The organism is Leclercia sp. S52 (genome assembly GCF_039727615.1).
Taxonomy (GTDB): Bacteria; Pseudomonadota; Gammaproteobacteria; order Enterobacterales; family Enterobacteriaceae; genus Enterobacter; species Enterobacter adecarboxylatus_B.
Genome location: NZ_CP152474.1, coordinates 2,127,348 through 2,185,018, shown reverse-complemented (window position 1 = coordinate 2,185,018; position 57,671 = coordinate 2,127,348). Strand labels below are relative to the sequence as shown.

Annotated in this window: 50 protein-coding genes and 4 pseudogenes (2 of these 54 cut by a window edge); 28 read left to right on the top strand and 26 right to left on the bottom strand. The window is 55.8% G+C overall.

What is annotated here, in order from left to right; translation table 11 throughout:
- A protein-coding gene (locus tag AAHB66_RS10515) for a MipA/OmpV family protein (protein ID WP_347116168.1) crosses the window boundary here: on the bottom strand, positions 1–266 show its beginning. Its footprint begins 571 nt before the window's first position; the window shows 266 of its 837 coding nt (coding positions 1–266); the start codon lies at positions 264–266; its stop codon lies off the left edge, out of view.
- 202 nt (positions 267–468) lie between these two features.
- Between AAHB66_RS10515 and AAHB66_RS10510 the strand changes: the two genes are divergently transcribed.
- The 3 genes from AAHB66_RS10510 (at position 469) to AAHB66_RS10500 (ending at position 3,151) form a co-directional block, all read left to right on the top strand.
- On the top strand, positions 469–1,146 hold the full coding sequence (locus AAHB66_RS10510) for a response regulator (protein ID WP_347116167.1): 678 nt from the start codon (positions 469–471) through the stop codon (positions 1,144–1,146).
- Positions 1,146–2,534 carry an ATP-binding protein gene (locus tag AAHB66_RS10505; RefSeq protein WP_347116166.1) on the top strand — a complete coding sequence of 463 codons (1,389 nt, stop codon included), beginning with the start codon at positions 1,146–1,148 and terminating at the stop codon, positions 2,532–2,534. The genes AAHB66_RS10510 and AAHB66_RS10505 overlap by 1 nt, the downstream gene beginning before the upstream one ends.
- 137 nt (positions 2,535–2,671) lie before the next feature.
- Positions 2,672–3,151 carry an Rrf2 family transcriptional regulator gene (locus AAHB66_RS10500; protein ID WP_010430601.1) on the top strand — a complete coding sequence of 160 codons (480 nt, stop codon included), beginning with the start codon at positions 2,672–2,674 and terminating at the stop codon, positions 3,149–3,151.
- 64 nt (positions 3,152–3,215) lie between these two features.
- On the opposite strand, the gene oqxB is transcribed toward AAHB66_RS10500, so the two are convergent.
- Positions 3,216–6,371, bottom strand: coding sequence for a multidrug efflux RND transporter permease subunit OqxB (gene oqxB / locus AAHB66_RS10495; protein WP_347116165.1), 3,156 nt, complete (start codon positions 6,369–6,371; stop codon positions 3,216–3,218).
- A gap of 24 nt (positions 6,372–6,395) precedes the next feature.
- Positions 6,396–7,571 (bottom strand): efflux RND transporter periplasmic adaptor subunit, encoded by a 1,176-nt coding sequence (locus AAHB66_RS10490; protein ID WP_347116164.1) that lies wholly within the window; start codon positions 7,569–7,571, stop codon positions 6,396–6,398.
- A 336-nt stretch (positions 7,572–7,907) separates the two neighbouring features.
- On the opposite strand from AAHB66_RS10490, the gene AAHB66_RS10485 reads away from it, so the two are divergent.
- On the top strand, positions 7,908–8,261 hold the full coding sequence (locus AAHB66_RS10485) for a helix-turn-helix domain-containing protein (protein ID WP_237847717.1): 354 nt from the start codon (positions 7,908–7,910) through the stop codon (positions 8,259–8,261).
- Positions 8,262–8,664: 403 nt separating this feature from the next.
- Here AAHB66_RS10485 and AAHB66_RS10480 read toward each other — a convergent pair whose 3' ends face one another.
- Together AAHB66_RS10480 and catA are read right to left on the bottom strand one after the other, a co-directional pair.
- Complete coding sequence (locus AAHB66_RS10480) at positions 8,665–9,267, bottom strand: GNAT family N-acetyltransferase (RefSeq protein ID WP_347116162.1); 603 nt, start codon at positions 9,265–9,267, stop codon at positions 8,665–8,667.
- A gap of 55 nt (positions 9,268–9,322) precedes the next feature.
- Positions 9,323–10,000 carry a type A chloramphenicol O-acetyltransferase gene (catA, locus tag AAHB66_RS10475; protein WP_347116161.1) on the bottom strand — a complete coding sequence of 226 codons (678 nt, stop codon included), beginning with the start codon at positions 9,998–10,000 and terminating at the stop codon, positions 9,323–9,325.
- 289 nt (positions 10,001–10,289) lie between these two features.
- Between catA and AAHB66_RS10470 the strand changes: the two genes are divergently transcribed.
- The 4 genes from AAHB66_RS10470 (at position 10,290) to AAHB66_RS10455 (ending at position 13,873) form a co-directional block, all read left to right on the top strand.
- Positions 10,290–12,479 (top strand): TonB-dependent siderophore receptor, encoded by a 2,190-nt coding sequence (locus tag AAHB66_RS10470; RefSeq protein ID WP_347116159.1) that lies wholly within the window; start codon positions 10,290–10,292, stop codon positions 12,477–12,479.
- 96 nt (positions 12,480–12,575) lie between these two features.
- Positions 12,576–12,815 (top strand): DinI family protein, encoded by a 240-nt coding sequence (locus AAHB66_RS10465; RefSeq protein WP_106993802.1) that lies wholly within the window; start codon positions 12,576–12,578, stop codon positions 12,813–12,815.
- 105 nt (positions 12,816–12,920) lie between these two features.
- Positions 12,921–13,403, top strand: a complete 483-nt coding sequence (locus AAHB66_RS10460; protein ID WP_347116157.1) for a glutathione peroxidase — start codon at positions 12,921–12,923, stop codon at positions 13,401–13,403.
- A gap of 152 nt (positions 13,404–13,555) precedes the next feature.
- Positions 13,556–13,873: a YebG family protein gene (locus AAHB66_RS10455; RefSeq protein ID WP_347116155.1), complete on the top strand. Its 318-nt coding sequence runs from the start codon at positions 13,556–13,558 to the stop codon at positions 13,871–13,873.
- A 90-nt stretch (positions 13,874–13,963) separates the two neighbouring features.
- Here AAHB66_RS10455 and AAHB66_RS10450 read toward each other — a convergent pair.
- Both AAHB66_RS10450 and AAHB66_RS10445 read right to left on the bottom strand, forming a co-directional pair.
- Positions 13,964–14,822, bottom strand: a pseudogene (locus tag AAHB66_RS10450) (alpha/beta fold hydrolase).
- A gap of 109 nt (positions 14,823–14,931) precedes the next feature.
- On the bottom strand, positions 14,932–15,816 hold the full coding sequence (locus AAHB66_RS10445; protein ID WP_347116153.1) for a LysR family transcriptional regulator: 885 nt from the start codon (positions 15,814–15,816) through the stop codon (positions 14,932–14,934).
- Between the two features lie 121 nt (positions 15,817–15,937).
- Between AAHB66_RS10445 and AAHB66_RS10440 the strand changes: the two genes are divergently transcribed.
- The 3 genes from AAHB66_RS10440 (at position 15,938) to AAHB66_RS10430 (ending at position 18,984) form a co-directional block, all read left to right on the top strand.
- On the top strand, positions 15,938–17,074 hold the full coding sequence (locus tag AAHB66_RS10440; protein ID WP_347116151.1) for an alpha/beta hydrolase: 1,137 nt from the start codon (positions 15,938–15,940) through the stop codon (positions 17,072–17,074).
- Positions 17,075–17,133: 59 nt separating this feature from the next.
- Entirely contained in the window at positions 17,134–18,306 is a 1,173-nt protein-coding gene (locus AAHB66_RS10435) for an MFS transporter (RefSeq protein ID WP_347116149.1), read from the top strand.
- A gap of 165 nt (positions 18,307–18,471) precedes the next feature.
- On the top strand, positions 18,472–18,984 hold the full coding sequence (locus AAHB66_RS10430; protein ID WP_347116148.1) for a GNAT family N-acetyltransferase: 513 nt from the start codon (positions 18,472–18,474) through the stop codon (positions 18,982–18,984).
- 123 nt (positions 18,985–19,107) lie between these two features.
- Here the strand turns inward: AAHB66_RS10430 and AAHB66_RS10425 are convergent, their stop codons facing one another.
- Positions 19,108–19,872 carry an SDR family NAD(P)-dependent oxidoreductase gene (locus AAHB66_RS10425; protein ID WP_347116146.1) on the bottom strand — a complete coding sequence of 255 codons (765 nt, stop codon included), beginning with the start codon at positions 19,870–19,872 and terminating at the stop codon, positions 19,108–19,110.
- A gap of 34 nt (positions 19,873–19,906) precedes the next feature.
- A complete protein-coding gene (locus AAHB66_RS10420; RefSeq protein WP_347116145.1) occupies positions 19,907–20,902 on the bottom strand; it encodes an alpha/beta hydrolase in 996 nt (331 codons plus the stop codon).
- A gap of 313 nt (positions 20,903–21,215) precedes the next feature.
- On the opposite strand from AAHB66_RS10420, the gene AAHB66_RS10415 reads away from it, so the two are divergent.
- Complete coding sequence (locus AAHB66_RS10415) at positions 21,216–22,118, top strand: LysR family transcriptional regulator (RefSeq protein WP_347116144.1); 903 nt, start codon at positions 21,216–21,218, stop codon at positions 22,116–22,118.
- Between the two features lie 31 nt (positions 22,119–22,149).
- Complete coding sequence (locus tag AAHB66_RS10410) at positions 22,150–23,058, top strand: LysR family transcriptional regulator (protein ID WP_347116142.1); 909 nt, start codon at positions 22,150–22,152, stop codon at positions 23,056–23,058.
- 131 nt (positions 23,059–23,189) lie between these two features.
- Here AAHB66_RS10410 and pgaD read toward each other — a convergent pair whose 3' ends face one another.
- The 8 genes and pseudogenes from pgaD to AAHB66_RS10370 all read right to left on the bottom strand — a co-directional run bounded on the left by pgaD (position 23,190) and on the right by AAHB66_RS10370 (position 32,934).
- The gene (gene pgaD / locus AAHB66_RS10405; RefSeq protein WP_347116141.1) at positions 23,190–23,567 is read right to left on the bottom strand and encodes a poly-beta-1,6-N-acetyl-D-glucosamine biosynthesis protein PgaD; all 378 of its coding nucleotides are present in this window, start codon (positions 23,565–23,567) and stop codon (positions 23,190–23,192) included.
- Entirely contained in the window at positions 23,564–24,898 is a 1,335-nt protein-coding gene (gene pgaC / locus AAHB66_RS10400; protein WP_347116140.1) for a poly-beta-1,6-N-acetyl-D-glucosamine synthase, read from the bottom strand. Before pgaC ends, pgaD begins: the two co-directional genes overlap by 4 nt.
- A pseudogene (gene pgaB / locus AAHB66_RS10395) lies at positions 24,895–26,911 on the bottom strand (poly-beta-1,6-N-acetyl-D-glucosamine N-deacetylase PgaB). Before pgaB ends, pgaC begins: the two are co-directional and overlap by 4 nt.
- A 9-nt stretch (positions 26,912–26,920) precedes the next feature.
- Complete coding sequence (pgaA, locus tag AAHB66_RS10390; RefSeq protein WP_347116138.1) at positions 26,921–29,323, bottom strand: poly-beta-1,6 N-acetyl-D-glucosamine export porin PgaA; 2,403 nt, start codon at positions 29,321–29,323, stop codon at positions 26,921–26,923.
- Between the two features lie 386 nt (positions 29,324–29,709).
- Positions 29,710–31,125, bottom strand: a complete 1,416-nt coding sequence (locus tag AAHB66_RS10385; protein ID WP_347116137.1) for a porin family protein — start codon at positions 31,123–31,125, stop codon at positions 29,710–29,712.
- A gap of 52 nt (positions 31,126–31,177) precedes the next feature.
- Complete coding sequence (locus AAHB66_RS10380) at positions 31,178–31,921, bottom strand: Slam-dependent surface lipoprotein (protein WP_347116136.1); 744 nt, start codon at positions 31,919–31,921, stop codon at positions 31,178–31,180.
- A gap of 327 nt (positions 31,922–32,248) precedes the next feature.
- On the bottom strand, positions 32,249–32,518 hold the full coding sequence (locus tag AAHB66_RS10375; protein WP_347116134.1) for a hypothetical protein: 270 nt from the start codon (positions 32,516–32,518) through the stop codon (positions 32,249–32,251).
- 149 nt (positions 32,519–32,667) lie between these two features.
- Positions 32,668–32,934, bottom strand: coding sequence for a hypothetical protein (locus AAHB66_RS10370; protein WP_347116133.1), 267 nt, complete (start codon positions 32,932–32,934; stop codon positions 32,668–32,670).
- A 122-nt stretch (positions 32,935–33,056) separates the two neighbouring features.
- Here AAHB66_RS10370 and AAHB66_RS10365 point away from each other — a divergent pair, with 122 nt between their 5' ends.
- From AAHB66_RS10365 to clcB, 7 genes are all read left to right on the top strand, one after another.
- Positions 33,057–33,680: a glutathione S-transferase gene (locus AAHB66_RS10365; RefSeq protein ID WP_347116132.1), complete on the top strand. Its 624-nt coding sequence runs from the start codon at positions 33,057–33,059 to the stop codon at positions 33,678–33,680.
- A 168-nt stretch (positions 33,681–33,848) separates the two neighbouring features.
- A complete protein-coding gene (locus AAHB66_RS10360) occupies positions 33,849–34,592 on the top strand; it encodes a YoaK family protein (protein WP_347116131.1) in 744 nt (247 codons plus the stop codon).
- Positions 34,593–34,849: 257 nt separating this feature from the next.
- Entirely contained in the window at positions 34,850–35,560 is a 711-nt protein-coding gene (gene osmY, locus AAHB66_RS10355; RefSeq protein ID WP_347116129.1) for an osmoprotectant ABC transporter permease OsmY, read from the top strand.
- Positions 35,561–35,578: 18 nt separating this feature from the next.
- Positions 35,579–36,478 carry an osmoprotectant ABC transporter substrate-binding protein OsmX gene (gene osmX / locus AAHB66_RS10350; protein ID WP_285110893.1) on the top strand — a complete coding sequence of 300 codons (900 nt, stop codon included), beginning with the start codon at positions 35,579–35,581 and terminating at the stop codon, positions 36,476–36,478.
- A 9-nt stretch (positions 36,479–36,487) separates the two neighbouring features.
- Positions 36,488–37,135: an osmoprotectant ABC transporter permease OsmW gene (gene osmW / locus AAHB66_RS10345; RefSeq protein ID WP_142489310.1), complete on the top strand. Its 648-nt coding sequence runs from the start codon at positions 36,488–36,490 to the stop codon at positions 37,133–37,135.
- Entirely contained in the window at positions 37,135–38,283 is a 1,149-nt protein-coding gene (gene osmV, locus AAHB66_RS10340; RefSeq protein WP_347116128.1) for an osmoprotectant ABC transporter ATP-binding protein OsmV, read from the top strand. Before osmW ends, osmV begins: the two co-directional genes overlap by 1 nt.
- A 92-nt stretch (positions 38,284–38,375) precedes the next feature.
- Positions 38,376–39,686, top strand: a complete 1,311-nt coding sequence (clcB, locus tag AAHB66_RS10335; protein ID WP_347116127.1) for a voltage-gated ClC-type chloride channel ClcB — start codon at positions 38,376–38,378, stop codon at positions 39,684–39,686.
- Here clcB and bioD read toward each other — a convergent pair.
- The 3 genes from bioD to AAHB66_RS10320 form a co-directional block, all read right to left on the bottom strand.
- Positions 39,621–40,316, bottom strand: coding sequence for a dethiobiotin synthase (gene bioD, locus AAHB66_RS10330; protein ID WP_347116126.1), 696 nt, complete (start codon positions 40,314–40,316; stop codon positions 39,621–39,623). The two genes, clcB and bioD, sit on opposite strands and share 66 nt — an antisense overlap.
- 125 nt (positions 40,317–40,441) lie before the next feature.
- Positions 40,442–41,662: a sugar metabolism global transcriptional regulator Mlc gene (gene mlc / locus AAHB66_RS10325; RefSeq protein ID WP_347116125.1), complete on the bottom strand. Its 1,221-nt coding sequence runs from the start codon at positions 41,660–41,662 to the stop codon at positions 40,442–40,444.
- A gap of 127 nt (positions 41,663–41,789) precedes the next feature.
- Positions 41,790–42,689, bottom strand: a complete 900-nt coding sequence (locus AAHB66_RS10320) for a LysR family transcriptional regulator (protein ID WP_347116124.1) — start codon at positions 42,687–42,689, stop codon at positions 41,790–41,792.
- Positions 42,690–42,811: 122 nt separating this feature from the next.
- On the opposite strand from AAHB66_RS10320, the gene AAHB66_RS10315 reads away from it, so the two are divergent.
- The 6 genes and pseudogenes from AAHB66_RS10315 (at position 42,812) to AAHB66_RS10290 (ending at position 49,075) form a co-directional block, all read left to right on the top strand.
- Positions 42,812–44,065 carry an MFS transporter gene (locus AAHB66_RS10315; protein WP_347116123.1) on the top strand — a complete coding sequence of 418 codons (1,254 nt, stop codon included), beginning with the start codon at positions 42,812–42,814 and terminating at the stop codon, positions 44,063–44,065.
- Positions 44,066–44,408: 343 nt separating this feature from the next.
- On the top strand, positions 44,409–44,972 hold the full coding sequence (locus tag AAHB66_RS10310) for a fimbrial protein (protein ID WP_347116122.1): 564 nt from the start codon (positions 44,409–44,411) through the stop codon (positions 44,970–44,972).
- A 233-nt stretch (positions 44,973–45,205) separates the two neighbouring features.
- Positions 45,206–46,694: pseudogene (locus tag AAHB66_RS10305) on the top strand (carboxypeptidase M32).
- Between the two features lie 162 nt (positions 46,695–46,856).
- A complete protein-coding gene (locus AAHB66_RS10300) occupies positions 46,857–47,411 on the top strand; it encodes a thioredoxin fold domain-containing protein (protein WP_347116121.1) in 555 nt (184 codons plus the stop codon).
- A gap of 167 nt (positions 47,412–47,578) precedes the next feature.
- Complete coding sequence (gene asr / locus AAHB66_RS10295; RefSeq protein ID WP_347116120.1) at positions 47,579–47,971, top strand: acid resistance repetitive basic protein Asr; 393 nt, start codon at positions 47,579–47,581, stop codon at positions 47,969–47,971.
- A 279-nt stretch (positions 47,972–48,250) separates the two neighbouring features.
- Positions 48,251–49,075, top strand: a complete 825-nt coding sequence (locus AAHB66_RS10290) for a serine protease (RefSeq protein WP_347116119.1) — start codon at positions 48,251–48,253, stop codon at positions 49,073–49,075.
- A gap of 1 nt (position 49,076) precedes the next feature.
- Here AAHB66_RS10290 and AAHB66_RS10285 read toward each other — a convergent pair whose 3' ends face one another.
- From AAHB66_RS10285 to mdtJ, 3 genes are all read right to left on the bottom strand, one after another.
- Positions 49,077–51,239 carry a bifunctional diguanylate cyclase/phosphodiesterase gene (locus AAHB66_RS10285; RefSeq protein ID WP_347116118.1) on the bottom strand — a complete coding sequence of 721 codons (2,163 nt, stop codon included), beginning with the start codon at positions 51,237–51,239 and terminating at the stop codon, positions 49,077–49,079.
- 86 nt (positions 51,240–51,325) lie between these two features.
- Positions 51,326–51,655: a multidrug/spermidine efflux SMR transporter subunit MdtI gene (mdtI, locus tag AAHB66_RS10280; protein WP_347116117.1), complete on the bottom strand. Its 330-nt coding sequence runs from the start codon at positions 51,653–51,655 to the stop codon at positions 51,326–51,328.
- The gene (gene mdtJ / locus AAHB66_RS10275) at positions 51,642–52,004 is read right to left on the bottom strand and encodes a multidrug/spermidine efflux SMR transporter subunit MdtJ (protein WP_347116115.1); all 363 of its coding nucleotides are present in this window, start codon (positions 52,002–52,004) and stop codon (positions 51,642–51,644) included. Before mdtJ ends, mdtI begins: the two co-directional genes overlap by 14 nt.
- Before the next feature lie 416 nt (positions 52,005–52,420).
- On the opposite strand from mdtJ, the gene AAHB66_RS10270 reads away from it, so the two are divergent.
- Positions 52,421–53,458, top strand: coding sequence for an AI-2E family transporter (locus AAHB66_RS10270; protein WP_347116114.1), 1,038 nt, complete (start codon positions 52,421–52,423; stop codon positions 53,456–53,458).
- On the opposite strand, the gene AAHB66_RS10265 is transcribed toward AAHB66_RS10270, so the two are convergent.
- From AAHB66_RS10265 to AAHB66_RS10255, 3 genes and pseudogenes are all read right to left on the bottom strand, one after another.
- A complete protein-coding gene (locus AAHB66_RS10265) occupies positions 53,433–54,410 on the bottom strand; it encodes a zinc-dependent alcohol dehydrogenase family protein (protein ID WP_347116113.1) in 978 nt (325 codons plus the stop codon). The two genes, AAHB66_RS10270 and AAHB66_RS10265, sit on opposite strands and share 26 nt — an antisense overlap.
- Positions 54,411–54,412: 2 nt before the next feature.
- Positions 54,413–54,977, bottom strand: a pseudogene (smrA, locus tag AAHB66_RS10260) (DNA endonuclease SmrA).
- A 345-nt stretch (positions 54,978–55,322) separates the two neighbouring features.
- Complete coding sequence (locus AAHB66_RS10255; protein WP_347116112.1) at positions 55,323–56,231, bottom strand: LysR family transcriptional regulator; 909 nt, start codon at positions 56,229–56,231, stop codon at positions 55,323–55,325.
- Between the two features lie 175 nt (positions 56,232–56,406).
- Between AAHB66_RS10255 and AAHB66_RS10250 the strand changes: the two genes are divergently transcribed.
- Positions 56,407–57,671: the 5' portion of a M20 family metallo-hydrolase gene (locus tag AAHB66_RS10250; RefSeq protein WP_347116111.1), read on the top strand. It continues 46 nt past the right edge of the window; 1,265 of the gene's 1,311 nt are visible here — the first part of the coding sequence; the start codon lies at positions 56,407–56,409; its stop codon lies beyond the right edge, outside the window.

Below are 57,671 nucleotides of genomic sequence, written 5' to 3'. Positions count from 1 at the left end.
CCAATCCCTCGCGTGGTGCTGATAAAGAAGCCGTTTGCCATGATGTAATCCACCACCTGCGCCGCACTGACGCGGCTTTTATCCGAACCCGAGTAGCGTGGCGCGACATCAACGCCTCCGCCCAGTGTTAAGACGTTACCCTGGCTCTGTTCTGCCGCCAGTACAGGTGTGGCCAGTAACGCCAGAACGACGCCCGGCACGATGTTTTTCAGACTGCGGCCCGAGAGCAAGTGTGGGGACGTATGACGCAGTTCGATGTTTCTCATTAAAGAAGTCCTTCTGGATTCAAATGGTGACGATGCAAGCGGTTAAACGCCAGAACGCCCATTTTAAATACTGACCCTAAGGTTCTTATGAGCCGAAAATGAAGAAAGACTGAAGCGCGCGCGGGTGCTGTAAACCGGATAGATTTCCTGATACCGTTTTTTCTTAAGATGTTCTTCATTCACGGTTGATACAGTTACCAGTGTGAAAATTCTACTAATCGAAGACGACCTGGATCTGGGCAATGGCGTACGTATCGCCCTTGCCGATCAAGGATTTGACGTTATATGGGTTCGCCGTAAAGAAGATGCACTGCATCAGCTTGACGTCTGCGTGCCAGAACTTATTTTGCTCGACCTGGGGCTGCCCGACGGCGACGGCATGAGCCTCATGACGCGCTTACGCCAGCAGCTTAAGGGCATCCCCGTCATCATCCTGACGGCGCGAGGCACGCTGCAGGATCGCCTGTGCGGGCTGGATGCAGGTGCAGACGACTATCTCGTTAAACCTTTTGTTCTCGCCGAACTGCTGGCGCGGGTAAGAGCCCTTGCGCGGCGCAGTTACGGTTTCGAGAATGAGACGATAGAAATTCGAGGCTTATTCCTTCATATGCCGACGCGTCGCGTGACGGTGAGCGCACGCCACATAGACCTGACGGCCAGTGAATACGCGCTGCTTGAAACGTTGATGCTGCGTGCTGACCGCGTGATAACGCGACGGTTTCTGGAAGAACGGATATTCGGCAACAAAGAGAACCTCAGTAATGCGCTCGACGTGCATATGGGGAATTTGCGGCGAAAGATCGGCGACGGTTACGTGCGAACGGTGCGTGGCGTCGGGTATGTTATTGATACCGTTGCTGTTCAGAAGGTAACGACTTAATGCGAAACGTGTGGTATCACCTGAGGCGCCCAACGCTGGTACGCCGAATTATCATCGCCCAGATACTGCTGCTTACCCTGCTGTGGAGTCTTTTTTTAACCTTCATTCTCTGGGAGGACCTGCGCAGCCCTCCCATACTCACGGGTAGTAAGACTTACGAAACGCTTTTTACCCTGGTTGAGCGAATGGACGAGCGCCCGCAGGCGCGAACCGAAGTCCTGGAAGCCTTCAGCAAGGCGTTACGCGAAAGCTATGGCGGCGGTGAAGATCCCGCACTATCGATTAACCTCATCGTTCGCAAGAACGGTGCCGTTATTTTTTCATCTGCGGGCGCACCTGTGGGGGTAACCAACACCCGTCCCGGAGAAATGGAGCATGTTCAAAGTGAAGGTCGAGCCTGGACCAGCCGCACCCTTAAATCCGCTCACTCCGACGTGGAAGTCACCCTGTTCACCCCTGCCAGCGGCTGGAACTTCTTTATCTACCTGAACTCGCGCGGCTATTACATCCTGCCGCTGCTGGTCTGTTTCCCTTTTCTTCTGTTCCCCGCGTGGCTGTCAATTCGCATTGCCATGCGCCCCTGGAACAAGGTGGTCAATGAAATTGCATTGCGCACGCCAGACGATCTCTCTCCCTTAAAAGCTGTACCAAAACACAGGGAGCTTCGCCAGATGGTGGATGCAATTAACGACTTTCTCGCCAGGGTGCGAGAAAGCGCGGAAAGGGAGCGGGTTTTCATTGCCGATGCGGCTCACGAACTGCGAACACCGCTGGCGGCGATGCGAATCAACGTGGAAGCGTTGCAGTCGTATGTACTCAGCCAGAGCCAACAGGAATTGCTTGCAGGGATTGTTCGCAGCAATAGCCGTGCTGCGCGTCTCGTCAATCAGTTGCTGCTGATGATGCACAGTGAAGCACGCATTGACACGGTTATGGAGCCCGTACCGCTGATGTCCCTCATCCAGGATCGAATGGCTGCGCTGGAACCGTTAGCCTCTGAGCGCAGGGTTGAGCTGGAGTTCTTCGCTGAAGATGAAGTTTGGGTCTCAGGTATCCGGGAATGTCTGATGTCGCTGATCGACAATTTGATTGAAAATGCCGTGAAGTACAGCCCTGAGGGTGGGCGGATTCAGGTGGATGTTCGTTCATTAGAGAAATCCACTCAGCTACACGTTTCCGATGCAGGGCCCGGCATTCCGGTTGAATTACGCGAGCGCGTGTTCGACCGATTTTTCCGCGATCCCAATCAATTGCAAAGCGGGAGCGGACTGGGGCTTGCCATCGTTAAAGCGGTGGCGCAGCAGCACAACAGCAGCGTAAATCTGAGTACTTCCGCAGAAGCTGGCCTGATGGTGACGGTTGACTTCCCAAACCGCACGTATAGCTAAACAGGAACAGGGGGTTCGATCGCAAATGCCGCAGATTGCTTCAAAAAAATTACCGTATTTGTTATATTGTTGTTTATTGCTTATTCACCTCTGCGGTGCCAAAAAGAACAAGATTCACCGCAACCCAGGATACAAAAATGTTAGATTACCGCTTCCCGACAGCTTTGCAGATGGTTCTCAGCGTAGCAATGGCGGAGCAATTGGGTGAACGTTCGACGAGTGCGATTCTGGCCTACGGTCTGGAAGCAAACCCGAGCTTCATCCGCAAACTGATGGTTCCTCTCACGCGTGACGGTATTATCGTCTCCACGCTTGGCCGTAACGGCTCTATTCATCTTGGACGCCCGGCGGAAGAGATCACCCTGCGCGACATCTACCTTTCCGTCATCGAAGATAAAAAGCTGTGGGCATCACGCCCTGACGTACCGGCCCGCTGCGTAGTCAGCGCTAACGCCTGCTGGTACTTCAAGTCTATCTCCGAAGAAGCGGAGCAGGCTTCGTTACAGGTACTGGCGCGCCACACCGTGGCAAGTGCGCTGGAAGAAGTGAAAAAAGCCGATACCAGCGGCTGCGATCCGGTGCCTGAACTTATCGCCAAGTATAAAGAAGCCCTTTAACTTTCTTTGAATGCAAAAAAAACCGCCTTGCTATGAAGGCGGTTTTTTATTATCTGCAACATCCCTACGCGGGCAGAACATCCCTTTCCGCTTTTTTGCCGCGCGTCACAAACTTACGCAGCGTCACGTAGAACACCGGCGTCAGGAACAGACCAAACAGCGTCACTCCCAGCATCCCGGAGAAGACCGTGATCCCGGTAACGCCGCGCACTTCTGCGCCCGCGCCATGGCCGAGGATCAGCGGAATGGTCCCGGCAATAAAGGCGATGGAGGTCATCACAATCGGGCGTAAACGCAGGCGGCACGCCTCCAGCGCGGCGTCCATAATGCCTTTGCCCTGAATTTCCAGCTCGCGGGCAAACTCCACGATAAGAATCGCGTTTTTACACGCCAGTCCCATCAGCACCACCAGCCCCACCTGCACGAACACGTTGTTATCGCCACCGGTCAGCCAGACGCCAAACAGCGCGGAAAGCAGGGTCATCGGCACGATAAGGATCACCGCCAGCGGCAGCGTCCAGCTTTCATACAGCGCCGCCAGCACCAGGAAAGCCAGCAGCACCGCGACCGGGAAGACGATCAGCGCCGTATTGCCCTGCGTGGCCTGCTGGAAGCTCAGGTCCGTCCATTCAATGTTCATCCCGTTCGGCAGGATCTGCCTGGACATACCGTCCAGCTGCGCCATCGCCTGCGAGGACGAAAGTACGCGCGGGTCGGCATCGCCAATCAGATCCGCCGCCGGGTAACCGTTGTAGCGAATCACCGGGTCCGGGCCATAGGTGGTCGTGATATTCACCATACTGCCAATCGGCACCATTTCACCCTGGCTATTGCGGGTGCGCAGATTCGCAATGTCTTCCACGCTGTCGCGGAACTGCCCGTCGGCCTGCGCCATCACGCGCCAGGTGCGCCCGAACTGGTTAAAATCATTCACGTACGACGAGCCCAGATAGGTTTGCAGCGTACCGAAAAGATCGGTCAGCGACACGCCCTGCGCTTTCGCCTTGTCACGGTCAACCTGCACGTCCAGCTGCGGAACGTTAGCCTGGTAGGTTGAGATCGGGAAGTGCATTCCCGGCGTCTGCATAATCGCACCGGACATGGTGTTTACCGCATTTTGCAGCGCGCCATAGCCCAGACCGCCGCGATCCTGAATGTACAGGGAATACCCCGACCCCTGACCCAGCCCTAAAATCGGCGGCGGCAGGATGGAGAAGCCAAAGCCCTGCTGGATTTGCGCAATTTTCGCATTGATCTCCGCGTTAATTTCCGCCGCAGTATGTTTACGCTGGTCGAACGGCTTCAGGCCGAAGAAGACCGTCCCCGTATTCGGCGTATTGGTGAACTGCAGCGCGTTCAGCCCCGGGAACGCGACCGCGTAGTCCACGCCTTCGGTATTCATCCCGATTTCGCTCATTTTGCGGATCACCGCATCGGTGCGCGCCAGCGACGAGCCTTCCGGCATCTTCACGCCGCCAATCAGGTACAGCTTGTCCTGCGTCGGAATAAACCCGCCGGGTACCGCTTTAAACATGACGCCCGCGGCACAGAGCAGCAGCAGATACACCACAAACACCGCCCCGCGTCGGCCGAGCGTTTTGCCCACCAGCCCCTGATAGCCGTTCGAGCTACGATGGAAAAAGCGGTTAAACGGACGGAAAATCCAGCCGAACAGACGATCGATAAGCCGGGTCGGGAAATCTTTCGGCGCGCCGTGCGGTTTTAACAGCAGTGCTGCCAGCGCCGGAGAGAGCGTCAGCGAGTTGATGGCAGAGATGACCGTGGAAATCGCGATCGTCACCGCAAACTGCTTGTAGAACTGCCCGGTAACGCCCGAGAGAAACGCCATCGGCACAAACACGGCGCACAGCACCAGCGCAATCGCGATAATCGGCCCGGACACTTCTCGCATCGCCTGATGCGCCGCCGCAAGCGGAGCAAGTCCCTCTTCGATATTTCGCTCGACGTTTTCCACCACCACAATGGCGTCGTCCACCACGATACCGATGGCCAGCACCAGCCCGAACAAGCTCAGGGTATTCAGCGAGAAGCCCAGCAGGTAGAGAATGCTGAAGGTCCCCACTACCGACACCGGCACCGCGATCAGCGGAATGATCGACGCGCGCCAGGTTTGCAGAAACAGGATCACCACCAGCACTACCAGCACCACCGCTTCCAGCAGCGTTTGCACGACTGCACGAATGGAGTCGCGCACGAAAACGGTCGGATCGTAAGGTGCCGCCCACTTCATATCTTCCGGGAAACGGGTCGACAGTTCGTCCATTTTCGCGCGCACCGCGTTAGACAGATCGATGGCGTTCGCCCCCGGAGACTGGAAGATACCAATCCCGACCGCGTCTTTGTTGTTCAACTGGGAACGCAGCGCATAGCTGCCGGACCCCATTTCGATACGCGCCACGTCGCGCAGGCGCACGACCGTACCGTCCTGCGTCGTTTTCAGGACAATATTGCCAAACTCTTCTTCGGTATGCAGACGGCCCTGGGCGTTAATGGAGATCAGGAAATCGCTCTCTTTCGGCAGCGGCTCGGCGCCAAGCTGCCCGGCGGATACCTGCACGTTCTGCTCCTGCATCGCCGTGACCACATCCGAAGCGGTCAGCCCGCGGGCCGCCACCTCGTTGGGATCCAGCCATACGCGCATCGCGTATTCACCCGAGCCGAAAATCTGGATCTGGCCGACGCCGGGCAGGCGTGCCAGCTCGTCCTTCACCTTCAGCGTGGCGTAGTTACGCATATACAGGGAGTCGTACTTACCGTTGGGCGAAAACAGATGCACCACCAGCGTCAGCGTCGGGGACTGTTTCTGGGTGGTAATGCCCAAACGCCGCACGTCTTCCGGCAGACGCGCTTCGGCCTGCGCGACGCGGTTTTGCACCTGAACCTGCGCCTGATCCGGGTCGGTTCCCGGACGGAAGGTGACGGTGGTGACCAGCACGCCGTCGGAGCCCGCAACGGACTTCATGTACATCATATTCTCAACGCCGTTGATCGCCTCTTCCAGCGGCGTCGCCACGGCCTCAGCAATCACTTTCGGGTTGGCCCCCGGGTACTCCGCGCGCACCTGCACGCTTGGCGGCACGACGTCAGGATATTCGCTCACCGGCAGCAGCGGGATGGCGATTAACCCTGTGATAAAAATCAGAATCGACAGGACGGCGGCAAAAATCGGCCTGTCGATGAAAAAGCGGGAAAAGTCCATGGGTTGGATTCTCAGGTCAAGGGATCAGTTGAGGGCGGCGCTGGCGGTCATGGCAACGGTTTTGGCGTTAACCGGCATACCCGGCATAAACACTTTTTGTAAACCCTCGACGATGACTTTATCGCCAGGGTTCAGCCCCTGCTGCACGATGCGTAGCCCGTCTGCCAGACGTCCCGGCGTGATATCGCGACGCTGTGCTTTGCCCTCTTTATCAACCACGTAAACATACTTGCGATCCTGATCGGTCAGCACCGCCTTGTCGTCGATCAGCGTGGCTTTGAATTCCGCGCTGCCCGGCAGGCGTACGCGGGCAAAAAGGCCCGGCGTGAACTGACGCTGCGCGTTATCCAGCAGCGCGCGCATGCGGATAGTGCCGGTACTCGGCGTTAGCTGATTATCCAGAAAATCCACTTTGCCCTGATGGGGATACCCCTCCTCGCCCGTCAGGCCAATCTCGACCGGTAGCGCCGTGTGATTGCTGGACGCCCCCTGCCCGTTGCGGGCCAGATTTTGATAGTGAAGGTAGGTCGACTCATCCACGTCAAAGTAGACGTAAACCGTCTTCTGCGAGACCAGCGTGGTGAGGACGCTGGCGCTGTCACCCGCGGTGACAAGATTACCGCTGGTAATCAACGCGCGGCTGGCGCGGCCATCGATAGGCGCGGTGACTTTGGTGAAATCGAGGTTAAGTTGCGCGGCATCAACCGCCGCCTGTGACGCGCGAATGTCGGCCTGCGCCTGGGTGGCAGCCGAACGACGCTGCTCCCACTCTTCGCGGGATACCACGTTGGTATTGACTAATTTATCGGTACGGTTCGCTTCACTACGCGCCAGGTTGGCCTGCGTTTTGGCTCTCGCCAGCGTGGCCTGCGCCTGTTCCAGAGCGGCGCGATAGGTTCTGTCATCGATAGTGAACAGCACCTCGCCCTTTTTCACTTCCTGGCCGTCGGTGTAATTCACTTTATCAATGTAGCCGGAAACGCGCGGGCGTAGCTGAACGCTCTCCACCGCTTCGATCCGGCCGTTAAAGCTATCCCACTGGCTGATGGATTTCACGACCACGTTTGCTGCACTGACAGCGGGTGCTTGTGGCGCAGCGTTTTGCGCGACGCTGTCATCGCACCCGACGAGCAACACGGAGGCGAACATCGCCCCCAGTGCGCTCAGATGAAAGTTACCCCAGGTTTTTTGCAGGCTCATTATTTTTATTCCGGTAATTGTAGCCGCCGGGCAAGACGCAGGGGAGGCGCTGCGCTACTTCCTTTGTCCGGTGGCTGGCTTAAGGCCATTTGTGTCGTTCATCGCCACAAAACTGTAACAGTTGCGAATACACTATTCCCGGCGATTGTAGGAAGGCGCTTAATTAAGTGCAAGAATAATTGTTGCACTTAATGTGCTATTTGAGTCGATGTTAAAACACCCGTTTCGCTCAGGGATTTAAATGCAATAATAAAATTTGCAATTAACCGAAAAACGCGCCACCTTTAAATGCAACAGATAAAGATACTTTTATACAGGCAGCGTGAGGATAACCAGATGAACACTGGCGCATTTATGCATGATTTACTCGACTGGATCGACAACAACCTGGATAGCCGTCTGGATATTGAGTCCGTTGCCAGGCGTTCCGGCTACTCAAAATGGCACCTCCAGCGTCTGTTTAAGGAACATACTGGCTATCCCCTCGCTGGGTACATTCGCGCGCAAAAGCTGCAAAAATCGGTTGAGCGCTTAACCCACAGCGACGAGCCGATTTTAAACGTGGCGATCGCGCTGGGCTTTGACTCCCAGCAGTCCTTCAACCGCAGCTTTAAGCGTCAGTATGGTCAGGCGCCTGGGGCATGGCGGCGGAGTATGGGTGGCCCGGAAACACAGCAGCTATGCCAGTAATGCATATTTTGCTGCAACGTCGATCTGTAGCCGCAACACTGTGTATAAACAAGGTGCAGCGAGGTGCACGATGGCTGTTGCAAAGCGGAATGCAGATAAGTCAGGGTTAGGGTAGTAGCTATAATAAGGCATCCTCTTTATGCAGAAAATATAACCACCGATGAGTTCCTACGCTCAGGGAGGTAGCGCTGACGGAGGTAGGAATACCGTGCATAAAGAAAACGGCCAGCCTTACGGCTGCTCCGCCAGCGCCACCGTGATTTTAACGGGATAAGCGCTGTGGCGACAAAAAATATCGCTTTATGCCAACGGGTTCCTACGCCCGATTGCGGATGTGCCGCAACGCAGTGACTTTACGACCCTGAGGATATGAAGAAAAGCGTTAACCATGAATTACATAGGGTTACTTTGAGGTTTGCGAGAGGCCTTCCAGAAAGGACTGCCGGGGGCGCTTCGCTTGCCTGTCCTGTGAAACCAGGTTTCTCAACCACTCATCCATTCTCAGCGAATACATCAGGCTTGGAGGTGCATCTTCAACGTCATAAATCTCTTTGACGTATCTCAGTCCTGCTTTCTCAAGAACGTTCTGCGACGTCAGATGGTTTGCTCTGACAACGGCTGAAATCTCGGTCAGCTTAATATCATTAAATCCATATTTTATCGCGCCTCTGGCAAACTCTGTGGCCAGGCCCTTCCCCCAGGCATCTGTGGAAAAGCGATATCCAAGATTATTAATAACAATATCTTTATAACAACGAACAGTCAGCCCACCGAATCCGATGACTTTTTCAGACTGTTCGATAAGTGATATAGCCCAGTTTCCAAACCCTTGCGTGTCCCAATGGACAAGCCAGCGATTCAGAACCGTTTTTGCATAATCAATGTTCGGATAAGGCCCGGCAGGATTAAAAGTGTTCGTGGCGGGATCGCCATAAATTTTGAAAAGGTCGTCTACATCTTCTGAAGTGACAGGCCGAAGATACAATCGATTTGTTTGAACGCGCAAGTTTATCTCCAGAGGTATCAGATCTAAGAGAGATTTTATCTCTTATTAAAGCACATCACGCCTTGTGTTCTTCTGAAAGCCGCTGAATATCATCACACAGCGCCTGTAACTCGTTGATCAGCCTTGCCACGTGGAACCCATCGCACACGGAATGATGCACCTGAACGGCGAGAGGCAACAGTACTTTCCCCTGCTGGTCATAGTATTTCCCCAGCGTGAACATCGGGGAGAAAAAGTTCTGCATGTTAGCGACGTTAATATCAAAACTGGTAAAACTTACCCAGGGAATACCCGAGACGAAAAAGATATTTTCCGGAGACTCACCCTTCGGCCAATAAGCAAGGTCATCACCATGGCGTGAAACGTCTTCTGAATAAACGTTCTGGAAGTGGTGAATATCGCCATCGTACTCACTCCAGATACAGGAAAACGTCTCCGTTTCATTATGGAAAACGGTATAGCTTGGATACACTTCATCCCAAATAACCAGTTCATCGTTTTTCATCGCCATACGAAATTCCGTATGACTGTTTACGATTTTAGAAATAAGGAAAATGATGGTTGGATAAAATTTCCAGCCAGCCTGCTTAATATGTTTTAGCAGCGCGGTAATATCTAATTGCACAGTTTGGTTAAATGTACTTTGAGCAAATGACTGAAACACCTCAAAGTGCTCCCTCCTTGCCCAACGCGATAAATCAACAGGGGTATACTCTGGCGTTATTTTTTTCATTTTTAACCTTAGGGTAGCAAACGCGTTTGTGAGAGTAGCGCATCCTGATACAGGAGGAAAGAAAATGCCGTCGGGTTTCCGCTGCTCCCTCGATTAAGACCTTACTGTCCCCTCCTAAAAAACCCCATCAAATTCATGCCATTACATTAACATTTTTTAACACTAACTGTTTACATTGTAATGATTATTCATATCATCCTGATAATCACTATCACCTTAGCAGGTGATGTTCTTGCGGTACGGGGCATCTACGCCACCGAGACCTTTAAAAATCAGGACGATCACAATAATGAAACCGCGTTACCTCTGGGCTTTAAATCATTGTTTATTAATGATGTTATCCGCCAATGCCTCGGCTGAAACTCAAAAAGAAGAGTCGCTGGTGGTCTCTGCCAGCCGAACGAATCACTCCATTACCGACATGGCACAGACCACCTGGGTCATTGAACAAGCTGAAATCGAACAGCAGGTTCAGGGCGGTAAAGAGCTGAAAGAGGTGCTGGCACAGCTGATTCCCGGGATGGATGTCAGCAGCCAGGGGCGTACCAATTACGGGATGAATATGCGTGGTCGTTCGATGATGGTGATGGTCGACGGCGTGCGGTTAAACTCCTCGCGCAGCGACAGCCGCCAGCTGGATTCTATCGATCCGTTCAATATCTCCCGCATTGAAGTCATCTCCGGCGCAACCTCCCTTTACGGCGGGGGCAGTACCGGCGGCTTAATCAACATCGTCACTAAAAAGGGCCAGCCGGAAACGGAAGTCGAGTTCCAGACAGGCATGAAAACGGGCTTCAACAGCCATAACGACAATGACGAGAACGTCGCGGCAGCGGTCAGCGGCGGTAACGACAACGCATCAGGGCGCCTGTCAGTGGCGTATCAGCGCTTTGGCGGCTGGTACGACGGCAATGGCGACGAGGTGATCGTTGATAATACCCAGACCGGATTGCAATACTCCGACCGCCTGGACGTGATGGGCACCGGCACGCTGAATATCGACGATAATCAGCAGCTGCAGGTCACCACGCAGTATTACAAAAGTGAATCCGACGGTAAGCACGGCCTCTTTCTTGGCGAAAACTTCTCGGCGGTGACCGGTTCCGGCAATGCCTACAACAAAAACAACCTCGACTCCGACCGTATTCCGGGCACCGAACGCCACCTGATCAACCTGCAATACGCCAACACCGATTTCTGGGGCCAGGATCTGCTCGCCCAGATTTACTACCGTGACGAGAGCCTGACGTTTTATCCCTTCCCTACCCTTTCCGGCGGCCGGGTCACCAGCATTGGTGCATCACAGCAAAAAACCGATTTCTACGGCGGCAAGCTGACCCTTAACAGTAAACCGCTGGACGATTTGACGCTGACGTGGGGTGTCGATGCCGAGCATGAAACCTTCGACGCCAATCAGCAATTTTTCGACCTGAATAAAGCAGCGGCCAGCGGCGGCATGAAGCTGGATAACGCCTATAACGTCGGGCGCTATCCGGGCTACAGCATCACCAACCTCGCTCCCTTCCTGCAGTCCAGCTACGACTTCTCCGCCATCACCCTGAGCGGCGGTGTGCGCTATCAGTACACGGAAAACAAGGTCGACGACTTTATTGGTTACGCCCAACAGCAGGGTATCGCCACGGGCAGAGCCACCTCGGCAGACGCCGTGCCGGGCGGAAAAACCGACTACAACAACCTGCTGTTTAACGCCGGTATTCTGGGCCATCTGACCGAACGCCAGCAGCTGTGGTTTAACTTCTCCCAGGGCTTTGAGATCCCGGATCTGGCGAAATATTACGGCTCCGGCACCTATCAGCTGGTGAACGGCCATTATCGTCTGGTCAACAGCGTTAACGTTAATGACTCAAAACTCGACGGGATTAAAGTTGATGCGTTCGAGCTGGGCTGGCGCTACACCGGGGATAACCTGCGCACGCAGATCGCCGGATACTATTCGCTTTCCGACAAAACCATCAACATCAATAAAAGCGACATGACCATCAACGTCGAAGATGACGAGCGTCGCATCTACGGTGTTGAGGGTCAGGTGGATTATTTCTTCACCGACAGCGCGTGGAGCACCGGCACCAACTTCAACCTCATCAAATCAGAAACCCGCGTCGACGGAAAATGGGAGAAGCTGACGGTAGACAGCGCCAGCCCGTCCAAGATGAGCGCATGGGTCACCTGGGCCCCGGGCGACTGGACCTTGCGTCTGCAAAGTACGCAGACGTTTGATTTGTCTGACGAAGCCGGTAAGCACATTGATGGCTATAACACCGCTGACTTCATCGGCAGTTACCTTCTGCCGGTGGGCAAGCTGAGCTTTAGCGTCGAAAACCTGCTGGATGAAGACTACACCACCGCATGGGGACAGCGGGCACCGGGTCTTTACAGCCCAACCTACGGCGCTGAGAACCTCTATACCTACAAAGGTCGCGGTCGTACCTTCGGCCTGAACTACTCGGTCCTGTTCTGATCGTCGCTTCTGCCGCCTGCATAGCGGGCGGCAGTTGACAGATGTCATTGCCCCGGTAAGAATGCTGTACATTAAAACAGTATTTAAGGGTGTGTGATGTTCGTTGAACTGGTTTATGACAAAAGAAATGTGGCAGGACTTCCCGGCGCAAGGGAGATCATTCTGGCTGAATTGACCACCCGTGTGCACCGTATCTTTCCGGATGCCGAGGTGAAGGTTAAGCCGATGCAGGCCAACGGCCTGAACAGCGATGCCAGCAAAAGCGATCGTGAGAAGCTTAACCGCATGCTGGAGGAGATGTTTGACGAGGCCGATATGTGGCTGGTTGCGGAGTAAGTTTTATAGACCCGGAGACCGCTTCGTGCCAGAAGCAGACGTGTTAAAAATCAGAGTCTATAATCCAGAACGCCTGCAAAAGGGTTCCGCTTTGAGGTTTCCGACATGACGAGCTTTCATCAATTGACTGCCACCAGCCTGCGTGGCGAGCGCATCTCTATGGCCGACTATGCCGGTAAGGTGGTTCTGGTGGTGAATACTGCCAGCCATTGTGGCTTCACGCCGCAGTACGCGGGCCTTGAAATGCTCTACAAAAAGTACGCCGAACAGGGGCTGGTGGTGCTGGGTTTCCCCTGCAACCAGTTCGGCAAGCAGGAACCCGGTGACGCCGACGCGATTGCCCGGACCTGTCACATCAACTACGGCGTGAGCTTCCCGATGTTCGAGAAAGTGGAGGTTAACGGCACGGCTACGCACCCGGTGTTTCGTTACCTGAAACACGAATTGCCCGGCATTCTGGGTGGGCGGATCAAGTGGAACTTCACTAAATTCCTGATTGGACGCGACGGCAAACCGCTCAAGCGTTTTGCACCGATCTCGACCCCAGAGAAAATAGAAGCCTCTGTCCTTGCGGCACTGCAAATATAAGTATTTCTGTCATTTAAACTATTCATGTAGTGCATACCGGTCAGGAGCTGCGGGAAGCTGCTCCCCGATCGCAGGACATGTCAGCACATTTTGGCTGCAACACAAACGCGGAACTGCTATACTGTATATAATTACAGTATAGGGGGTGCATAATGGCTGTTGAAACAAAATTTGTTGTCGTAAGAAAAGGTGAAGAGAAAATGACATTTGCCAGTAAGAAAGAGGCTGACGCTCACGACAAACTGCTCGACCTGGCGGAAGCATTCACCGACTGGCTGTTGCAAAGCGGAATGCAGATGGACGAAACGCAGGCTGAGAATCTTGGGCTGTATCTTGCCGAGCAGAAAGAGGCCGTTCAGCATATCCTGCGTACCAGCAAGCTCCCTGAGCTTAATGCCGTCACTGCAACAGATGAAAAAGAGTCAGATGCGGCTGGCAGTAAAAAAATCAGAGCCGTTAAAGCTGCCTGATCGCCAGAACGCATCATCACCGATCCTGTCGCCGCAAGCGGGAAACCGCTCGCGGCTTTTTTGTTGTAGGGCCTGGTCTCCACGCTTCGTTCACTCCGGACACTGACGCTCCAGCCATTGCCCGACGACGGGCCATAATTTCTCCTCACATCGCGCCCGAAAAAAGCCCATATGGCCAATAGCCTTAAGACCAAAATCGGCGTGCCGTATGTCGCGGCGTTCGATTTTTGCGTTTTGTACGGGCGCCATCAGCCGCGCTATGGCTTCAGGGTTAGCCCAGGGGTCGTCATCAAAACCCATCACCAGCACGGGTAACGTTACCTCACTTGCCCGCTGGCGTGCATCCCAGTCAGGATCGTCGTAGAAATAACCCGGCATTGCGCTCCAGCGCCCCCACTGAAGCATCACTGGCGCCGGTAAATCTTCGCCCAGCCCCAGACGCCGGGCCGGCATGTATCCGAAAATACGACAAAGAACCGGGGCCAGCACACGCAATAAGCACCACACCCGCACCTTTTCTGTCGTTTGTTTTATTGTGCTCGTTACACCGGCGTGTGAGGCCACAATGACCGCGGCCTGCAGGGCGCGGGTGGCAGTCGAAAGCAGAACGGCGTGCCCTCCTACGCTGTGCCCTACCGCCAGCAGGCTAAGTTCCGGGAAACGCGCTTTAGCCCAGGCTGTTATGCATCCGACGTCCTGCTCTATCCAGTCTGACATTGAGACGCTGTAGCTACGGACCATCCCCGATTTCGAAAGACCCGTGCCACGATAATCATAAGTGAGGACACTGAACCCCCCTGTTGAAAAGGTACTCTGCGAATCCTTTATAAAAGGCCTGCACAACCGCCGTTGCGGGGTGAAGGATAACCATCGCTTTGGCATCGCTTCTTTCCCAGAGCGTGGCAGCCAGAAATCCGCCTTCCTTTACGGGTATTATTATTGAATTCATTCGTTGAGCCTTCTTTATGTGGTCATACCAGTTACATTCAATCTAGCTTTTACTCCCGCATCTGGCGATTTTTTTCTGCTGCTCCACCTGCCCGGCCTACAACACATCCTCAGATTTTCAGGGTATCGATCACCGCTCTCAGGGCCGGTGACACGTTGCGATGGGGATAATAGAGGAACAGCCCGTCCATCCGCAGGCTGTAGCGCTGCAACACACGGATCAGGGTCCCGCGCTCCAGATCGTCCGCCACCAGCTCAACCGGCACGTAGGCCAGCCCCAGACCCAGCCGGGCGGCTTCGGCTTCCATATAGCTGTCGGACATGGCCCACTGCCCCTCGGGGCGATGAGTGATGCTTTTGCCGTCCTGAATCAGCTCCCAGTGATAGAGGCTGCCGTCGGCAAACTGGTAGGCAATGCAGGGATGGGCGGCTAAATCCGCTGGCGTCTGGGGAAAACCGTAGCGTCGCAAATGGTCGGGAGTACCGACTACCGCCATCTCCATGTGCGGCGTAATGCGTACCGCGACCATCCCCTGACCGACCTCCGGCCCCAGCCGGATGCCGGCATCGAACCGCTCGGCGATGATGTCGACGAAGCGGCTCTCATTCATCAGCTCCAGCCGGATATCCGGATAGCGTTGTTTAAATATCGCCAGCTTCGGCAGGAGACATTTCTCGATGGCGTGCTGGCTGGCATTGATGCGCACCGTGCCGGAAGGCGTCTCGCGGTAATGCGCCAGAGTGGCAAGCCCGGTATCCAGGGCATCAAACCCGGACTCGGTAGTCTGGTAGAGCTGCTCCCCCGCCTGGGTCAATGAGAGCCTGCGGGTGGTACGCACCAGCAGCTGTACGCCCAGCCGCTCTTCCAGATCGCGTACCGAACGGCTAATCCCCGACTGGGCCAGCCCCAGCCGCTGCGCGGCGGCGGTGAAGCTGCCCTCCCGCGCCACCTGCATAAAAAGGTACAGCTCGTTATAGTTTTCCCGCTTCGCCATCAGGTTATCCTCATCAATTCATAACAATATGATATGAATCTTAGCAACTTTCGGCCCCTAATCAGCACTATTTCTGCTAACTATACTGGTCTCCACACAACAACACAGCCCGGTGCCTTTTATGAAAACGTTCACCCGAAAACTGACAGCTGCCATACCTGCGATGCTGCTGTGCGCATCCTTAAGTGGAGTAACAACAATGAGTTATGCAGATACCACCAATCCAAACGCGCCCGTTTCGATGATCGCGAAGTGGGATAAGACTTTCGCCGAGAGCGACAAGGTCGATCACCGCAAGGTCTCCTTCCCGAACCGCTACGGGATCACCTTAGTGGCCGATCTTTATCTGCCTAAAGACCGGGGCGACCGCAAGCTGGCGGCGATTGCGATCGGCGGGCCGTTTGGCGCGGTCAAAGAGCAGTCCAGCGGCCTGTATGCCCAGACCCTGGCTGAACAAGGGTTTGTGACCCTGGCGTTCGACCCCTCTTACACCGGCGAAAGCGGTGGCCAGCCGCGTAACGTCGCCTCGCCAGATATCAACACCGAGGACTTTAGCGCGGCGGTAGATTTCCTGGGATTACAGAAAGAGGTGGATCGCAACCGTATCGGCATTCTCGGCATCTGCGGCTGGGGCGGAATGGCGCTGAACGCGGCGTCCATGGATACCCGCGTCAAAGCGGTCGCCACCAGCGTGATGTACGACATGAGCCGGGCGATGGGTCACGGCGTGGGCGATGGCAAAGACCGCTACTCTGCGGCCGATCGCCATGCCGTCCTGCAATATCTTAACGAGCAGCGCTGGAAGGATGCCGAAAGCGGCACCTTCGCCCACGGCGGCCACGATATTAATGTCGACCAGAACGGCAAAGTAAGCGCGGCTGAGCGTATTCTGCCGGAGGCGCTGCCTGCGGATCCGCATCCGGTGCTGAAAGAGTTCTTCGATTACTACCGGGTGCCGCGCGGTTTCCATGAGCGTTCGGTGAACTCCACCGGCGCATGGACCGCGACTATGCCGCTGTCGTTTATGAATATGCCGCTGCTGAGCTACGCCAAAGAGATCGGCATCCCGACGCTGATCGTCACTGGTGAAAAGGCGCACTCACGCTATTTCGCTGAAGATGCCTACAAAGCCGTCGGCAGCAAACAGAAAGAGCTGGTAATTGTCCCGGGCGCTAACCATGTCGATCTGTACGACAACGTCGCCGGTAAAATCCCGTTTGCGCAGTTCGGGCAGTTCTTCAAAACCAACCTGAAATAACTCTATCCGCCACCTGTTCCTGGCAGGTGGCGTGTTTTTCCCCTTCGTGAAATCTGACTATGTCCACACTGAGCCAATCCACACAGAGTAACGAACACGCGTACTGGGGCGGTATATTCGCCATGACCCTGTGCGTATTTGTCCTGATTGCATCGGAGTTTATGCCGGTCAGTCTGCTGACCCCCATTGCCGGCGATCTGGGCGTCACCGAGGGGCTGGCCGGCCAGGGGATTGCCATCTCCGGCGCGCTGGCGGTCCTGACCAGCCTGAGCCTGTCCCATATTGCCGGGAATATGAATCGTAAAACCCTCCTGCTGGGCATGACGGTGTTGATGGCAGCATCAGGGCTGATTATTGCTTTTGCGTCCAGCTACCTGGTCTATATGGCCGGACGCGCCCTGATTGGCATTGCCATCGGCGGTTTCTGGTCGATGTCCGCGGCGACGGCCATTCGCCTGGTGCCGCAGCATCAGGTCGCCCGCGCGCTGGCAATTTTCAACGGCGGTAACGCCCTGGCGACGGTGGTCGCCGCCCCGCTCGGTAGCTATCTCGGAGCCACCATCGGCTGGCGCGGAGCCTTCCTGTGCCTGGTCCCGGTGGCGATCGCAGCGTTTATCTGGCAGTGGTATAGCCTGCCCGACATGAAGGGGAACAATCGTCAGACTTCCCGCGGGACCGTCTTTCGCCTGTTCCGTCTGCCTGTAGTTTCCGTCGGTCTGCTGGCCTGCGGTCTGTTCTTTATGGGTCAGTTTGCGCTGTTCACCTACGTGCGCCCGTTCCTGGAGACCGTGACTCACGTCAGCGCCTCGGGTTTATCGTTGATCCTGCTCACCATCGGCACGGCGGGGTTTGTGGGTACGCTAATCGTTGCCCTGTTCCTGAATGCCCGATTTTACCTGACGTTAATGGCCATTCCACTCCTGATGGCGGCCATCGCCGGGTTGTTGATCCTGATCGGACACAGCGTCTGGATCGTCGCCCTGCTACTAGGCTTCTGGGGTCTGCTGGCCACCGCAGCACCGACGGGATGGTGGACGTGGATCGCCCGTACCCTGCCCGATGATGCAGAGGCCGGCGGCGGGCTCATGGTGGCGGTGATCCAGCTCTCGATTGCGCTGGGTTCGACGGCGGGCGGCATGGTGTTCGATAACTTCGGCTGGCAGAGCACCTTTGCCATGAGCGGGATATTGCTGCTGAGCGCGGTGGTGCTGACGTGGTTCACCTCGCGGTAGAGCAAGGTGGCGGGTTAGCTGGGGCCGTAAGGGATGCGGGCCGCTCTCTGGCATGGCGGCTTTCTCTTGTGACTCATGCATATAATGGATGCGGTCATATCTGCGAGAGAACTTTCGTTATAGATTAGAAGCCGTTAGTTTTTTAACCGGGACGGGATACCTTTTATGACATTACAAATGCGGCAGGCCACCCTGGCGGATGCCATGTTACTTAGTGAACTGGGTTACAGGAGCTATCGCGCCCACTTTAAACATCTGTGGGTGTCAGAATCGGAACTGAACCAGTTTTTAGCTGATGAATATTCTCTGCCCGCACTTGAACAAAGTCTGCAGGATCGCCGTGTATGCTGGTATGTGACAGAGACCGATCGCCCGATTGGTTTTGCGAAAGTGACTTTTGAAACCACCATTCCTGATACGGATATATCAGGGGTGCTGCTTAGCAAGCTCTATCTTGATCCTGCTGAGACAAGCAAAGGCTATGGTGAGCGAATGTTTGCAACGATTAAAGCGCGCGCCCGGGACACTGGAGCGAGATTTTTATGGCTGGAGGTGCTTGAACAGAACGAACGCGCTTGTCATTTCTATAACAAACTGGGCATGGAACACATCAAAAGCACCCTTTTCACTACGGCTTCGCAGCAGAGCGTCATCCTGATCATGGGGCTATCTTTATAGCCTGGTGGCGTGAGTCCGGCGGTGGCCCACGCTCCAGAATGAAAAAACCACGGCATTAATAGTAAGACATTCTTAAGCTTAGAATGGCCAGAGCCTGCCGCAGGCATCTGGCCAGAGGATGGCTTAACGCATGGTCAGGCCACCATCAATCGAGATGGACTGGCCTGTGACGTAGGATGACGCATCGCTGGAGAGCCAAAGCACCACGTCCGCAATTTCTTCAGCTTTGCCATGACGCTGCATAGGCACGCCCTGCACCATCGCCTCCAGCGCCTCTTTCTGCCCGGAGGCGACCATGGCATCAACCATAGGGGTCCAGATCAGTCCCGGGCAGACGGCGTTGACGCGAATATTGCGCGCGGCATACTCAAGCGCCGCACTTTTGGTCAGGCCAAGCACGCCATGCTTGGCGGCGTGGTAGTTAGCGCGTTCTGCCCCGCCCACAATCCCGCCGATAGAGGAGCAGTTCACGATAACGCCGCTGCCCTGCTTACGCATCTGCTGCAGTTCGTATTTCATGCAGCCCCATACGCCGCGCAGGTTCACCGCCGTGACGCGGTCGAAATCTTCTGCGGTGGCATCGGCAATCTCGGCCAGCACATTCTGGATCCCGGCGTTGTTGAAAGCGATATCGAGGCGGCCAAAGGTGGCAACGGTCTCCTGCACCATCGCAGCGACATCGTCCAGATCCGCCGCATTGCAGGTCACCGCCTGGGCGGTGTAGCCCGAAGCCACCAGCGACTCGGCGGCCTCTTTCACCGCCTCTGCGTTGATATCAGCCAGCATCACCGATGCGCCCGCCGCAGCGTAGGCTCGCGCGGTGGCAAGACCAATCCCTGAAGCGGCACCGGTCACTAAGGCAATTTTATTTTCAAGTGAATAAGTCATAAATAATTTTCCTGATTGAATACGAAGCTGGCTGTTAAAGGTTTTTACTAAAGAACGCAGCGAGTTTTTCTACCGCCGGGTTGACGTACTGCGGCTTGTCATATAAATCAAAATGGGATGCACCAGGAATTATCATTAATTCTTTAGGCTGCTGCGCATTATCCCAGGCCTGCTGGCTAAATTTACGGGTTTCCGCTTTTTCTCCGGCAATTAATAATACCGGCCGGGGAGAAATATCCGCCATATGCTCCAGCGGATAATAAGCCATATGCAGTCCCGGACTGGTTACGACATAGCGGTTTCGGGCATTCGGATGTGCCCCGCGTGGGGTGAGGTAATATTCCGTCGCCTCCCGCACAAAATTCGGCGTACTGGCATTGACGCTGTCACGCGCCGGGAGCAGCTGCTCTACCTGCACCGGCGCACCGGCGGCCTCTTTATTTAACTGCGCATCGACGCTTTGCAGTAATTTCAGCCTGTCGGCAGCAGAGACAGGCGATCCTTCAATACCGTTTCGGGTTGCATCCCCGATGTCATAGGTGACTACCCCGGCGACCGCTTTAACACGCAGATCGGTTTGCGCTTCGTGGAGGGTATAGCCGCCGCCCGCACAGATGCCCAGCGTTCCGATGCGGGCGGCATCAACCTGCGGCAGACTGCTGAGATAGCCAATCGCGCTGCGGATATCCTGCACCCGGTCGGCCGGATTTTCCAGGTCACGCGGTAAGCCTCCGCTTTCCCCGTAGTGAGAGGCATCATAGGCCAGGGTAATGAATCCGCGTTTCGCCAGCTGCTGAGCGTAAAGACCGGACGTCTGCTCTTTTACCCCGCCCCAGGGATGGGAGACAACAATCGCCGGGTATTTTTTCGCGCTATCGAAATCGGGTGGCAGGTAGAGATTGGCCGCCATTTTGATTGTGCCGTTCTGGAATGAAACTTTTTGCGAATTCATGACATTAATACCTTCTGCCACGGTGGTGGGTTGGGTTTGTGCAGAGAGTGCCGTATTGGCAATAAGTAATGATGCCAATAATAATGAAACCTTAGATAAAGACATGACGCCTCCTGACCGATATTTATATCAGCATGTTTAAAGTGTTTAGGAATAATTATTACGAACATCCGGAGCAGGGAAAATAGTCACACCCCCGCCCTTCGCATTTATAATATTTGTTTCATTACGCCCGGTAGAGTTATTCCCGGCTATTCATATTGGCTTGCTGATAAATATACATAACGTATTAAGCCCCTACCAGTGCGGCTGGTTTCTTGCATTCATAAACAGAATTCATTAATCTTTTAAAGCCTGTCTTATCCCTTTGTCGCTTCTGTGTGAGGAAGAAATGGCTCGTGAGGGTTTCAGTGATTTATTAGCACTTATCGCGATAGCGCAAACCGGGAGTTTTACCCGGGCCGCGGCGCAGCTGGGTGTCACCCAGCCCGCGTTGAGCGCCAGCATCCGCGGTCTGGAGGAGCGGCTCGGCGTGCGTGTGTTGCTGCGCAGCACGCGCCGGGTAAGCCTGACCATGGCGGGTCAACACCTTGTGGACAGGATCGTTCCCGAATTTGAGTACATTGAGAAAGAACTTGAATCCTTAAACGACCTGCGGGACAAACCGACCGGCACCCTGCGCATCACCGCCATTGACTATGCCATCCGCCAGGTGTTGTGGCCCAAACTCTCACCCTTTTTGCAGCAGTATCCGGATATCACCGTTGAGCTGATCAGCGAGTATGCCAGCGTCGATATTGCCGCCAGAGGCTATGACGCCGGGGTCAGATTCGGCACGGAGCTGGCGCAGGATATGATCTCGGTGCGAATCAGCCCGGATGTAAAGAATACGGTGGTGGGATCGGCAGACTATTTTAGGCGCTATCCGCATCCCGAGCGGCCTGACGATCTTGCACAACAGAGAGGCATTCGGCTGCGCACTTCCACCTATGGCGGCCTCTATGACTGGGAGTTTACCGAGGGTCAGCGCGAGTTCTCGGTCAGGATCGGCGGCCCCGTCATCTGTAATAACGCTTACGATATTCTCGAAGCCGCAAAAGCGGGGTTGGGTCTTGCCTACCTGCCGCAGGATATGGTTCAACCCTGGCTGGATACAGGCGAGCTGGTGTCGGTACTCGAAGACTGGTGCCCGCTCTGGCCGGGCCTGCATCTCTACTACCCTAACCGGCGCCAGCATTCCCGCGCGATGACGCTGATGGTCGAGGCGCTGCGGTTCCATGAGCATCAGCCCTGACCGGGCTTTTAACGCATAAACGAGGCGGAATATGTCAGGCGAAATTTTCAGGGATATCGTGGCATTTATCACTATCGCCCGGGAACGCAGTTTTACCCGGGCGGCCGCCGAACTGGGCGTATCCCAGTCGGCGTTAAGCCATACCATCCGCAACCTTGAGGCGCGGCTGGGGCTGCGACTGCTGATCCGCACCACGCGCAGCGTCTCTCCCACGGAGGCAGGGCTGCGCCTGCTGGAGCGGGTGTCACCCCGATTCGATGTGATTGCTGATGAACTGGCCTCCCTGAGCGAACTGGGGAGTAAGATCGCCGGGACCGTGCGGATCACGGCGTCGGATTTCGCCTGGAACAGCTTCGTATGGCCGCGCCTTTCCCCTGCGTTGCTTCACTATCCTGACGTGAAGCTGGAGGTATCGAACGATCCGGCCCTGACGGATATCGTTGCCGAGCGTTTTGACGCCGGTATCAGGCCGGGCGACAGGATCGGTAAAAATATGGCGTCAGTCCGCATTTCACCGGACTGGCAAAACGTGATTGTCGCCTCCCCTGATTACCTTTCCGGAAAAGAACGCCCGCTCACGCCAGAGGATTTATTGCGGCACGCCTGCATCAACACCCGATACTCTATGAAGGAGGGTATCAGCCCCTGGGAACTCAAAAAGGGGGACGCCCTTCAGGCCTGGCGTGTCGATGGCCCGTTGATCTTCAACTCGGTGTATGCCGCGCTCGATGCCGCGCTGGCGGGATACGGCTTTGCTTTTGTGCCGGAAAACCTCGCCCGCCCCTGGCTGGATAATGGCACTCTTCAGGCAGTGCTGGAGGAGTGGTGTCCGCTGCGGCAGGGGTTTCACATTTTCTATTCCAGCGAGCGCCAGCTCCTGCCAGCGCTCTCGATGATTATTGAGACGTTACGTTATGAGCCAGGGTTCATGCCCTCCTGAATTAAGCGAGCCGCAGGTAATCCATAAAAAACCTGCCAGCATACATCCAGAATGACCGGCAGGGTTTTCGTTACTCGCTCTGTTCGTTAGCGAGGATTTTCGCCATCCACACGCGGTCAATTGCCCCCGTATCATAATGGGCGAGGGTAAAGACCTGCGCCTGACTCATCATTAGCGCCAGTTCGGGGGGTGATATTGAAACTTGCCGCCACTTCATGGTGCTCAAGTCCAGGCCGACGCTTACGACGTTCAATACGAAAGCGCAGCTGGTTGTATTTTGCCCAGGTTATCAGCGCCAGACTGATAAGACAGGCCACCAGCAGGTAGACACTCAACGTACTGAGCGTGGTGTAGAACGGCCTGGTCCCCATCAAAGGATCATGTTCAATCGCGTTTATCAGACCACTGTAAATCAGCCAGCTAAACCCCAGCCAGGCAACGATGGTTAACAGGGAATCCAGCACGCGTGGAAACAGCCGTTGTTCAGTAAAAATTAAAGGTTGGATCATGGTTTTAATCTCCCAATACCGCGATCGGGACTCACCCACCGAGCTCTGCTGCGTTTGCGGCGCAGCATGACTTTCGGGAAAGCCACAAGCGTTGTGAACAGGCTCAACATCCAGTACACCACCGGAAACCAGATAACCCAGAACAGTGACGCCGCAATACCATTCTCGTAGCGTCTTTCAATAATCAGACTGACCGCGAACTGCAACAGACAGACCACGCCCAGCATCAGGCCAGTAAAAGCCGGTGGGAAAAGGTGCTGAACATATAAAGAATCGGGCATCGGAAAAAGCAGCCCGATGAGAAACAGCAGAATGGTGACGGCATAGGCAAAGGCCCATGCGGTTGACATACAAAACTCAAGAAACAGAGGCCACATGCGCCGGTACTCCCAGCCCCACAAGCGACGCATATTGACAATAAACACCTCCGCGCCCCCCTGCGCCCAGCGCAGACGCTGCTTCCAAAGCCCTTTCAGCGTCTCGGGCATCAAAATCCAACACAGCGCACGAGGTTCGAAGAAAATTGACCAGTGGCGCAGTTGTAACTTCCAGCTGATATCAATATCTTCCGTGATCATATCCGGGCTCCAGTACCCCACCTCTGCCAGGGCGCGACGGCGATAAGCGGCAATGACACCGGAAACGGTAAAGACCTGACCATAGACGCGCTGGGTACGCTTGATGAGGCCGATGATAGAGGAAAACTCTCCCACCTGGACTCGCCCAACCAGCGTTGAACGCGTACGGATCCGCGGATTCCCGGTCACGGCCCCCACGCGAGGGTGATTGAGCAGCGGTGCGACCATATACACCGCCGCATCCTTATCCAGCAGCGCATCACCATCAATACACACCAGAAAATCACTGCGCGCCGCCGCGGCACCCGCCTGCAGGGCGACCGCTTTGCCCTGATTTTCCGCCAGATGAATCACCCGCAGCCGCGAATATTCACTCGCTAACTTGTCCAGCACGGCCGCCGTGCTGTCTATAGAACCGTCATTGATAGCAATCACTTCTATATTTTCATAACGTTGCGCCAGCGCCGCTTCGATAGTCTCACGTGCATTCAGCCCTTCGTTAAAGCACGGCACAAGAATGGAAATCAGCGGATTGCCTGCGAGTGTAGGTGGCGGTGTACCTGGCCCCCATGGCCAGTAGCGCTCGCGGTGAAACCAGAAGTAAAGCCCACCGCTCATCCAGAGGGCTGACATAAACAGCGGCCAGAAAAAGACGAAATCAAGGATCACTTCACCGGTAAAAACCACCGCCACGCCGAGCGGAAAACTGAACATCAGGCAAAGGATCAGGAAGGCGATGAGGCGATCGGTCATTTTTGCGGATACCAGTAGGAGGAAAAAGCAGAACGGATCTCTGCCATCCGGGGTTGATCGTTAATGAAATCGTCCGGGTAGTAGCCATAGTTTCCGGCACCGCTCAGCTTGAGCTGCCGCATCCACCCGTTAAGCATTTCACCGCTAATATCGTCCTGCCCTGCCCCCTTACGCCAGTCGCGTGCCTGAAGTTCAAAAACCGTTTTATCCAGCGCGCCAGGGAAACGGGCTACCTGCCCGACGAGTCTGTCCAGCCAGGCATTGGCATCGTTGACCGGGACATTTTCCATCAGCGGCATCGCCATCGGGGCTGTCCAGTCGTAGGTGCTGAGAAAATCATTCAGATTCTGCGCAAACCAGGTTTCGCTCTCCGGATCCAGTACCGGCATGGCGTAAATGTTGCGGGCGGTTTTGACCTGTGGGCCGCGCACGGCACGCACGGTTTGCGTGAGCTGTCGGGTAAAATCAATCAGGACGCGACTTTTAAAGCGCGTCCAGCGCGCCAGCAGTTGCGGGTTGGCACGGATCTGCGCGAGGTTGTCCGGGAAGCCTGCTAAACGATAGGCTTTGAGCGCATCCGGGGAGGCATCCTCAAAATCGGTCAAAAAAAGCGTCATCGTGGAACAGGATGCCGCTGAAGTTGGCATGGCGCGCCAGGTCCTCGTAGATATCGTTAATTCTCTGCCGGGCAACCGCATTCCAGGGTGATAGGCGCAAATAATGGCGGTTATCGGGCGCAATTCGTCCGTTGTCTGGCGACCAGGCCGCTACGCGAGGCACCGAGGGGTCTAATCCAAACGCCAGTACCGGCATCCAGGCGTAAACTTTCACCCCGGCACGGGTCTGCAACTGCCAGGAAACGAAGTTAAACAGATCCGCCCGCATAGGTAGCCAGCGACTGCGGAAATAGAGCGCATTGACGTTGCCATCCCCTTTCGGATCGGCATAGGCCTGTAAAAAGACATGGGTTATCTTCATATCGAAAACACGCTGGATGAGCAGATCGATATTTTTACGCTGTTGAGCCGGGTTTTTGTCGTACACATAGTCGAGATCGATATGCATCACCCGCATGGTATCAGGTTCTCTGACCTGAGCTATCTGGCTGGCGAAGCTGCGCAGCGAAGGGTTGTTGGAAATCAGCACCCGGGGAATGTCTTCCAGATTGGCGGCATTCGCCAGCCCCTGATTCAGGGTGAAAGCCATCTGGTAGCCCTGCTGATGCGCGAGCTTCAGTGTTGTCCCGCTCGCCGCACCGTAGGGCCAGACCCAGGCTCGCGGTGCTTTCCCGGTGACCTCTTCGATTTTGCCCGAAATGCGCGACAGGTCTGCATTCATACGCTGTTCAAACTGCGCATCCGTTTCGTACTGCCCGGTGGTTTTATCGTATAAACGGTTAGCGGCTGCGGGTTCCTTGCTGCCTTGCGGATTGGCCTGATGGCCATAATGGGATGCCCAGGTGTGCGCACCCACTTCCACGAGCCCCGACTCGCTGGCCTCGCGTACCATCTTCCAGGTGGCAAATTTTTCCCGCGGCGTCTTAAGTCCGCCAAAATCCACCAGCGAATGTTCAGGTGCATCCACCCAACTGCCGACGGGCGCCCACAGAGCAGGCCATTTGAACAACCGGAGCAGCGGCAGAACGCGCGTCGAGAAGCTACTGTATCCATCATCAAAGGTCAGCAGCACCGCCTTTTCAGGCAAGGTGATTTTCCCGGCATGGGCATCCAGCACCTGCTGCACGCTAATCGGGTGGTAGCCGTTATCATGCAACCAGGCAAACTGGTCGTTCAGGGCGCTGGTGCGCACGGACAGATAGCGCTGATCGGCGGCACCGTCCTCCACGTCATGCCAGGCCAGCACCAGAAAGCTGTTGGTGGGCCAGGGCTGGTCCGCATACAGCGGCGCCCGCTCGGCGGGAGGAAGATAACGCGGTGCCGCGGCCAATGCACACATGCTCATCATCATCCACCCGACTATTACCCTCGCGGCGAGAAGCCATCGTTTCATCATGAAGCGCCCTTAAAACCTGACATTCAGATCAAATGCGAGGGCAATATTGCGCTCCCGCTTACCATCGTAAGGACGCTTATCCCAGGTCAGTTTCACCCCGGCATCCACTACGTTATTCCATTGAATACGTTGCCCGTAACCTAACTGATTGATGGCCCCAGCGCTGTGCCCCTTTTGCCAGTAACCGCCCGCTCCCGCCTCAAACTGCTGCTTCCAGACCGTGTCGTAATGGCGGTACAGCACCTGTTCGGCGCGCAGTCCTGCAACCGCCGAAAGATCGCGTTTGGGGTTGTAATAAGGCACATTTTCTTTGCTGTTATCACTGCCGCTGATGCCAGGGATAAAATCCAGAGTAAAACGTGGCAGCGTCCAGAGACGCTCTTTACCGCTGATGCCGTATTCCAGTCGATCGTTGCCGTCGGTGAAATGGGCGCCGGAAAACGAAAGTTGATATTCGCGTCGTTCGTTCTGATACCAGCGTAACCACAGATCGCCACCGTTGGCGTTTACCCCATTGCGCAGGGCACGCAGCGGCGTGTTACGGGATAACCGCTCCGCCGAGCCCCCGACCCGCCAGCTGTCGCTGAAATCGTACCAGCCAGAGAGGCGTCCGCCGATTTTCTGATCGCTGCCATCGTTGCGCCCGGAGACCTCCATTTCGGCCCAGCTATTCCTTGACGTCCATTCCGCGCCCGCCAGCAGGTCCCGGCTTATTCCCTTCCCTTCCTCAAACTCGCCACGGGCGAAGTTGTAGCCGGTAAACAGTCGCCAGTTTTGGTTCACAGGTGGGCTATAAAGCGCAGTGTTGAGGGTAAAATCATTTTTGCCACTGACCGGACTGTCGGATGAGATGCCCTGAGACCCGGCTATCCGCAGTTCAGCTTTGTTATGCACCGCCATCAGTCGTTCAAGCTGCAACGTGGCGGCGTCATCCGGGCTGCGGGTGACCACATCCTTCGTCAGTTCGTCGGCCTGCTGCCACTCCTGGAGCTCCATGGCCGTCCATGCTTGTTGCCTTTCCAGCGCAAGGTTGCTGGGTTCAATGACTTCGGCAAACTTAAGTTCGCGCTCTGCGGCACGAGGTAATCCTCTCGCCAGCAGCACTGATGCATAGGCAATACGCAGCGCCTGGTTACCCGATCCCGTACGCGCCAACCGCTCCGCATGCTTCTCGGCTGCAGGCAAATTATCGGTGGCTACCAGATATTCGGTTTGTAAGGTTCTGGCCAGCAGCCAGCTGTCATTAGGCTGCGGGGTGGGAGAACCATAGACCTGTCGCAGGTAAGGGGTCTCTTTAGTGTATGTATCCAGTTGCTGCTTCGCTTCGTCGAAATGGTTGTTATCGAGACGGGCATACAGCAGTTCCTGTTGATCGTCCATGGTCATCGGCTGTGATGCCAGGGTCGAGCCACGCGGAAAATAGATGCTTTCAAGCAGCGACTCGGCTTTGTCCGGCTGCTTCTGCGCAAGATATGCAGAAGCGATCCATCTTCTGGCGTAGTCAGGAACAGGCGTTCCGCTCGCCTCGAGCGATTCAAATTCGGCGATCGCTTCATCCATGTGTTTACGGATAACCAGCGCCCCCAGCCGGTCAATTCTGGCGCGTCGCACATCACCTTGCGCCTCGGGATGTTGTTTCCACTCGGCAATCAGCGCGTCATAGCGAGCCAGTGCTTTATCTGCCACCAGAAATCGTTCATCTTCATTGCGGGTGGGCGTGAACGCAGTGCGGACGGTTTGCGCCGCTGCATCCAGTTCAAGTTGACGTGTAATGGCATCAGGCTGCGGGTAACGCTCTGAAAGGGTCAGCGCGGGGCCGGCAATGCGGTTGGCCGACATGGCAGCCAGCAGCGTGGGCACCACGTTTTTGTTGCGGTCTGAATCGGTATCGATTTGGCTGGCCGCCAGGACTGAATCCCAGTTTTTCCCCTGAGCATGATAAACATAAGCCAGCAGTGCCTCCCTCTCTGGCCCCGGCTCCTCGTCTGCCCAGCGCTGGGCTTCGGTGATGGCCTGCTCGTTGCGATGGGCATCCGCGAGCGTCATTATCCAGCCGGTGCGGGCGTCGCTATTGCCGGGTTCAGCTTGCAGAACGGTTTCCCAGACGGCCAGCGAGGCATTCCACTGCTTTTGGTTACGCAGCGCGCGGGCGGCAGCGACTTGCCCTCTGGCAGGGATGGCCATGCGTTGGCGATAACGATCCCATACCGCCAGCGTCTCAACGTCATTATTGGCCCATGAGGAAACCTGAAGCCAGTCAGCAATCTCTCCCGCCGTTAACTGTGTCTGCTTTTCACGAACGGCAAGGTATTGCAATAAAGGCTGGCGGTTGCCATCCCGTGCCTGAATAATAAGTTCGTCGTAGGCAGACATTTGGGCGTATGCCCATGTCGGGAATAACATGCTCACCATTAATAAGTATCTTCCTGAACGCAATGGTTTAATAACGCAAAAGGAGCAGGAAACTCTGAACATAGCTATCCCTTTATCTCTGTTTTAACGTGAGCTTTTCATTTATTAATGACTAAAAGATGACGAAAGTTTAATAGCTAAGCAAGCAACAAAAAAAGTACAGATAAATTTAAAATGTCATGCTTTTTTTGTATTTATCATTACCCAATCCAGGACTACTTATTCTCAAGCGAAACCTGGACGCCAATCAAAAGTTAGCAGCCGCGCTTACCTTTTACCAATTCATAAAATAAAAAAACACGCCGGGGCGTGCTTTTCATGTTAATCTCATTCTTTCGTATCAGACTTTTTCTGCTTACTCAGTAAAATGGCCTGGTAAACGTCTGTTAAAAATTCTTATCCAGAGAAAACGTGATATTCCTCTGTCGATAATCATAGAAATCGATATTGCTATCGACCCGCTTATAGGTGAAATTCAGTTTCGGCATCACCCCAAAGAAATAGAGGTCACGATGCCAGAGCGAGAGGTTATAGATCTGTTCGTTATCTTTCCGTCGCGTGGAGAAGATATCACTGTCGGCCTGGTAATTGCGTCTGGCAATGGCCGTGGTGGCGGCAAAAGAGAGCTGCCAGGGCATATCAACCTGCACCCCGCTGCGCAAACCTACCCGATGGTTAGATTCACTGCGAGTGAAGGTCTGCTGATCGAGCAGATCGAAGCCGGCAAATCCTGACACCCGGTTACTGAAGGCATGGGACAGGGTTGTGGAAGAGTAACGATTTTGCCCGCGCAAGAAACGATAATCTTCATCATCATAATCCAGTTTCTGATATTCCAGCGCCTGACTCACCTGCCAGGTGGGCGTAAGTAAATAACTGTATTCGGCGCGGACGCCAGGGCCAGAAGAGTACGCCTCGGTGCCATACCATCTTTTTTCATAAAAAGGCAACAGTGCAAATTGGTGCCGGAAATTACGCCATTGATATCCAGCATAAGCACGGGTGGTAATATCATCAAAATCATGATTATTCCAGTAACTCTTACCGTTTACCGTACCAAGAAATCGCAAGCCATGCTGATCGTAGAGTTGAACATCTTTTTGTAATGCGCCATTGAACCAGAAACCTTCTCCGCGCTGAGGGAAACTATCCTTATTACGAATAAACAGGCGATCGCCAACCCGAATGGTTTTACCCGATGAGGCATTATTCACATTGCTGTCATTCAGATAACTCACGCTGAATGAACCCGTTAATGCGCTGCCTTTCTGAATGCGCTCAAGATAGTGTGCAATGACCTGCTGAATATTCTCAGGCGGATTGCTTTGTAATACACGACGAAATTGATAATCAGCCGCGTCAAACTGACGATTTTCAAACATGGCACGCGCTAAATCCAGACGCACCGCAGCAAAGTCAGGATGCCTGCTCAGGATTGCGCGATAGTGTTCAATCGCCTCTGCATAATGCCCCTGACTGCGCGCCAGACCGGCTTTTGCAAAATGAATCAGGGTAGAATCCGGATTGGGTGACGCCGCATAGACAGGTAAAATAGCACTCACCATCGGCCACTTTTCTTCACGAATGGCCTGATCGAGCAGCGCCATCGCCAGTTCTGGCTGTTCCGCCAGTTGAGCATTGGTAACATGCAGCGTCTTTTCGCCAGGCTCGGTGCGCTTGTCCGGCGTGGTCAGTCGTTCAAAGTGGGGAGCAGCAGGAATCGAGTCGGTTTCCGGCGGCGCAGCAAACGCAACGCTGAGCGGGCATAGCAAGCTCAGTGCGCCAGTACGCAAAATATTCATAGAAAGGCTTACCATCTGAAGGTCCGGTCAGCCAGGCTGACCGGAAAACGATTTATTGACGTGTCGCGCCAAAGGATGCGTTTTTAGTCGTGTCTGCAAACTGCGCCAGACCGCCTAACTCTTCAGCCGTAGGACCATTGAAATGTCCGGTGAAGGTCCCCGCCTGCCCGCCGGATTGCGCATTACCGGTGAAACCACCGTTGGCAATGTTGCCCTGCATCGCAACTTCGCTACCGAAAGTATCATTTCCGGCAATGGTGCCGTTGATGGTTTTCGCAGCGAAATCAATGTTAAAGCGAGCATCGCTCAGGATATCTTCACGCATACCGTAACCCACATAGGTCGCTGTACCCTGGGTTGGCACGTTAGCCGCGAGTGTGGCATCTCCGGTGTAGAATACGTCATGCTGCCCTTTTTCATACTGTGTCCAGGTACCGAACGTGGTGTAACTCATACGGCCACAGCACCATGACGTTGAGGAGACCGGGGAATGGTCGTCACGGGTGAGCCGTTGGGTTTGCGTCAGGCCCGCAGAGATCCCGGTGCCGCGCATAACGTATTCACGGCCCTCAGGGGTGGTGTAGATCCAACCAGAAATGGTACCACCGGTAGTCAGGCTGACCGGTGCCGTGGCAGGGGTTTCCGGTGGGGTAACCGTATTGCCGTTATCCGTTTGCACAGGCGCCGTGGTTACCGGGGGCGTGCTGTCGCTACCACCGCCACCGCCGCCACCGCCACCGCCACAGGCAGTCAGCACAAAAGCAGTCAGTAATAATCCAGGTTTTAAGATCCCCATACGCTAAACGTCCTTGGTTGTGAATAAATTCGTAGAATTTGTAACATGATATTTACGAATAAATTTACGCCAAAACATTCAGCATCTCTAATGAATAGTCTTTATTTCCGTTGATTCTAAGATTAATCTTAACAACCACTTATACAACGTTCCGCCTACGGATCGGTTAACCTGCATTAATTTGACTTAAGGCGATTAATTAGCGCTTTTTTCATGCGCTTTCTATTATGTGACCTTATCATCCTCTCGCCTGCTTATAACAAATAATGTCACTTAGTGCCTGTGGACAATACTGTAATTGGCGATGCATTTTCAGTTAGATGCTACTCAATGCCATATTTTCTTTGAGTTACAAAAACAGGCTGTTTCCAGTTCGGGCCTTTTATCACCCCCCATTCTGTCATTAAGGGAAACAATCCCTTTTTCACACAGTTCGTGGAAAGTTTTCATAAATTCTCCTGTTTCAATTGCGTTGAATCGGTATCGTACAAAATATCTATCCAAACTTGCATAACCAATACTTTTCTGAAAACCAGCAAAAAACGTAATGATGTCCTCAACCTTCTCATTTTTGAATAATAAATTTACATCAATCAATTAACCACTCTCCATCTTTATTCTTCTGCTGCTTTAGTAGATCTTCACTTAGTCTGAGCTGTAGATTCCTGCGCTCCAGTAACCCTTACCCTGCCGACGACGCTCTTTCCAGCCCAACGATATAAGTACCCTCGCAATCAGCCGATTCATCACCCCATGCCCCATAAGCAGAACAGGGCCGTTTGATGCTTTTGCACAGGTGACGAGGATATCCGCAGCCTGAAAGGCGCGTTGGGAAGAGGACTGCTCAGGATCTGCAGTGCGCTGGATGCTAATGCCTGACTGGATTGCGGGGGCAAATCACTACCCGTATCAGAAAGGTTATAGTGTGAAATCCAATCTGCCATCTCCAGGCTCGTTACTCTTGAAGAACCTGAAAAAGCAGGCTTTCCATGACGCATCAAAATAATTTCCATACAGTGCTTCTTGTTGTGGTCCTTTTGTCGTAAACAGACTAACGCGATAAAGGCAGAAGGAACTACTACCCTATTTAGGGTTGACCTGTTGTTAACCACCCCATAAAAAGGACGCCTGCACCATGCTAAAAATCCTCGGCAAAACCACCTCCATCAACGTGCGCAAAGTGCTCTGGGCCTGCGAAGAAGCCGGTCTCGACTATCTGCAGGAAGACTACGGCAGCGGCTTTGCCTCGACGGAAACCGACGCCTTCCGCAAGCTGAACCCGAACGCCATGGTGCCGGTGCTGATCGACGGCGATTTTGTGCTGTGGGAATCCAATGCCATCTGCCGCTATCTGGTGCGTAAAGCCGGGCGCGACGACCTGCTCCCCGTGGAGCCGCAGGCCTGCGCCAACATCGAGCGCTGGATGGACTGGCAGGCGACCGAGTTCAACAACGCCTGGCGCTATGTCTTCCCGGCGCTGGGGCGCAAAAACCCAGAGTTCACCGATCCCGCGCGAATTGCGGCGGGAATTACGGAGTGGAACCACCACATGATGATCCTCGAGCAGCAGCTGCAACGCACCGGGGCATGGGTGGCGGGCGAGACTTTTACCCTGGCCGACGTGGTGCTGGGGCTGTCGGTTAACCGCTGGAAGATGACCCCTTTTGAGAAGCCGCAGGTGCCCGCCATCGAGGCCTGGTTTGAGCGTTTAAACCAGCGTCCGGCGTTTTTACGCCACGGGAATAATGGCATGCTATGAACTTAGCCCCTCAAGTTAAATAATCGCTTTCTTGCCAGGGTTATTTTATTTAATTACGAAATCTACACACGCCTCCGGTGCCGTAATAATTAAGCGCTATCCTGGACAATCCAGGAACTGGCTTTGCTAGCCTGATTATTCAGGCAAAGCTCAACCCGGAGGTATTCTTTGCTGATTAAACTCAAGAAAGAACGTACGCATCAGGAGGATCGCCGGCTCGCCCTCTGGCTGGCCACCTCCGCAGGCTTGCTGAATGCCATTGCGCTGGGGGCATTCGGTTTTTTTCCTTCCCACATGACCGGCAACACCTCACAATTTTCCAGCGAAATTTCTTCAACGGATCTGAACGACATTATTTTCTTTGCCACCATTATTTTATCGTTTGTGACGGGCGCAATCATTGCGCGGATAATCGTTTTATGGGGGATCGTGCAGAACGTACGGCTCATTTTTTGTCAGGTTTTGTTTATTGAAGGAGTATTACTGGCGGGCGTCTCTCTGTATGAAATGTATTTTCATACCTTAACAACCAATCGTGAAATTATTGTTTTTCTCTGCGGACTGATGGGGATCCATAATTCAACCTCCACACAACTTTCCGGCGGACGGGTAAGATCCACGCACATTACCGGCACCTTAACCGATGCAGGCATTGCGCTGGCTTCCGTTGTGGTGGCGATGCTACGCCGGGATTTCTCCAAAGATACGGCAGCCCAAAGAAGCCAGCTTAAAACCCATCTCACCACCCTTTTCTCGTTTATCACGGGAGGGATTGCGGGGCTGATACTGTTCAGATGGTTCGGCTTTAATGCAATGCTGGCGCTGGGGCTGATGCTGACTTTTGTAGCCGCTTTCTGCATCATCAGCACCTCGCTGAGGGTGCGAAAAGCCCGGGCTGCGCTGAGCAAATAACAAGTTCACTCTTTCATTAAGTGACGGTGTCACTTAATGAAATTATCTTTAAGACTATTCTGCCTGACCCGAACCAGGCCTTATCCCATAAGGCTTAACCCATGATTTCCCCTGTTTTCATCGGGTTACTGATTTCACCGCTTCGCTGGAACCCTTCCCAATCGCTTGCTATAGCTCAACTACCCCTGCCGAATCATGGCATAACAACAGGCAACCGGTGGTTGCTATAACGCATGCGCACAGGGAGACACATCGCAATGCATCCATTATTCAAACGTTCGCTGCTTTTTGTCGGCGCGATTATCGTGGTCGTCGCCCTCCTCGTCTGGGGAATTGGGCTGGAGACGATCAAAGCGCGCCAGGTTGACCTGGTCTATCTCGGGCAACAGCATCTGATTTTAGTCTTCTCCTCCATGTTCTTCGCCCTGCTGGTCGGTATCCCCAGCGGTATTTTGCTGAGCCGTCCGGCCGCGCGAGGTATCGCCGAATACGTGATGCAAATCTTTAACGTCGGTAACACCCTGCCGCCGCTGGCCGTTCTGGCCCTGGCGATGGTGGTGATTGGCATTGGTGATACCCCGGCCATCATCGCCCTGTTCCTGGCCTCGCTGCTGCCCATCGTGCGTAACACCTACGCCGGGCTGTGCTCGGTGCCGGGCTCGCTGCTGGAAGCGGCGAACGGTATCGGGATGACCAAATGGCAGCGTCTGTGGCAGGTGGAGGTCCCCAACGCCTGGCCGGTGATGCTCTCCGGGATCCGCATCGCCACCGCGATTAACGTCGGTACCGCGCCGCTGGCCTTCCTGATCGGCGCCAGCAGCTACGGCGAGCTGATTTTCCCGGGTATTTACCTGAACGACTTCCCGACGCTGATCCTGGGCGCGGCGGCTACCGCCCTGTTTGCCCTGATTCTGGATACGCTGCTGGCGGCGCTGGGTCGTCTGATGAGCCCGCACCTCGCGCGATAATTATAACAAGGAGCTTCTATGAGACTGTTTACCGGCCTGACGGCGCTGTGCGCCGCCGCGCTCTTCTCCAGCCAGGCGCTCGCCGCGCCGCTGATTCTGGCGACCAAGAGCTTTACCGAGCAGCACATTCTCTCGGCCATGACCGTGCAGTATCTGCAAAAGAAAGGTTTTCAGGTGCAGCCGCAGACCAATATTGCGACGGTGATTTCGCGTAACGCGATGATCAACAAGCAGATCGACATGACCTGGGAGTACACCGGGACTTCGCTGATCATCTTTAACCACATCAACAAACGCATGTCGCCGCAGGAGTCTTACGAGACGGTGAAACGTCTGGATGCCAAACATGGTCTGGTGTGGCTTAAACCCGCCGACATGAACAATACCTACGCTTTCGCCATGCAGCGGAAGCGCGCCGAAGCGGAACATATCAACACCATGTCGGAGCTGGTGGCGAAGGTTGAGCAGGTGCGTAAAACCGACCCGGATAACAACTGGCTGCTGGGGCTGGACCTGGAATTTTCCGGGCGCAGCGACGGCATGAAGCCGCTCCAGGCTGCCTATAACCTGGAGCTGGATCGCCCGCAGATCCGCCAGATGGACCCCGGTCTGGTCTATAACGCGGTGCGCGACGGCTTTGTCGACGCCGGGCTGATCTACACCACCGACGGGCGCGTGAAGGGCTTTGACCTGAAGGTGCTGGAAGATGATAAAGGCTTCTTCCCGAGCTACGCGGTAACCCCGGTGGTGCGTAAGGACACGCTGGAAGCCAATCCGGGCCTGGAGGAGGCGCTGAACACCCTCTCCGCCCAGCTCAACAACGACGTTATCACCGAACTGAACAAGAAGGTGGATATCGATCATCAGTCACCGCAGCAGGTCGCCCGTGATTTCCTGCGTAGCAAGCAGCTGCTGTAAGGAGGCGCTATGGATACGGTTCACTACATTATTGATAACTGGGGCTATCTGTTAACCCTGACGCTGCAACATCTGTGGCTGGTGGCGCTGGCCGTGGGCCTGGCCATCATTATTGGCGTGCCGCTGGGTATTCTGATCGTGCGCCACAAATGGCTGGCAACGCCGGTGCTGGGGATTGCTACCATCGTGCTGACTATCCCGTCCATCGCCCTGTTCGGGCTGATGATCCCGCTCTTTTCCATGATCGGTCAGGGTATTGGCGCCCTGCCCGCCATTACGGCGGTATTCCTCTACTCGCTGCTGCCGATTGTGCGTAATACCCACACCGCCCTCGACAGCCTGCCACCCGGCCTGCGCGAAGCCGGTCGCGGCATCGGCATGACCTTCTGGCAGCGTCTGCGCTGGGTAGAAATTCCCATGGCGCTGCCGGTGATTTTTGGCGGGATCCGCACCGCCGTGGTGATGAATATTGGCGTGATGGCGATTGCCGCCGTCATCGGCGCGGGCGGGCTGGGCCTGCTGCTGCTTAACGGCATTGGCGGAAGCGATATCCGTATGCTGATTGCCGGTGCACTGATGATTTGTCTTTTAGCGATTGTGCTCGACTGGTTACTGCACCGTCTGCAGATCGTTCTGACTCCAAAGGGGATTCGATAATGATAAAACTGGAAAACCTCACCAAACAATTTTCACAGAAACAGGGCCAGAGCTTTAAGGCCGTGGACAACGTCAACCTGAACGTGCCCGAAGGGGAAATGTGCGTGCTGCTCGGCCCGTCCGGCTGCGGCAAGACCACGACCCTGAAGATGATTAACCGCCTCATTACCCCAAGCAGCGGCAAGATCCTGATCAACGGTCAGGACACCACCGACATGGATACCGTCACCCTGCGCCGCAACATCGGCTACGTGATCCAGCAGATTGGTCTGTTCCCGAACATGACCATCGAAGAGAACATCACCGTGGTGCCGCGGATGCTGGGCTGGGATAAAGCCCGCTGTAAAACCCGCGCCGAGGAGCTGATGGATATGGTGGCGATGGATCCGCATAAGTTCCTCAACCGCTATCCGCGCGAGATGTCCGGCGGCCAGCAGCAGCGTATCGGCGTTATTCGTGCCCTGGCGGCGGATCCTCCGGTACTGCTGATGGATGAGCCGTTCGGTGCGGTCGACCCGATTAACCGCGAGGTGATCCAGAACCAGTTCCTCGAGATGCAGCGCAAGCTGAAAAAGACCGTGATGCTGGTGAGCCACGACATCGACGAGGCGCTGAAGCTGGGCGACCGCATCGCCGTCTTCCGTCAGGGGAAAATCGTTCAGTGCGCCAGCCCGGATGAACTGCTGGCCAAACCGGCGAATGAGTTTGTCGGCTCGTTCGTCGGCCAGGACCGCACCCTGAAGCGCCTGCTGCTGGTGTCGGCGGGGGATGTGACCGATCAGCAGCCAACCCTGACCGTGCGTCCGGCGACGCCGCTGCCTGAAGCCTTTGCCATCATGGATGACAACGACATCCGGGCCGTGACCGTGGTGGACGAAAACGGTAAACCGCTGGGCTTTGTGAAGCGCCGGGAAGCGCGTCAGGCCAGCGGCACCTGTGCCGATCTGATCCACCCGTTCCGCATGACCGGCAAGGCGGAAGACAATCTGCGCGTGGTGCTGTCCCGTCTGTACGAGAGCAACACCAGCTGGATGCCGATTGTCGATGAGGAGGGGCGCTATAACGGCGAGATTTCCCAGGACTATATTGCGGAGTATCTCAGCTCCGGGCGTACCCGCCGGGCGCTGAATATTTATAGCGAAAGTTAATACTGTAAGCCGGGCAATGCCCGGCTCTTTACGTTGCTAACCCCACGATTTCCCCCCCACAATGTTGTATCTTTCCTGTTTACGCGTAACCCATGCATCGTCTTCATGCTTACCCTGACATTCGCGCGATGTTTCGCAGGCTGCTGATTGCCACCCTCACCGGCGTGCTGGCGGCGCTGGCCGTGGCGGTGTTTCGTCACGCCATGACTCTGCTGGAGTGGCTGTTCCTCAGTAACGAAAGCGGCAGCCTGGTGAATGCGGCCAGTATGCTTTCGCCCTGGCGACGCGCCCTGACGCCCGCGCTGGGCGGACTGGCGGCCGGATTGTTGCTGTGGGGCTGGCAGCGGATGACGGCGCAGCGCCCGCATGCTCCCACCGACTATATGGAAGCTCTGGAAACGGGCGACGGGCAGTTTGACTACGGCGCCAGCCTGGTGAAATCCCTGGCATCGTTACTGGTGGTCGCCAGCGGCAGCGCCATAGGCCGTGAAGGGGCGATGATCCTGCTGGCTGCCCTCGCCGCCTCCTTTTTTGCCCAGCGCTTTACGCCAAAATCAGAATGGAAACTGTGGATCGCCTGCGGAGCTGCCGCCGGGATGGCCAGCGCCTACCATGCGCCCTTAGCCGGAAGCTTGTTTATTGCCGAGATCTTATTCGGCACCCTGATGCTGGCCTCGCTCGGTCCGGTGGTGATTGCCGCGGTTGTCGCCCTGCTCACCACCCGCCTGCTCAGCCTCGGTGCCAGCACGCTGTACGAGGTGCATCTCAGCGCAACGCTGACCGGGTTGGATTACGCCCTGATGGTCGGCATGGGCCTGCTGGCAGGCATCTGCGGCCCGGCGCTGATGTGGCTGATGGATATCAGCCACTCCCTGTTTCTGCGCCTCCGGCTCTCACCGCCGTGGCAGCTGGCGCTGGGCGGGCTGATCGTCGGGCTGCTCTCGCTGCTGACGCCTAAGGTGTGGGGCAACGGCTACAGCGTGGTGCAGGCGTTCCTGATCGCGCCGCCGCTGCTGTCGGTGATTGCCGGGGTATTCATTTGTAAATTACTGGCCGTGCTTGCCAGCAGTGGTTCGGGGGCACCAGGCGGAGTATTTACGCCAACGCTGTTTGTCGGCATGGCGACCGGGATGCTGTTTGCGCAGCTCTTTATGCTGTGGTTGCCTGGGTCTGAAATGGCGATTTTGCTGGGGCTGGCGGGGATGGCGACATTGCTTGCCGCCACGACGCACGCGCCGATCATGTCGGCGCTGATGGTCTGTGAAATGACCGGGCAGTATCTGCTGCTGCCCGGCTTGCTGATTGCCTGCGTGGTGGCGTCGGTCCTGTCGCGGACGTTACGCCACGACTCGATCTACGGACAGCACACTGCCGAAAGTCGAGAGGTCGATGTAGTGCGCTAGATCGCGCTGCTCAGCGCGTGGCAGATAGGGCAGCTCGCCCACCAGCGGACCCGGCAGTTTTTTACTCAACACCTCTATGATTTCGGCATAGTGGGCCAGGCCTGGATTGATGCGGTTTGCCACCCAGCCCACCAGCGGCAGGCCGTCATTGGCGATGGCCTGCGCCGTCAGCAGGGCATGGTTAATACAGCCTTCCTGAATGCCCACCACCATCAGCACCGGGAGTTGCTCCTGCACTACCCACTCTGACAATGGACGCAGATCGTTCATCAGGCTGCGCCAGCCGCCGGTCCCTTCCACCACCACGTGATCGACCTGTTCGCTCAGGCTGGCGAGCCCGTTCGACAACAGGGTGTAATTGACCAGCCCGCTGTGCGCCACGCTGCTCTCATCTTCGCTGAGGGCAATGGGGTTTATTGCGTGGTAAGGCAGTTCAAGCGAGGAGACGCTTTGTAACACCAGCGCATCTTTATTGCGCAATCCCTCTGGCGTCTCTTTACTCCCTTTTGCTACCGGTTTGTACCCTGCAACGCTCTTACCGCTGGCCATCAGGGCTTGCAGCAAGGCGCGGGACACCACCGTCTTCCCGACAGAAGTATCAGTACCCGTTACAAAGAAACGCTTAAGCATCACTCACTCCACCGTTATGCTCTGGAAATATAAATCAAGGAAATAATTCAGTGGGGGAAGTCTAAGGCATGCGCTATCCGCTCAGTTTGAGATAGCGCAATTTTTGGTAAGACTACAGGAATCTGTTAACCCTGTAGCAGACGGATCAGCAGGGAACCGTTGTACATCGCATCTTTTACCAGCGCCGCACCGGCCATCGTTCCCTGATTGGTAAACTGGGTGCTCTCCACCACAATATGTTTACTGTAGGCAGGCAGGGACTGCTGGCGGATGGAGTCGGCAATCGCCGGGAACAGAACGTCTGCCGCCTTGCTCAGGGGCGAACCAATCAGGATCTTTTGCGGGTTAAAGAGGTTCACCATGATGGCAATGATGCGCCCGACGTTGGTGCCGACGCCGGTAATGATATCTTTTGCCAGCAGGTCGCCCTGCTGGGCGGCCGCACACAGGGACTCCACCGTCAGGGGCTGACCGTGGAGCGTTGAGCTCATCGACTGACCGAGCCGGAGCTGGGCAAGCTCGAGCACGCTGTCCACGCTGGCGATGGTCTCCAGGCAGCCGTGGTTACCGCAGTAGCAGCGTTTGCCGTAGGGATCGACCTGAGTGTGGCCAATCTCCACCAGGCTACTGCTCCCGGCGTGTAACAGGCGGCCATCGGTGATCACCCCGGCCCCCACGTTGTGGTCAATCACCACCTGAATAACATCCCGCGCCCCGCGCGAGGCCCCGAACAGCGCCTCGGCCATCGTCCAGGCGCTGATGTCATGCTGGATATAGACCGGCACGCCGGTGTGGTTTTTCAGCACTTCGCCGAGCGGCATCTCCTTGACGTCGTCGTAGAACGGCATCCGGTGGACAATGCCGTTTTCGGTATCAATGATGCCGGGCATGGTGATGGCGATAGCGGTCAGACGCTCCAGCTTCTGCTGGTGATGAATAAAGAATTGATCGATAAGCGCGGTGATCCGTACCTCAAGCGGCAGCTCGGCCTTTAGCTCCAGCGGCAGTTGCTCTTCCACGACCAGCTTGCTGCTGAGATCGCGCAGCGCCAGGTAGATTTCGCCCCGGCTGATACGCAACGAGAGGTAGTGCCAGGCTTCGGTTTCCACCACCAGCCCTACCGCCGGACGGCCACGGCTGCCCGGCTCCTGAATTTCGGTCTCCTGCACCAGATGCGCTTCGAGCATTTCTCGTACGATCTTGGTGATACTGGCAGGCGCCAGTTGCGCAAGTCGGGAAAGATCGATGCGCGAGACCGGCCCAAGCTGATCAATCAGGCGATATACCGCACCCGCATTGGTCTGCTTAATCTGATCGATATGCCCAGGCTGACTATCAGCAACCACCACGTACTCCCTTATTTTCGAGCTTCGAAATAAACTGTGGGCTATGGTGAAGCACTTCTACAGTAATCGTCAAATTTTTACTTAGCCTTGTGATTTACAGCACATTTTTACCCGCTTTTTTTGCGGCTTAGCCGCCCGATGCAGCGTTAAGCAACAGATTTTTGAAACGTTGTGCCGCGGCGCTGAGTTCATGGTGCTTTGACCATACCAGCCACATCTCTGACACCGCGTCCGGTTCGGCTATCGCTACCCAGCGCATTTCGTTTAGCTGGAGGCGCTTAAACGAGGCCGGCAGGATCGACACCCCCAGCCCTGCTGCCACCAGGCCGATAATGGTCATCGCCTCGCCCACCTCCTGGGTGATGAGCGGATTGATCCCGTGGCGGCGCAGCAGCCCCAGGATGTCGTCATACAGGCCGGTGCCGACATGGGGGTCGAAAAAGACAAAGGGCTCCTGGGCCAGCTCTGCGAGAGAAATGGCAGGCTTTGCCGCCAGGGGATGATCCCGGTGGATCATCGCCAGCAGCGGCTCGCGCAGTATCCTCTGCCACGCCAGGGTATCCGGTAGCCGGGTATTACGCATCAGGCCGAGGTCGAGCGAGCCTTCGCTCAGGGGGACGATCTGCTCCCGGGTGTTGATCTCCCGGGTCTGGATATGCACATCCGGCGAGAGGCGGCGAAACGACGACAGGGTTTGCGAGATGGCGCGGATAAAGGGCGCGGAGGAGGTAAACCCGAGGCGTAGCTCCCCGGTTTCGCCATGATGCAGGCGTTCTGCCCGGGCGGCTGCCTCGTCCACCTGACTCAGGATCTGGCGGCTGTCGGCCAGAAACTGGCGTCCGGCCGCCGTCAGCCCTACGCTACGGTTGGTGCGCGCCAGCAAACGCGCCCCAATCTGCTGCTCCAGGATCTGAATTTGCTGGCTCAGCGGCGGTTGGGAGATATTCAGCCGCGCCGCCGCGCGACCAAAATGCAGCTCCTCAGCGACGGCCACAAAGTAGCGCAGGTGACGCAGTTCGATATTCATATTTTTAACGTATCATTTGAGATTATTAATATATTAGACAGAATATTTACATTTTCCTACCCTGATCCCTGTGGTCATACCCGTCACCAGAAATCACGGGGATGTTGAAGCAAGGAACTTACGTGAGTCGTACAACAACGGCTGATATCGCCCCGACAGATGATATCGATCTCTTACCGGCTAAAGCGCGGCCGGTTCAATTAATCAAACGCGGCACCCCGCAGTTTATGTGGGTCACCCTGGCGCTCTTCTCCGCCGGACTGGCGACTTTCGCCCTGCTCTACTGCGTGCAGCCGATCCTGCCGGTGTTGTCCCAGGAGTTCGGCGTCACGCCCGCCAGCAGCAGTATTTCGCTCTCTATCTCAACCGGGATGCTGGCGGTCGGCTTACTCTTTACCGGTCCGCTGTCCGATGCCATCGGGCGTAAGCCAGTAATGGTTACCGCCCTGCTGCTGGCCTCGGTTTGTACCTTACTGTCGACGATGATGACCAGCTGGCATGGGATTTTGATCATGCGCGCGCTGATCGGCCTCTCCCTTAGCGGCGTGGCGGCGGTGGGTATGACCTACCTCAGCGAGGAGATCCACCCCAGCTTTGTCGTCTTCTCGATGGGGCTCTACATCAGTGGTAACTCCATTGGCGGGATGAGCGGACGGCTGCTGAGCGGGGTCTTTACCGACTTCTTCAGCTGGCGGATAGCGCTGGCGGCGATCGGCTGTTTTGCGCTGGCGTCGGCGCTCATGTTCTGGAAAATTCTCCCGGAATCGCGCCACTTTCGCCCTACCGCACTGCGGCCAAAAACGCTGCTGATTAACTTCCGCCTGCACTGGCGCGACCAGGGCCTGCCCCTGCTGTTCCTTACCGGGTTCCTGCTGATGGGCTCGTTTGTCACCCTGTTCAACTATATTGGCTACCGGCTGATGCTTGCCCCCTGGCACCTGAGCCAGGCCCTGGTCGGCCTGCTGTCGGTCGCCTACCTCACCGGTACCTGGAGCTCACCAAAAGCCGGGGCGATGACCACCCGCTTCGGGCGCGGCCCGGTAATGCTGGCCTCAACGGGCATTATGCTGGCCGGGGTATTGTTAACCCTGCTGGGCAACCTGTGGGTGATTTTTGCCGGAATGCTGCTCTTCTCAGCGGGCTTCTTCGCCGCCCACTCGGTCGCCAGCAGCTGGATCGGCCCGCGCGCCCGTCGCGCCAAAGGCCAGGCGTCCTCGCTGTATCTGTTCAGTTACTATCTGGGCTCCAGCATCGCCGGGACGCTCGGCGGCGTGTTCTGGCATCAGTACGGCTGGAACGGCGTGGGCGGGTTTATTGCGGTGATGCTGTGTGGGGCGTTGCTGGTGGGCAGGAGCCTTCATCGGCGTTTGAGCTGAACCTATTGTTTCAACGCTTTCCAGACCAGGTATTATAAATGATACCTGGTTTATACATATTATGAATGAATGTTATCAACAATATACTTTCTTAAATAAAACAGCCTTATTCACCCTCCAAACTTAGAAAAAATCAACCCATTGTAAAAGCAGAAATAAACACCCCCTTTCTGGAAGCTTTATATTAAGAAAAAGACCCTTTCTTGTGCAATAAAGGAAAAGGTAGTATTGAATGCGCGTAAAAGCAAAGCAAGCAAGGTAAGCACACATCACTTATTTCAATAAAAGTGATGACTTATATTTGCGTCAGGAATTGCCATTGAATTTAATATGGATTAGATAAATGAAAAAAACCATTCTCGCTATTTTTGTTGCCGCTACAGCGGTTGCCGCTCTCCCGGTTCTGGCTGCTGGCAACAAAGCAAATGTTGTTATACACGGTGTGGTATCTGACGACTCAAACTCCTGTGACGTAACGCCAGGCGGTGCGACAACCAACAACACTGTCATCCTGGATGATATCAGAGCTGATTCACTGGAGGCTCTGGCGGTAAATACACCAGCCATGTCGTTTACCAAAGAGGTTGTCTATAAAGTCTCTGATTGTAAGAGTGGCGGTAAAGATTTTACGGGTAATCTGAATGTCAGTATTAGCGGTGTCACTCCTTCTGATATGACCAATGTTCTGACCAACCAGATTGCTTCTGGCGCAGCCGGGAATGCTGCTGTCACGTTGCTCGAAAATGATAATAGCCGCATTAACTTTGACGGTTCTCATAGTAAAACGATCGCCTACACGCCGGGCACCCCTACCTTCATGCGTTACAAAGCGACTTACGTAAAAACTGCCGAAAAAGTTACCCCAGGTAATGTAAAAGGCACTGCCGTTATGACTATTTCATACTAATGCTGTACAGAGCCTGTCATTGGCAGGCTCTGTTAAACACCCTCACGCGCAATTCGATTTCAGTATTACCGCCAGACGCAGCCCCATTCCCGCCTGTTCAGCCTTCAGTGCCGTGTTATGCAGCTTAAGCACCAAATCCCCTTCATCGCCGGGTGTGTAAGATGAATGCAGGAAAAGTGCTTAAATCACGGTACACTCCCCTGAACACATCCATCTGAACGAGAACAAGAACTATGTCGAAAAACGTTTCTTATCAGCAACTCACCCGTACCTTCCAGCGTCTCTCCCGCTTCTCTCACCTCTCCGCCATCGCCAGCTGGGACATGTTCACCATGATGCCCGCCGGCGGCAGCACCGCCCGCGGCGAGGCCCTGGCAGAGCTGAGCGTCCTGCAGCATCAGATCCTGACCGACGCAAAGGTGGCCGACTGGCTGCGTAACGCGGAAAGCGAAGATCTCAACGATGTCGAACAGGCCAACCTGCGGGAGATGACCCGTCACTATCAGCAGGCCGCGCTGCTGCCGGAGTCGCTGGTTGAAGCCAAATCGCTGGCGGGCAGTAAATGCGAACACGCCTGGCGCAGCCAGCGTCCGGCGAATGACTGGCAGGGCTTTGCCGCCAACCTGAAAGAGGTGGTGAAGCTGAGTCGGGAAGAGGCCCGCCTGCGCGCCGACGCCAAAGGCTGTACGCCTTACGATGCGCTGCTGGATATTTTCGAACCGGACATGACCAGTGCCCGGCTGGACGGCCTGTTTGGCGATCTCAAATCCTGGCTGCCGGACCTGCTGAACCAGGTTGTCGAGAAGCAGGCGCAACAGTCTTTTGTGCCACCGCAGGGTCCATTCCCGACGGCGAGCCAGCGTGAACTGGGGCTGGAAGCCATGAAGTCCCTCGGCTTCGACTTTAACGCCGGTCGGCTGGACGTCAGCGCCCACCCGTTTTGTGGCGGCGTGCCGGAGGACGTGCGCATCACCACCCGTTACGATGAAGAGGAGCTGCTCAGCGCCCTGTTCGGTGTGATCCACGAGACCGGCCACGCCCGCTACGAGCAGAACCTGCCGCGCAACTGGCTCGGCCAGCCTATCGCCCTGGCGCGCTCTACCGCTATCCACGAATCCCAGAGCCTGTTCTTTGAGATGCAGCTCGGGCGCAGCAAGGCATTTCTCAACCATCTGCTCCCGGCGGTGCATGAGCGCTTCGGCAGCCAGGCGGCCTTCACGCCGGAGAACTTTGTCGCCTGGAACCAGCGCGTCAAGCCCGGCTATATCCGCGTGGATGCTGACGAGGTCAGCTATCCGGCGCACGTGGTGCTGCGCTACGAGATCGAGCGGGCACTGATTAACGGCGAGATCGAAGTGGAGGACATCCCGGCGCTGTGGGATGAGAAGATGCAGGCGTGGCTGGGCCTGTCGACCAAAGATAACTACCGCAATGGCTGTATGCAGGACATCCACTGGACGGACGGCGGCTTTGGTTACTTCCCGTCGTACACCCTGGGCGCGATGTACGCCGCTCAGCTGTTCGCTGCTGCCAAAAAAAGCCCTGCCGGATCTGGATGCCGCCATCGCCGTCGGGGATTTCAGTGCCCTGTTCGACTGGCTGCGCCAGAACATCTGGCAGCACGGCAGCCGCTTCACCACCGCCCAGCTGATCGAGCAGGCGACAGGGGAAGATCTTAACAGCCGCTACTTCCGCGACCATCTCACCTCCCGTTATCTGTAATAACTTGCGCCGGAGCTTGCTCCGGCGTTCTCTTTTCCCTTTATGCAATAAGAAGATGATTTTGCACATATCGTCGCGCCGTCACTTTCTGTATGAGGTAATGACCTGGTCGCATAATCAAGCCATTAACGGACCAGGCATAAACCATAAATAAAGGGATGAATGATGAAAGGCATTACCAAAACAATAGCCATAGCCCTGTTGTGTGCGGTGAGTTCCGGCGCTTTCGCCGCCACGACCCCGGCCACGGACAACACGCCGCAAGAAGCTTACGACGATATCACCCGCTCGCTGGACGACCTCCACCCCATTACCTTCCAGGCACCCGCCGAAAAGTACAAATTGCTGGTGTTTATTGATAACCAGTGTGGCTACTGCAGCACGGTGGTGAAAAACGTTAAAAAGTATACGGATGCCGGGTTAACCCTGTCATTTTTGACCGTTGCCCCGAAATCGATTCGCGACTCGGTAATAGAAGATATGGGGCGCGTCTGGTGTTCCGCTGACAAGACGAAAAGCCTGCAGCAGGCGATGGCAGGATTTTTACCTGATAACGACACCACGCCGGCCTGTTCCGATCTGGTTACGCGTCAGTCCGCGCTGGCAGACAGGCTGGGCATCAGCGTCACGCCGGTGATGGTGGTGGTCGAGCCCGAATCGCGCTCAATAGTGGGTAGTCAACCCCCGGCAGCCATTCTCGCGGCACTGAAGAAATAACGATAACGCGTACGGGCGGGCTCGTTCGTACGCTTTCCACCCGCCTTTGTACATTGCGTTACACGCCGTCACCAATCACTCACGGAAGCCCCGCAATTTCAGGGATATAGTTCTTTCAACGGCCCCGCAGTGGGGTTAAATGAAAAACCAAATTCGAGGGTAGGATGATGAATAAAGTATTAGCTCTGGTTGTTGCCGCTGCAATGGGTCTCTCTTCTGCTGCATTTGCTGCTGACACCGTCGCCAACACCGCTGCACCAGCTGCAACCGCGACCACCACCACCGCAGCACCGGCTGCGAAAACCGTGCACCACAAAAAACACAAAAAAGCGGCCGTACAGAAAGCGCAGGCTGCTAAAAAGCACCACAAAAAAGCAGTGAAGAAAGAAGAAGCTGCACCGGTTGAGCAGAAAGCTCAGGCAGCGAAAAAGCATCACAAGAAAGAAGTGAAAAAAGCCGAAGCCGCTCCGGTAGCCCAGAAAGCCCAGGCCGCTAAAAAACACCACAAAAAACCAGTGAAACACGAAGCTGCAGCCCCGGCAGCTAAACCGGCTGCATAAGCCGACTTACCTTAACGTGCCCGGACGGGCACGTTGGTCCCCGGCGCTGAACCGGTAAGGTTGCAGCGCCGTTTTTCTATCCGGAGGGCGTTATGTTTCAGCGCTATCGGTTTGAGTTAATTCTCATCACGCTTATTTTGTGCGCACTTGTCGCCAGTGTGTTTTATATTTCCTGAGTGTAGCACGCTGATTTTACTCCCACTTTCGCGCTGTCCCGTCTATAGTTAATAAGCAGGGTTCATATTTAATAATCATAATTATCCCCCTTCAGAGTGTGATATGCGTAAATCTGTTGTGGTTGTACTGGGAACGTTTTTTCTCTTTTCTGGGCTGAGTCATGCGGACGATGGCAGCGCCGATGCTGCGACCGTCAAAAAAGAGGTACAAACGCTGTTTTTTGGTCATGATGACCGTACGCGTGTCACCGATCCTTCCCGCTCGCCGTGGGATGCCATTGGCCAGCTGGAAACCGCCAGTGGAAATCTGTGTACTGCGACCCTCATCACCCCACAGCTGGCACTGACCGCCGGCCATTGCCTGCTGGTGCCGCCAAACGGTAAACCGGATACCGCCGTTGCTTTGCGCTTTGTGTCGCAGAAAGGCAGCTGGCGCTATGAGATCCACGGTATTGAAGGACGCGTCCCGGCGTCACTGGGTCGACGGCTGAAAGCCGACGGCGATGGCTGGATCGTGCCGCCGTCTGCCGCCTCGTGGGATTTTGGTCTGGTGGTGCTGCGTAATCCGCCATCGGGGATCACCCCGCTGCCGCTGTTTACCGGCGATAAAGACGCCCTCACCGCCGCCCTGAAAGTGGCGGATCGTAAGGTGAATCAGGCGGGTTACCCGGAAGATCATCTCGACGTGCTCTATACCCATCAGGACTGCATCGTCACCGGCTGGGCGCAAACCGGCGTGCTGTCGCATCAGTGCGATACCCTGCCCGGCGACAGCGGCTCGCCGCTGATGCTGAAAACCGCCGAAGGCTGGCAGGTTATCGGCGTACAAAGCTCGGCCCCGGCGGCGAAAGATCGCTGGCGGGCGGATAACCGCGCCCTGTCGATCACCGGCTTCCGTGACAAACTGGAAGAGCTGGCTCAGCAGTAATTCAACACTGGCGCTGCTGGCGTAGCGCCATAATCGCCTCTATCGGCATCGGCTGGCTGTACCAGAAGCCCTGCAACTGATCGCAGCCCGCCAGCCGCAGCAGCTTCATCTGTTTCTCGTTCTCGACGCCTTCGGCCACCACGCTCATCCCAAGGGCGCTGGCGATCCGCACCGTGCCGCTGACCAGGGCCGCGGCCTGTTTGTCATGATCCACCAGCCCGGCCAGGGATTTATCAATCTTGATGGTGTCGAAGTTAAAGCGGCGCAAATAGCCGATGCTCGAGTAGCCGGTACCAAAATCATCCAGCGCCACGGCAATCCCCTGCGCTCTCAGGTTGTTGATGGCCGAGCGCGCACGCTCGGGGTTTTCCAGCACGTAGGTTTCCGTTACCTCCAGCTGCAGGCGCGTGGCCGGGAAGCGGCTCACGTCGAGTGCGCCCTCCACTTTGGCCTCAAACTCCGGGTCGCGGAACTGCGCGGGCGAGATATTGACCGACAGTTTTAAATCCGCGTACGGCTCCAGATCCTGACAGGCCCGGCGCAGGACAAACTGGCCCAGGGCATAAATCAGCCCGCTGGTCTCGGCGATGGTGATAAACACGTCCGGCGGCAGCGGCCCCTCCGGGCGTCGCGGCCAGCGCACCAGCGCCTCCACGCTGACCATCTTCTGGCTGCGCGCATCGATGATGGGTTGATACCAGACGTCAAACTCGTCCCGCTCAAGGCCGCTGCGGATCTGGCTCTCAATCGCCACCTGGCGCTCACGGACGCTGTTCAGCTCCGTATCATAGTGCGTCACCCGCCCCTTGCCGGTGATTTTGGAGTGGTACATGGCGATATCGGCGCGACGGAACAGCTCCGAGCTGGTGCACTCCACCAGGGTGCCGCTGGCGATCCCGATGCTGGCGCCAATGTGGATGGTGCGCTCACCGACGCGGATCGCATTGTGAAGATAATCGAGAACAAAGCCCGCAAAGGCCGAGGCCAGCGCTTCGCCGTTGTCCCCGCCGATGGTCATGGCAAACTCATCTCCGCCCATGCGGGCCAGCATGCCGTCTTTCGGCACGTTGTCGCGTAACGCGCTGGCGATGATGACGATCAGCTCATCGCCCACCTCGTGGCCGTAGATATCATTGACGTCTTTAAAGCCGTCGAGGTCGATAAAGACCACGCTTTTGCGATCGGTATCGCCGCGCAGGCTCACCCGCTCCAGCTCTTCAATCAGCGCCCGACGGTTAGGTAAATGGCTGAGCCAGTCGGTGCGCGCCACCTTTCGCGCCAGGCTCTCGCCGCGTGCCAGTTTATAGAGGCCCACGCAGCTGAAGAGGATAAACAGCAGGATCAGCGCCGCGGTGAACAGCACAATCTGGGTGATATCCAGCGAGGCGGCTTTCGCCGCGGCGGCGCCCGGCAGGCGCGGCTTCCACGACAGATAGCCCAGCACCTCACCCGAAGAGCTTTTCAGCGGTACGTTAACGTCGCTGACCTGCTCCGGGGTAAAGGTCAAATCGTCAATCTGAAAGGTGTTCCCCAGATCGCGCAAAATTTGCGCATTGATATGGCGGGTGATGACCAGAAAGCGGCGGGTATTGTCTCCTGCCTGCAGACTACCCATCGTCGGACGGATCAGGCCGACGCCCACGAAGGCAATCCCCGCGCGGGTGCGGGTGATCCCGGCGTAGATGTTTTTATCCGACTGCAGGGCGTTGGTGTGCATCAGGATCAGCGACTTTAAGCCGTCGCCAAAGAAGTCGAGGTTTTTTTCCGCGAAAGGCTGGCTTTTGAACGATCCCCACAGCACCCGAAAGCGTTCGTCGAGCACAAAGGTGCCGTCATACAGGTTATTGACCTTATAGCCCGCCCCCCAGGTGTTGTAGAGCCAGTCCACATCCAGCGCCGGGCGATAGGCTTCGCGCACCGCGTCATCCCAGACGGCATTATCAATCACCAGCGACCAGACCCGGTTAATCGAGGTCTGAACGGCACCCTGCACGGAGAGGGCCGTGCGCTGCTCGTCGATTTCATTGGCTTTACTGCTGATGAGGTTTAGCGAGAGGTACAGCAGGGTCACAACAGAGAAAATTAAGCCGATCCCTGCCATAAAAATCATGACAAACAAGGTCTTCGCAGAAGGGATTTTACGCCAGCTTAAAGGGGTATGCATTCATTCCTCATCATTTTCAATGCTCTCAGACTAAGCGTAATACAGGAGATGAATTTCGCTGCCTGTAATGACAGGCAGCGACGTTATCAGGCCAGTTTTATCATGATCATCCCGGCAAGAAGCAGTAGCAGGCCAATCCAGCCCTTCCGGTTCAGTCGTTGACCAAACAGGATCCAGCCCGCCGCCAGCGTCGCCGCAATCCCGAAACCGCCCCACAGGGCATAAGCCACCGACAGCTCAATGCCTTTAACCGCCTGCGACAGGGCGCTGAACGCGCCGAGTACCGCGGCTATCGACAGCAGGCCGTAGGTTTTACGGCGAAAACCGTCGGAAAACTTCAGCAGCACGTTGGCGGCAATCTCCAGGACGATCGCCAGCGCCAGCCAGGCGCCATGAACCCACTCAAACTGTGGCATGGGTCGCCTCCTTACGCTGTTTCACCGGTTTGCGGGTGCCGGATTTGATGAATATTATTCCCGCTACCAGCGTCGTCAGGCCGGCCATTTTCATCAATGACAGCGTCTCATCAAAGAGTAAAACGCTAAAAAGGGTGATTAAGAAAATACCCACGCCTTCCCATAATGCGTAGGCCACGCCCAGCGCGATTTTTTTAACCGCAAATGACAAGAAAATATACGACAGGGCAATCATCGACAGCATTAAAATATAGCCGCTGTGACTACCGCTCACGCTGGCCCATTTCATTGAGAGGGTGCCGGTTATTTCTGCAACGATAGCAAGGGCTAAGAGGATCCAGTAAAACATGTTTTTCTCCTGCTTGAGAATATAATCCTTCGCGGCTCGCCAGTGATGGCAGCCGGGTAAAAACGAATGAAGATTCAGCCGGGCGCAGGGCGCCAGCTCAGGCAGAGAGAGGGTCTACAGCGCGTTGCGCCAGTGTTGCTCACCAGACAGCAGGCAAAAAGAGGAGAGTGAAACAGAGAGGGTTGAAAAATAGGTGCTGAACAGATTGTCCATAAAATTACAATTATCTGCGGTGTTGCTTCTCGTCAGTGCAGATGAAAATTGTCTCCGGTAGTTAAACACAGCAGATTTTTACCACAAGCCAGGATTTTACTCAAAGCCTTTTCATTTCTTTACCCTCGCCGTTTGCGTTTGGTTAATTTATTAAAAGCGCCGCGCCGTTAGAATATATAAAACGGACGGTATCAGGAGCCAGCATGGCCAAACCCATTATTACCCTCAACGGATTAAAAATAGTCATCATGCTCGGCATGCTGGTGATTGTGCTGACGGGGATCCGCGTTGCGGCGGATATTATTGTGCCCTTTATTCTGGCGCTGTTTATCGCCGTAGTGCTGCACCCGCTGGTGCGGTGGCTGGTGCGTCTGCGCCTTCCCCGGGTGCTGGCAATCACCCTGCCGATCCTGCTTATCGTGGTCTTGATGGCGCTGCTGGTGGCCTATCTGGGCACCTCGCTGAACGAGCTGGCGCGCACCCTGCCGCACTACCGCTCCTCGCTGGCCGTGCCGCTGCTGCATCTGGAGCCCTGGCTGCAGCGGGCCGGGATTGAAGTGTCGATGGAGGAGCTGCTGAAGTATATCGACCCCAATGCCGCCATGACGCTGGTGACCGCCCTGCTGGCGCAGCTCTCCAGCGCCATGACCTCGATCTTTTTACTCCTGCTGACCGTAGTCTTTATGCTGCTGGAGGTGCCGCAGCTGCCGGCAAAGCTCCAGCCGCTGATGTCCCGCCCGGTGGAAGGGATGGCCGCCATTCAGCGCGCCCTCGACAGCGTCTCACACTATCTGGTGCTAAAAACCGCTATCAGCCTGGTGACCGGGCTGGTGGTCTGGGGGATGCTGGCAGCGCTGGAGGTACGGTTCGCCTTTGTCTGGGCGCTGCTGGCCTTTGCCCTGAACTATATCCCTAATATCGGATCGGTGCTGGCGGCCATCCCGCCGATAGCCCAGGTGCTGGTGTTCAGCGGCTTCTACCCGGCCCTGGTGCTGCTGGCGGGGTATCTGATCATCAACCTGATCTTCGGCAACATCCTCGAGCCCCGGTTAATGGGGCGCGGGCTGGGCCTCTCGACGCTGGTGGTCTTCCTGTCGCTGATCTTCTGGGGCTGGCTGCTGGGGCCGGTGGGGATGCTGCTGTCGGTGCCCCTGACCATTATCGTCAAGATTGCTCTGGAGCAGACCGTTGGCGGCAAAAGCATTGCCCTACTGCTCAGCGATATGAGCCGTGCGAGCTAAAATTGCCGTGGGTAAAGTCCAGCAGCGGCTTATGGGTTCGCCCCGCCTGTCGGTAGTCGGCCAGTGCCGACTGCCAGGCGCTGAACGGCAGCAGTCGGGCGTCGCTGTACTGGCTCTCCGCCAGCAGCGGCCAGATTTCCTTAAACGCCGCCTGCCACGCCTGCGGGGTAAGCGCGTCGAAATGATTGCGAATATGGAACCAGTGCATCGGCGGAAAGTGACGCTGTAACGTAAAGGGCTTACCAGAGAGTAACCCGTAGCAGATAAAGGCCGCGCTGCTGCGCATTGCACTGAGGATGGTTTGCGCCAGTTCGCCCCCGGTGGCGTCGTAGACGAGATCGCTGATGGCAGCGAGGGAGCGCACGCGGTCGCTGTCCTGCTGCGCAATCGGGATAATCCCCATCGCCCGCAGCCTGTCGGCATGAATCGGTGAGCGGTGAATGCCGTACACCTCCTTTGCCCCCCGCCGCTGCGCCCACTGCCCGAGCAGAATGGCGCAGTCCGAACCGGCGGCGGTCAGCAGGACCCGTTTGCCCTGCACAGGATAAAGGTTGAGCATCAGCCAGGCCGCCAGCGGATTGATAAACGCCCGCGCCGCCAGGGTGGTCTCAATGGCATCGGGAACCGGGATCGCCAGCGCCGCCGGGCAATCAACAACCTGCTGCCAGGTGCCCTCCCCGCGCAGGGGCAAAACCCGCTGGCCCAGCAGATGCATAGCGTCGTCAGGGGCGGCAATCACCCGGCCCACGCCCTCGTATCCGGCAATGGCGGGCAACGTAATCCGATGCCGGTAGGCGCCGGTAATGGGGATCAGATCCGAGGCGTTAACCGGGGAGAGCAGCATCTGCACCCGCAGCATTCCCGGCTGCAGCGGGGCTTTTTCGGCGGTCTCCCGGTGCAGAACAGACTCAGGTTCACCAAACTGGCGATAGCATAAGGCGGTGTTTTCCATGTTCAACGGCTGCGTTTAGCCAGCCGCTCGCGGGTTTCGAGCTTCGCCTCGCTGGACTTGCGCAGCGCCACATAACAGGCCCCGCTGCCGCCGTGGTGCGGCTGGGCCGCGCAAAACGCCTGCACCGCCTCGAACTCCGTCAGCCAGCGCGCCAGATAGCTGCGCACAATGTTGGCGTGAGACTTATCGTCGCGCCCTTTACCGTGAATGATGATCAGGTTACGCAAGCCGTCGCGCTCCGCCTGGCGGATAAAGGTAAACAGCTGCTGGCGGCACTGCTCAACGGGCTGACGCAGTAAGGTCAGGCTCGCCTGGCGGGGGTATTTACCCGAGCGCAGCTTGTCGAAGACCCCCAGCTGCACCCCCCTCCCGCTGAAACGCCAGCGGCTCTGCCAGGGGAATGACATCCAGAAAGCCGGTAGTGAGAAAATTATCGAGCTGGCTGGTGTCCACAGGCTGGCGGGTGCGCGGGGTTGAGGCGGGCTGCCAGTGGACGTCGGCACGGTGCCTGAGAGGCTGGACATCCTCCATCGCGTCGAGAAAAAGCGATTTATCGTCTGGGTTCATGGCATCCTCCTGCTTAACTGACAGGCTACTATACCTGCCCCTTTCACGGGGCTCAATGCGGCGTTGCGGGTCTGTTGAACATTCCGTAAACAATAATTAATTAACTAAATTTAATTGGTTGTGTATCCAGACTAAAATAAATTTTTATTATTGATTAACTTTATGACTTACATTAAATTTTTATGAAGCTGTTGCGTTAATTTCTTTATTTATCACTAAAAGATGTTATATATGAAGTTATCTGCACAACGGAAATAATAAGCAGAGTTGCATGTGGAGCAATGCTGTGTGTACTGTGGAGTCTGTTGGATGTCGACGGACTCCATTTTTTTATGCGTACACTGCTTAATAAATAACCTGCCGGGCATGACGTCTGAATTGTGTGATTAATGAGGTGGTCAACGGTGTCTGTCGGGAATCCCTTCTTTGAATAAGGTAATAGGTCGCTTTCGGTAACGGCTCTTTCACCGGCAACATCACCAGCCTGTTGGCCAACAGCGGGTCGCAGCCCAGCTCCTGCGGCAGTATGCTGAGAAAATCACTCTGCGCCACCAGGCTAATACAGGACGAAAAGGTTTCACATACCACGCCAATATGGGGGATCTGATCCCGGTGGGAAAACATCTCTTCCAGCTGCTTATAATAACTGCCTCGCGGCGTCGGCATCGTCCAGCTATATTTCAGTAATTCACTAATAGATTCAGCGCCTATTGCCGGATGATTTGCCCGACAAAATATCGCAAAAGGCTTCTCAAACAATTTTTCGAACGTGAATTCATGATCATACGGCCCCTGGTAATAGGTATTGATGGTAAAATCAAGCTCCCCCTGGCGTAATTCATTAATCATCGAAACTAATTGTCCTTCCATAATACGCACCTTCACCTGCGGGTGCTGCTGATGGAAACGGTTAATGACCCCGGGCATTAACAGGCGGGCGATACTGGCTCCCATGCCGATATTAATCTGCCCGGCCTGCTGGCCCTGCCGCTGGCGAATGTCGTCCTGGGCACTGCGTAACTCTTCAAGGATCAGCCTGGCGTGCTGGTAAAAACTCTCCCCGCACTCGGTTAAGGTCACCCCTTTGCTGCGGCGGATAAACAGCTGCGCCGCGATGCCCTCTTCCAGCTCTTTAATCGATTTGGTCAACGCCGGTTGCGACAGGTTCAACACCCTCGCCGCCCCGCGGATGCTCCCCTGCTGTGCCACTTCGACAAAGGCCCGTAGCTGATGAAATTTTACCTGGAATGTCATGTCCGCACCGATAACCGTTGTTTATCAGAGTAAAGAAACTGTCATCTACTGTAATGGAATTGATTGTGCCAGGGTAAGCCACGAACGGTTAAATCTGTGAAAAAACGGTTAGTGATAAGTAAAAACTATCACAGTGTGAAGCAGTTCACATATTCTTATGATGACAGGAAACGATATGCATACACTGGCGCAGGACCTGCAAACTCTCTTTCCACAACTCACCGCATGGCGACGCGATTTCCATCACTTTGCGGAGTCGGGCTGGGTGGAGTTCCGCACCGCGGCAAAAGTCGCAGAGGTGCTGGATCAACTGGGCTACGAGCTGGCGATGGGTCGCGACGTGGTTGATGCTGACAGCCGGATGGGTCTACCCGACGAGGCCACCCTGGCCCAGGCCTTTGCCCGCGCGCGTCAGCAAGGGGCACCGGAAAAATGGCTCAGCGCCTTTGAAGGCGGTTTTACCGGCATTGTTGCCACGCTGAATACCGGCCGCCCGGGGCCGACCCTCGCGTTTCGGGTCGACATGGACGCGCTGGATCTGGATGAATCCGCTCAGGACGATCATCTCCCTGTCCGGGAAGGCTTTGCCTCCTGCAACAGCGGCATGATGCATGCCTGCGCCCACGACGGCCACACCACCATTGGCCTCGGGCTGGCGCACCTGCTGATGCAGTACCGCGCGCAGCTGAACGGCACCATCAAACTCATCTTCCAGCCTGCCGAAGAGGGCACCCGCGGCGCGCGGGCCATGGTTGCCGCCGGCGCGCTCGACGGCGTGGACTACTTCACCGCCATCCACATTGGCACCGGCGTGCCGGCGGGTACCGTGATCTGCGGCAGCGATAATTTTATGGCCACCACCAAATTTGACGTGCGCTTCACCGGCGTGGCGGCGCATGCGGGTGGCAAGCCCGAAGAGGGTCGCAATGCCCTGCTGGCCGCCGCCCAGGCCGCCATTGGCCTGCACAGCATCGCCCCGCACAGCGAAGGCGCGTCGCGCGTGAACGTCGGAGTGATGCAGGCGGGCAGCGGTCGTAACGTCGTCCCCGCCAGCGCGCTGTTGAAGGTAGAGACCCGCGGCGAGAGCGAGGCCATTAACCAGTACGTCTTTGAGCGCGCGAAAGCGGTGATTGACGGGGCGGCGGCGATGCACGGCGTCAGTACCGAACTGCGGCTGATGGGCGCGGCGACCTCAAGCCAGCCTTCTCCGGCGTGGGTGAATTATCTGCGCGAGCAGGCGTCGCAGGTGGCCGGTGTCGAACAGGCCATCGACAAAGTGAAAGCCCCGGCCGGATCGGAAGATGCCACCCTGATGATGGCCCGGGTTCAGCAGAACGGCGGCCTCGCCTCCTATATGGTCTTTGGCACTACCCTCAGCGCCGGGCACCACAACGAAAAATTCGATTTCGACGAGACGGTGATGCCGATCGCCATCGAAAC

Coding starts and splice junctions, on each gene's coding strand:
- AAHB66_RS10505 (WP_347116166.1), top strand. CDS start 1,146: ATGCGAAACGTGTGGTATCACCTGAGGCGCCCAACGCTGGTACGCCGA.
- AAHB66_RS10500 (WP_010430601.1), top strand. CDS start 2,672: ATGTTAGATTACCGCTTCCCGACAGCTTTGCAGATGGTTCTCAGCGTA.
- oqxB (WP_347116165.1), bottom strand. CDS start 6,371: ATGGACTTTTCCCGCTTTTTCATCGACAGGCCGATTTTTGCCGCCGTC.
- AAHB66_RS10490 (WP_347116164.1), bottom strand. CDS start 7,571: ATGAGCCTGCAAAAAACCTGGGGTAACTTTCATCTGAGCGCACTGGGG.
- AAHB66_RS10485 (WP_237847717.1), top strand. CDS start 7,908: ATGAACACTGGCGCATTTATGCATGATTTACTCGACTGGATCGACAAC.
- catA (WP_347116161.1), bottom strand. CDS start 10,000: ATGAAAAAAATAACGCCAGAGTATACCCCTGTTGATTTATCGCGTTGG.
- AAHB66_RS10470 (WP_347116159.1), top strand. CDS start 10,290: ATGAAACCGCGTTACCTCTGGGCTTTAAATCATTGTTTATTAATGATG.
- AAHB66_RS10465 (WP_106993802.1), top strand. CDS start 12,576: ATGTTCGTTGAACTGGTTTATGACAAAAGAAATGTGGCAGGACTTCCC.
- AAHB66_RS10460 (WP_347116157.1), top strand. CDS start 12,921: ATGACGAGCTTTCATCAATTGACTGCCACCAGCCTGCGTGGCGAGCGC.
- AAHB66_RS10455 (WP_347116155.1), top strand. CDS start 13,556: ATGGCTGTTGAAACAAAATTTGTTGTCGTAAGAAAAGGTGAAGAGAAA.
- AAHB66_RS10445 (WP_347116153.1), bottom strand. CDS start 15,816: ATGGCGAAGCGGGAAAACTATAACGAGCTGTACCTTTTTATGCAGGTG.
- AAHB66_RS10440 (WP_347116151.1), top strand. CDS start 15,938: ATGAAAACGTTCACCCGAAAACTGACAGCTGCCATACCTGCGATGCTG.
- AAHB66_RS10435 (WP_347116149.1), top strand. CDS start 17,134: ATGTCCACACTGAGCCAATCCACACAGAGTAACGAACACGCGTACTGG.
- AAHB66_RS10430 (WP_347116148.1), top strand. CDS start 18,472: ATGACATTACAAATGCGGCAGGCCACCCTGGCGGATGCCATGTTACTT.
- AAHB66_RS10425 (WP_347116146.1), bottom strand. CDS start 19,872: ATGACTTATTCACTTGAAAATAAAATTGCCTTAGTGACCGGTGCCGCT.
- AAHB66_RS10415 (WP_347116144.1), top strand. CDS start 21,216: ATGGCTCGTGAGGGTTTCAGTGATTTATTAGCACTTATCGCGATAGCG.
- AAHB66_RS10410 (WP_347116142.1), top strand. CDS start 22,150: ATGTCAGGCGAAATTTTCAGGGATATCGTGGCATTTATCACTATCGCC.
- pgaD (WP_347116141.1), bottom strand. CDS start 23,567: ATGATCCAACCTTTAATTTTTACTGAACAACGGCTGTTTCCACGCGTG.
- pgaC (WP_347116140.1), bottom strand. CDS start 24,898: ATGACCGATCGCCTCATCGCCTTCCTGATCCTTTGCCTGATGTTCAGT.
- pgaA (WP_347116138.1), bottom strand. CDS start 29,323: ATGGTGAGCATGTTATTCCCGACATGGGCATACGCCCAAATGTCTGCC.
- AAHB66_RS10385 (WP_347116137.1), bottom strand. CDS start 31,125: ATGAATATTTTGCGTACTGGCGCACTGAGCTTGCTATGCCCGCTCAGC.
- AAHB66_RS10380 (WP_347116136.1), bottom strand. CDS start 31,921: ATGGGGATCTTAAAACCTGGATTATTACTGACTGCTTTTGTGCTGACT.
- AAHB66_RS10370 (WP_347116133.1), bottom strand. CDS start 32,934: ATGGAAATTATTTTGATGCGTCATGGAAAGCCTGCTTTTTCAGGTTCT.
- AAHB66_RS10365 (WP_347116132.1), top strand. CDS start 33,057: ATGCTAAAAATCCTCGGCAAAACCACCTCCATCAACGTGCGCAAAGTG.
- osmY (WP_347116129.1), top strand. CDS start 34,850: ATGCATCCATTATTCAAACGTTCGCTGCTTTTTGTCGGCGCGATTATC.
- osmX (WP_285110893.1), top strand. CDS start 35,579: ATGAGACTGTTTACCGGCCTGACGGCGCTGTGCGCCGCCGCGCTCTTC.
- osmW (WP_142489310.1), top strand. CDS start 36,488: ATGGATACGGTTCACTACATTATTGATAACTGGGGCTATCTGTTAACC.
- osmV (WP_347116128.1), top strand. CDS start 37,135: ATGATAAAACTGGAAAACCTCACCAAACAATTTTCACAGAAACAGGGC.
- clcB (WP_347116127.1), top strand. CDS start 38,376: ATGCATCGTCTTCATGCTTACCCTGACATTCGCGCGATGTTTCGCAGG.
- bioD (WP_347116126.1), bottom strand. CDS start 40,316: ATGCTTAAGCGTTTCTTTGTAACGGGTACTGATACTTCTGTCGGGAAG.
- AAHB66_RS10320 (WP_347116124.1), bottom strand. CDS start 42,689: ATGAATATCGAACTGCGTCACCTGCGCTACTTTGTGGCCGTCGCTGAG.
- AAHB66_RS10310 (WP_347116122.1), top strand. CDS start 44,409: ATGAAAAAAACCATTCTCGCTATTTTTGTTGCCGCTACAGCGGTTGCC.
- AAHB66_RS10300 (WP_347116121.1), top strand. CDS start 46,857: ATGATGAAAGGCATTACCAAAACAATAGCCATAGCCCTGTTGTGTGCG.
- asr (WP_347116120.1), top strand. CDS start 47,579: ATGAATAAAGTATTAGCTCTGGTTGTTGCCGCTGCAATGGGTCTCTCT.
- AAHB66_RS10290 (WP_347116119.1), top strand. CDS start 48,251: ATGCGTAAATCTGTTGTGGTTGTACTGGGAACGTTTTTTCTCTTTTCT.
- AAHB66_RS10285 (WP_347116118.1), bottom strand. CDS start 51,239: ATGCATACCCCTTTAAGCTGGCGTAAAATCCCTTCTGCGAAGACCTTG.
- mdtI (WP_347116117.1), bottom strand. CDS start 51,655: ATGCCACAGTTTGAGTGGGTTCATGGCGCCTGGCTGGCGCTGGCGATC.
- mdtJ (WP_347116115.1), bottom strand. CDS start 52,004: ATGTTTTACTGGATCCTCTTAGCCCTTGCTATCGTTGCAGAAATAACC.
- AAHB66_RS10270 (WP_347116114.1), top strand. CDS start 52,421: ATGGCCAAACCCATTATTACCCTCAACGGATTAAAAATAGTCATCATG.
- AAHB66_RS10265 (WP_347116113.1), bottom strand. CDS start 54,410: ATGGAAAACACCGCCTTATGCTATCGCCAGTTTGGTGAACCTGAGTCT.
- AAHB66_RS10255 (WP_347116112.1), bottom strand. CDS start 56,231: ATGACATTCCAGGTAAAATTTCATCAGCTACGGGCCTTTGTCGAAGTG.